34 protein-coding genes and 2 pseudogenes (1 of these 36 only partly in view) are annotated in these 54,710 nt (G+C 67.7%); 22 read left to right on the top strand and 14 right to left on the bottom strand.

Translation table 11 applies throughout. The features are described from left to right. Both QHF83_RS25315 and QHF83_RS25310 read right to left on the bottom strand, forming a co-directional pair. On the bottom strand, positions 1 to 252 hold a 252-nt coding region (locus QHF83_RS25315; protein ID WP_282420496.1), incomplete at its 3' end, for a hypothetical protein. Between the two features lie 374 nt (positions 253 to 626). Beyond that, positions 627 to 1,628 carry an alpha/beta hydrolase gene (locus QHF83_RS25310; RefSeq protein WP_282420495.1) on the bottom strand — a complete coding sequence of 334 codons (1,002 nt, stop codon included), beginning with the start codon at positions 1,626 to 1,628 and terminating at the stop codon, positions 627 to 629. Between the two features lie 255 nt (positions 1,629 to 1,883). Between QHF83_RS25310 and QHF83_RS25305 the strand changes: the two genes are divergently transcribed. From QHF83_RS25305 to QHF83_RS25275, 7 genes are all read left to right on the top strand, one after another. After that, the gene (locus QHF83_RS25305; protein WP_282420494.1) at positions 1,884 to 2,336 is read left to right on the top strand and encodes a hypothetical protein; all 453 of its coding nucleotides are present in this window, start codon (positions 1,884 to 1,886) and stop codon (positions 2,334 to 2,336) included. 361 nt (positions 2,337 to 2,697) lie between these two features. Beyond that, positions 2,698 to 3,996 (top strand): hypothetical protein, encoded by a 1,299-nt coding sequence (locus tag QHF83_RS25300; RefSeq protein WP_282420493.1) that lies wholly within the window; start codon positions 2,698 to 2,700, stop codon positions 3,994 to 3,996. A 104-nt stretch (positions 3,997 to 4,100) separates the two neighbouring features. Continuing rightward, positions 4,101 to 4,799, top strand: coding sequence for a response regulator transcription factor (locus QHF83_RS25295; protein ID WP_282420492.1), 699 nt, complete (start codon positions 4,101 to 4,103; stop codon positions 4,797 to 4,799). Beyond that, positions 4,789 to 6,297 (top strand): HAMP domain-containing sensor histidine kinase, encoded by a 1,509-nt coding sequence (locus tag QHF83_RS25290; protein WP_282420491.1) that lies wholly within the window; start codon positions 4,789 to 4,791, stop codon positions 6,295 to 6,297. The genes QHF83_RS25295 and QHF83_RS25290 overlap by 11 nt, the downstream gene beginning before the upstream one ends. Before the next feature lie 51 nt (positions 6,298 to 6,348). Then, entirely contained in the window at positions 6,349 to 7,548 is a 1,200-nt protein-coding gene (locus tag QHF83_RS25285) for a hypothetical protein (protein ID WP_282420490.1), read from the top strand. Beyond that, positions 7,545 to 8,588, top strand: a complete 1,044-nt coding sequence (locus QHF83_RS25280) for a glycosyltransferase (RefSeq protein WP_282420489.1) — start codon at positions 7,545 to 7,547, stop codon at positions 8,586 to 8,588. The genes QHF83_RS25285 and QHF83_RS25280 overlap by 4 nt, the downstream gene beginning before the upstream one ends. Positions 8,589 to 9,094: 506 nt before the next feature. Beyond that, positions 9,095 to 9,703, top strand: coding sequence for a hypothetical protein (locus tag QHF83_RS25275; RefSeq protein ID WP_282420488.1), 609 nt, complete (start codon positions 9,095 to 9,097; stop codon positions 9,701 to 9,703). 371 nt (positions 9,704 to 10,074) lie between these two features. On the opposite strand, the gene QHF83_RS25270 is transcribed toward QHF83_RS25275, so the two are convergent. The 4 genes from QHF83_RS25270 to QHF83_RS25255 form a co-directional block, all read right to left on the bottom strand. Continuing rightward, on the bottom strand, positions 10,075 to 10,581 hold the full coding sequence (locus QHF83_RS25270; RefSeq protein ID WP_282420487.1) for a hypothetical protein: 507 nt from the start codon (positions 10,579 to 10,581) through the stop codon (positions 10,075 to 10,077). 593 nt (positions 10,582 to 11,174) lie between these two features. Next, the gene (locus QHF83_RS25265) at positions 11,175 to 11,429 is read right to left on the bottom strand and encodes a hypothetical protein (protein WP_282420486.1); all 255 of its coding nucleotides are present in this window, start codon (positions 11,427 to 11,429) and stop codon (positions 11,175 to 11,177) included. Between the two features lie 158 nt (positions 11,430 to 11,587). Next, positions 11,588 to 14,773 carry a TonB-dependent receptor gene (locus tag QHF83_RS25260; RefSeq protein ID WP_282420485.1) on the bottom strand — a complete coding sequence of 1,062 codons (3,186 nt, stop codon included), beginning with the start codon at positions 14,771 to 14,773 and terminating at the stop codon, positions 11,588 to 11,590. Between the two features lie 936 nt (positions 14,774 to 15,709). Continuing rightward, the gene (locus tag QHF83_RS25255) at positions 15,710 to 16,924 is read right to left on the bottom strand and encodes a response regulator (protein ID WP_282420484.1); all 1,215 of its coding nucleotides are present in this window, start codon (positions 16,922 to 16,924) and stop codon (positions 15,710 to 15,712) included. An 80-nt stretch (positions 16,925 to 17,004) separates the two neighbouring features. On the opposite strand from QHF83_RS25255, the gene QHF83_RS25250 reads away from it, so the two are divergent. Both QHF83_RS25250 and QHF83_RS25245 read left to right on the top strand, forming a co-directional pair. Further along, positions 17,005 to 17,613, top strand: coding sequence for a response regulator (locus QHF83_RS25250; protein ID WP_282420483.1), 609 nt, complete (start codon positions 17,005 to 17,007; stop codon positions 17,611 to 17,613). A 104-nt stretch (positions 17,614 to 17,717) separates the two neighbouring features. After that, the gene (locus tag QHF83_RS25245) at positions 17,718 to 21,575 is read left to right on the top strand and encodes a hybrid sensor histidine kinase/response regulator (protein WP_282420482.1); all 3,858 of its coding nucleotides are present in this window, start codon (positions 17,718 to 17,720) and stop codon (positions 21,573 to 21,575) included. A 16-nt stretch (positions 21,576 to 21,591) separates the two neighbouring features. Here QHF83_RS25245 and QHF83_RS25240 read toward each other — a convergent pair whose 3' ends face one another. Next, positions 21,592 to 22,218 (bottom strand): DUF1801 domain-containing protein, encoded by a 627-nt coding sequence (locus QHF83_RS25240; RefSeq protein ID WP_282420481.1) that lies wholly within the window; start codon positions 22,216 to 22,218, stop codon positions 21,592 to 21,594. A 160-nt stretch (positions 22,219 to 22,378) separates the two neighbouring features. Here QHF83_RS25240 and QHF83_RS25235 point away from each other — a divergent pair. The 3 genes and pseudogenes from QHF83_RS25235 to QHF83_RS25225 form a co-directional block, all read left to right on the top strand. Next, a pseudogene (locus QHF83_RS25235) lies at positions 22,379 to 22,486 on the top strand (DUF4215 domain-containing protein); the annotation flags it as partial. A gap of 12 nt (positions 22,487 to 22,498) precedes the next feature. Beyond that, positions 22,499 to 22,867 carry a DUF4215 domain-containing protein gene (locus tag QHF83_RS25230; RefSeq protein ID WP_282420480.1) on the top strand — a complete coding sequence of 123 codons (369 nt, stop codon included), beginning with the start codon at positions 22,499 to 22,501 and terminating at the stop codon, positions 22,865 to 22,867. An 84-nt stretch (positions 22,868 to 22,951) separates the two neighbouring features. Beyond that, positions 22,952 to 24,244 carry a PAS domain-containing protein gene (locus tag QHF83_RS25225; protein ID WP_282420479.1) on the top strand — a complete coding sequence of 431 codons (1,293 nt, stop codon included), beginning with the start codon at positions 22,952 to 22,954 and terminating at the stop codon, positions 24,242 to 24,244. A gap of 27 nt (positions 24,245 to 24,271) precedes the next feature. Here the strand turns inward: QHF83_RS25225 and QHF83_RS25220 are convergent, their stop codons facing one another. After that, positions 24,272 to 24,724, bottom strand: coding sequence for a biopolymer transporter ExbD (locus QHF83_RS25220; RefSeq protein WP_282420478.1), 453 nt, complete (start codon positions 24,722 to 24,724; stop codon positions 24,272 to 24,274). 329 nt (positions 24,725 to 25,053) lie between these two features. On the opposite strand from QHF83_RS25220, the gene QHF83_RS25215 reads away from it, so the two are divergent. The 7 genes from QHF83_RS25215 (at position 25,054) to QHF83_RS25185 (ending at position 33,562) form a co-directional block, all read left to right on the top strand. Next, positions 25,054 to 25,734 (top strand): hypothetical protein, encoded by a 681-nt coding sequence (locus QHF83_RS25215; RefSeq protein ID WP_282420477.1) that lies wholly within the window; start codon positions 25,054 to 25,056, stop codon positions 25,732 to 25,734. 426 nt (positions 25,735 to 26,160) lie between these two features. Then, positions 26,161 to 26,322, top strand: a complete 162-nt coding sequence (locus tag QHF83_RS25210) for a hypothetical protein (RefSeq protein WP_282420476.1) — start codon at positions 26,161 to 26,163, stop codon at positions 26,320 to 26,322. A 180-nt stretch (positions 26,323 to 26,502) separates the two neighbouring features. Further along, positions 26,503 to 26,862 (top strand): hypothetical protein, encoded by a 360-nt coding sequence (locus QHF83_RS25205; RefSeq protein WP_282420475.1) that lies wholly within the window; start codon positions 26,503 to 26,505, stop codon positions 26,860 to 26,862. A gap of 192 nt (positions 26,863 to 27,054) precedes the next feature. Continuing rightward, positions 27,055 to 28,512: an FAD-binding protein gene (locus tag QHF83_RS25200; protein WP_282420474.1), complete on the top strand. Its 1,458-nt coding sequence runs from the start codon at positions 27,055 to 27,057 to the stop codon at positions 28,510 to 28,512. Between the two features lie 55 nt (positions 28,513 to 28,567). Then, positions 28,568 to 30,205 (top strand): hypothetical protein, encoded by a 1,638-nt coding sequence (locus tag QHF83_RS25195; protein WP_282420473.1) that lies wholly within the window; start codon positions 28,568 to 28,570, stop codon positions 30,203 to 30,205. Between the two features lie 31 nt (positions 30,206 to 30,236). After that, positions 30,237 to 33,008, top strand: a complete 2,772-nt coding sequence (locus QHF83_RS25190; RefSeq protein ID WP_282420472.1) for a helix-turn-helix domain-containing protein — start codon at positions 30,237 to 30,239, stop codon at positions 33,006 to 33,008. A gap of 83 nt (positions 33,009 to 33,091) precedes the next feature. Further along, positions 33,092 to 33,562, top strand: a complete 471-nt coding sequence (locus tag QHF83_RS25185; RefSeq protein ID WP_282420471.1) for a nuclear transport factor 2 family protein — start codon at positions 33,092 to 33,094, stop codon at positions 33,560 to 33,562. A 364-nt stretch (positions 33,563 to 33,926) separates the two neighbouring features. On the opposite strand, the gene QHF83_RS25180 is transcribed toward QHF83_RS25185, so the two are convergent. Further along, entirely contained in the window at positions 33,927 to 36,086 is a 2,160-nt protein-coding gene (locus QHF83_RS25180; protein ID WP_282420470.1) for a cytochrome c peroxidase, read from the bottom strand. Positions 36,087 to 36,742: 656 nt separating this feature from the next. Here QHF83_RS25180 and QHF83_RS25175 point away from each other — a divergent pair. Next, positions 36,743 to 39,184 carry a M4 family metallopeptidase gene (locus QHF83_RS25175; protein WP_282420469.1) on the top strand — a complete coding sequence of 814 codons (2,442 nt, stop codon included), beginning with the start codon at positions 36,743 to 36,745 and terminating at the stop codon, positions 39,182 to 39,184. Positions 39,185 to 39,436: 252 nt separating this feature from the next. Next, complete coding sequence (locus QHF83_RS25170) at positions 39,437 to 41,893, top strand: isoamylase (RefSeq protein WP_282420468.1); 2,457 nt, start codon at positions 39,437 to 39,439, stop codon at positions 41,891 to 41,893. A gap of 312 nt (positions 41,894 to 42,205) precedes the next feature. Here the strand turns inward: QHF83_RS25170 and QHF83_RS25165 are convergent, their stop codons facing one another. The 5 genes and pseudogenes from QHF83_RS25165 to QHF83_RS25145 form a co-directional block, all read right to left on the bottom strand. Further along, a complete protein-coding gene (locus QHF83_RS25165) occupies positions 42,206 to 47,305 on the bottom strand; it encodes an AAA family ATPase (protein ID WP_282420467.1) in 5,100 nt (1,699 codons plus the stop codon). A 217-nt stretch (positions 47,306 to 47,522) separates the two neighbouring features. Continuing rightward, positions 47,523 to 47,714, bottom strand: a pseudogene (locus tag QHF83_RS25160) (IS5/IS1182 family transposase); the annotation flags it as partial. Positions 47,715 to 47,756: 42 nt separating this feature from the next. After that, complete coding sequence (locus QHF83_RS25155) at positions 47,757 to 50,468, bottom strand: hypothetical protein (RefSeq protein ID WP_282420498.1); 2,712 nt, start codon at positions 50,466 to 50,468, stop codon at positions 47,757 to 47,759. A 1,020-nt stretch (positions 50,469 to 51,488) separates the two neighbouring features. Beyond that, a complete protein-coding gene (locus tag QHF83_RS25150) occupies positions 51,489 to 52,745 on the bottom strand; it encodes a hypothetical protein (protein WP_282420466.1) in 1,257 nt (418 codons plus the stop codon). Between the two features lie 297 nt (positions 52,746 to 53,042). Then, entirely contained in the window at positions 53,043 to 54,005 is a 963-nt protein-coding gene (locus QHF83_RS25145) for a hypothetical protein (RefSeq protein ID WP_282420465.1), read from the bottom strand. A 108-nt stretch (positions 54,006 to 54,113) separates the two neighbouring features. Between QHF83_RS25145 and QHF83_RS25140 the strand changes: the two genes are divergently transcribed. Then, positions 54,114 to 54,710, top strand: the 5' portion of a protein-coding gene (locus QHF83_RS25140; RefSeq protein WP_282420464.1) for a hypothetical protein. 198 nt of this gene lie beyond the right edge of the window; 597 of the gene's 795 nt are visible here — the first part of the coding sequence; it begins with the start codon at positions 54,114 to 54,116; its stop codon lies beyond the right edge, outside the window.

The following is a 54,710-nucleotide window of genomic DNA, read 5'->3' as shown; positions in this document are numbered from 1 at the left end:
CGAGCCTCCGCCGCCGCCGCCCGAGCCGCCGGTGCCGCCTCCGCCCGAGCCTCCGCCGCCGCCGCCCGAGCCGCCAGTGCCGCCCGAGCCTCCGCCGCCGCCGCCACCCGAGCCTCCGGTGCCGCCTCCGCCCGAGCCGCCGATGCCACCCGAGCCTCCGCCTCCGCCGACGCCGCCCTGTCCGCCGGTCGCGTCACCCCCGGTGCCGGCCATGCCGCCGCTGCCCCCGGCGCCGGCTCCGCCCATTCCCATGCCCCCTGTGCCGCCTTGCCCCCCGCTGCCGCTCGATGCCGTCCCTCCACCGACGGACGTGCTGGCGGCCCCACCTCCTTCACCGCCGTTGCCGCCGCCGCTGTTACAGCCCAGAAGCACAAGGAGCACACCAAGTGTAAGAGAACCCCGCATTGGACCTCCCGTCGGGGATTGAACGTAGATAGGGCCCACTGCGCCTGTCAACCGCGAATGTCAGAACACGAACAGGGGCCCGCGGAGCACCGTAGGAGGGGACCTCCTCGTCGCGTATTCAGGGGGATTGGAGCTCTTATCGTGGGGATATCAAAAAGCGATCGTCCGCCCGACGGGGGCCGGCCTGGGTCCGCCGGCAGAGGGCGCGAGCGGGGAGGGGATCAGCGACGGTCTTCGCCGGCGGGCACTTGCTTCGCGCGCCAGCGGGAAAGCAGCCTGGCGAGCCAGGCCTCGCGCGCGGCGAGGCAGGCCTTGGAGATCTCCGACTCGGGGGCGATGTCGTAGAACCCGTGGAAAGCGCCGCCCCATACGTGCAGCTCGCAATCGCCGCCGGCGGCCCAGATGGCGCTGGCGTAAGCCACGTCCTCGTCACGGAACACCTCGGCGGCGCCGACGTCGATGAACGTCGGCGGCAGGCCACGCAAGTCGATGGCGCGCGCCGGCGCGGAGTAGGGAGAAACGTTTTCGGTGCCACGCCTGTCGCCGAGCACGGCCGTCCAGGCCGTCAGGTTGCTCGTGCGATCCCAGATGCCGGTGCCCTGGTACTGGTGGGAGGAGACCGTCTCGTTGCGGTCGTCGATCATCGGACACTGAAGCAATTGTCCGGCCAGTTTCGGTCCCTTCCGGTCGCGCGCAAGGAGCGTCGTGCCCGCCGCGAGCCCGCCGCCGCCGCTGCCGCCGAAGATGACCAGGCACTCGGGGTCGAACCCGAGCTCCTCGGCATGTTCCGCCATCCATGCGAGGCCGGCATAACAATCCTCGACGGGGATCGGGGCCGGGTGCTCGGGCGAAAGGCGGTATTCGACGGTGACGCCCACCGCGTCGTGCTTCATGGCCCAGTCCACCAGCGGGTGGACCGCCGCGAACCGATTGCACATGACCATGCCGCCCCCGTGGATGTTGTAGATCCCGGGGCCGGGCTTTTGGTGGTCCTTGCGGGAGATCACCGAGACGACGATCTCCGCGCCGTCGTAGCCGGTGATCGTGTGGTCGACGCACTGGACGGGCAGGTCGCCGATGATTTCCTCGATGGTCGGCATCTTCAATGCCCGGAAATGCGCCAGGCGGTCGGGCGTCATGCCGACCGGCACATATCCCTCCAGGGCCGGCAGGAGCGGCGCGATCTGGGGGTCGAACGGGGGATTCGCGAGAGGGCGCTTCATGAAGTCTCCTTATCCGTCCAGTTGTAGCGGATGAAGCGGCCGAGGCCAGAATCGACGGAGGGACACCCAATCGACGACGACGCCTGAAGCGCATGTGCCTGGCCGTCCTCCTCCGCTTCGAGATGCGAACGGTAGCCTCGGGCACCGTGGCGACGAGCTCCCGCGAGCGCGCGAACGGGCCTCCTCACCGGGAAGGAGAAACGCGAACACCGTAACGCGTCGACGGCGGAGGTTCGGCTCTACAATCGCGCCCCCATGAAGCGAACATTCGGCCTCGGATTGCTCTTCATCGCCGCGATTGCCGCCTCCGGTTGCTCGAAGAAAGACGAGCTGCCTCTCGTCGAGCTGCAGGGGGGCGATGGTTTCGAGGGGTTGGCGATCGGCCTGCCTCCTGGCGTGACTGCCCCACCGGAAAAATTCGGCAAGATCAGCATCAAGCTCGACGGCTACGTCATCGACGTGCACCCCACCGAGGGCACGCTGGCCGATGAGAAGGAAAATTTCGGGTCGAAGGGCTTCCACGTCGAGACGGCCGACGGCTTCATCTCCAAGGACGACGGGAAAGACGGCAAGACGTTCCCGGTGCTACGCCTGTACCAGAAGGGCGAAACGGTGGTGCAATGCTCGTCGCGTCCGCCGGAGGCGCCGCCGACGCTCGAGAAAGCGAAGCAAGCGCTCGCCATCTGCTCGACGCTCGTGAAGAAGTAGGCGTTCCCCATGGCGGACACTACCCTCCGCGCGCCGCCGTGACGTATCATCGCGGCATGTCGTCTGGCCGCAGCTTCGTCCTCGTGCTCCTGCTCGCCGCGTGTGGCGGGTCCTCCTCTCCGCCACCTGCAACGTCCGACGCGCGCACCATCGCCGATCTCGGGCCGATGTGCCATCGCTACTACGCGCGGCAGGCCACGTGCAACGACGACTACCTGTCCGCCGTGCTCGACCTCCGCATCGAGCTCGACATGCCGAAGGGCATCGGCGAGCGCGTCAAGACCGAGGGGCGCGACGTGGTCCTGAAGGAATCACGCGTCCAGTGGGAGAGCGACATGGAGCCCGCGAAGATCGACGCGATGTGCAACGCGATGGCGACCCGCACGCCAGCCGACCAGCTGGAGCGGCTGCTCAAGCAGGGCGACGCCTGCGAGGCGGCGGCCGACTGCAAGGCGTTCGCGACCTGCGCGGTCGGAACGGAGCGGTCGTACATCGCGTCGGGCGCGACGCATCACTAGAGCGCCGAACAGTTCGGCGCTCTGCGAGAGGGGCGCACTTGGTCCATCGGGAACATCCGGAGCTGGAAGCCCTCCTGGTCGCTTCACCGGACGACCTCGGGCTATACGAGGCGTACGGCCGCTGGCTCGCCGAAAACGGTGACCCTCGCGCGGAGTTGATCCTTTTCGATTGCGCCTCGGAGCGACAGGGGCGGAAACCGAACCGCGACGAACGACATGCCATCCTGGAGCGGCAGAACAGGGAACTCTACGCGCTGGCCCCGTTCTTGTCATCGTGTATGCACGGCTGGCCGTTCGTCTGGGCGCGAGGCTTCCTTCGCGAGCTGACCTTGCAGATTCATGAAGGCGATGCCACCAGCCGCGAGCAGGTGGAAGCCGTCCTCGTCCATCCCTACACGAGGTTGCTCAGAAGGCTCTCGCTCGGCATCACGAGCGGAGGTGCGGCTCCCTGGCTGGTCGAACGCGTAGCTGAACGTCGCCCGCAGACCCTCGAGTCCCTCTTCGTCAGTGGCGCGTCGAGCGTCTCCATCGACCCTCTCCGCTCGATCTTCGCGAGACCCGGACGCCTCGGAACGTACAACGGCACGTCGCATTTCGGAGCGGGCCCCTTCCATGGCATTCGAATGCTGGACGTGCGTGATCAGCAGGTGGACTGGAGGCCTTCCGACGTGGATGCCTCGTGGCCCGACCTGGAGATCCTGGTCCTACGACCACGTGGGAGTCATGCGGACAGCCTACGTTGGTCCGCGCAGATGTTGAGCTCCGCCCGCGCCATGCCGAAGCTTCGCGAGGTCTGGGCCTGTGAGTCGAAGGGCGACGAGCTGCTCGAAGTGATCCTGGCGTCGCCGCTCCTTCCTCAGCTCCGACGACTCGATTTCACCGATACGCTCACGAACCGGGGCGCCGCGTTGCTCTACAGCAATGCCGAAAGGCTCTCGGGTATCGAGGAGATCCGTATCGGGTCCACCGGGGATCGGCGTGCCTCGATCGTGAGGGTGGCCCGCGTAGGCGCCCCGAACTATGAGCCGCCACCTCTGGGTGAACTGGAAATCGATGGTCCGTGGCGGAGCAGGCTCGCTCGACGTTTCGGCAAGCAGATTCGATTCAAGATTCCTGTCGGACATCCGCACCTCGGCCTCTGAGCCGCCGAGCAAGCCGCTGGAGCCGATGGGGTGGGGAAGGGGAGCGAAAGCAGAGGTGCATTGACGTCGCTCCGGGCGTGTCCGATCCTCCGGTCCTCGCACGCATGGGAAAACTGCTCCTCATCGAGGATGACGCTGCGCTTGCCTCCGTGCTCTCCCTCGCGTTCGAGGACGCGGGGCACGAGGCGATCGTCGCGAAGGACGGGATCGAGGGGCTCGCTCGTGTCACGCAGGATCGCCCGGATCTCGTGATCAGCGACGTCAACATGCCCCGCCTCGACGGCTTCAGCTTGTGCCGGCGCCTGCGCGAGGCGGGCAACCTCGTGCCGCTCATCCTGCTCACCTCGCGGGACTCCGAGATCGACGAGGCGCTCGGGCTCGAGCTCGGCGCCGATGACTACGTGGCCAAGCCCTTCAGCACCCGCGTGCTCCTCCTGCGGGTCCACGCGCTCCTGCGCCGGAAGCAGACGCTCGGTAGCGCCGAGACGGCCCGGGGCGTGATCGCTGCGGGGCCGCTGCGCCTCGATCCAGAGCGGATCGAGGCGCGCTACCGCGACACGCCGATCGCCGTCACCCTCACCGAGTTCCGCCTCCTCGAAGCGCTCGTCGCCCGCCCGGGCGTGGTCTTCTCGCGCGAGCGGCTGCTCGAGCTCGCGCGCGGCGACGAGAGCGTCGTCGACGCGCGCCTCGTCGACACCTACGTGCGGCGCCTGCGCCGCAAGTTCGAGGCCGTGGAGCCGGCCTTCGACGGCATCGAGACCGTGGTCGGCGCCGGGTACCGGTACAAGGACCGTGGCGCCTAGGAGACACTCGCTCCGGCGTCGCACGTTCGCCGTGGTCCTCGCGGTCGTCCTCGCGCCCGTGGGGATCGTCTTCGGCGCCCGGTACGACGACGCAGGCGAAGAGGATCGCGTGCGCGCCCGCGTCCTTCGCGCAGCCGAGGCGGCTCGATCGCTCGTCACCACGACCCCCGACGTATCCTCCACGCTCGCGACGTCGATCGAAGAAGCCGCGGCGGGCGAGCGGGTGCGGCTCCGCGTGATCGACGCCGCGGGGGTCGTCCTCGCGGATCACGATCACGATCCGGCCACCTCGCTGCGCGACCGGATCGGCGATCTTTTCTTCGGCCCCGAGGGCGCGCCCACGCTCCGCACCTACGAGGAGCTCGCGCCGCGCCTCGCCGAGCGTCCCGAGGTCCAGCGCGCGCTCGCCGAGGGGCACGCCGAGGGCTGCGAGCGCGCGCTCGGGGGCAAGCTCCTCGTGTGCCATGCGGCCCTGCGTGTCTCCTCGACGACGTCCGCGCGCGTCGTGCTCGCGCAGAAGAGCTCGCCGCGCGTCATTCGCGCCATCTCCGACGTGCGGTACCCGCTCCTCAAGTTGAGCTTCTTCGTGCTCGTCGGCGGCCTCGCGCTCGCTTGGTGGCTCGGCCGCCGCATCGTCCGGCCCATCGAGGAGCTCCGCGCCGAGGTCCTCGAGCGTGCCCCGCGCCCCCTCTCCGGCCCGCCGATCCCCGTGCGCGAAAAGGACGAGATCGGCGACCTCGCGGGCGCCTTCAACACCCTGCTCGCCGCGATCGCCGAGCGCAGCCAGAAGAACCACGCCTTCATGGCCGACCTCGTCCACGAGCTGAAGAGCCCGGTCGCCGCCGTGCGCGCCGCCGCCGAGGCCCTGCCTGGCGAGGGCCCGCCGAACCCGGAGCGGATCGAGCGCCTGCGCCAGGTCCTCTTCGATTCGAGCAAGCGGCTCGACGCGCTCGTGAGCCAGTTCCTCGAGCTCGCGCGCGCCGAGGCTGGCTTGCCCAGCGAGGAGCGGACGGCGCTCGACGCCGCGGAGCTCGTCGCCGTCATCGCCTCGGCCCTCCAGAAGGACGAGCGCCACGCGGGCATCACCTTCGAGCTCGACGTCGCGCCTGCGCCGGTCGAGGTCGTCCCGGCCCGCATCGAGGCGGCGGTCCGCAACCTGCTCGACAACGCCGCCGATTTCGCCGGCGAGGGCGGCGCCGTGCGGGCGCGCGTGCGCGTGGACGCGGGGCAATGCGTGATCGAGGTCGAGGACACCGGTCCCGGCATCCCACCGGAAAACCTGCCGCGTATCTTCGACCGATTCTTCACGGACCGGCCCGCGGGAAAGGGGCAGGGCACGGGCCTCGGCCTCGCCCTCGCCAAGGCCATCGTCGAGGCCCACGGCGGCACCCTCGTGGCCGCATCGAAGCCGGGGCGAGGCGCGCTCTTCACCCTCCGCCTCCCGATCGTTTCACACGGCGTCCACATCCATTCCGACGACGTTTCACCTCCGCGCTAGCGCGCCGTCCATACGGCGGGTGCAACCTCCTCGTGTCGAAGGGAGGTTGCCTTGCGGATCGTATGGCTCGCCGCCGCGGACGCCCGCGGCCATTTGATGCGCGCTCACCTGGTGCGGGGCCTGCTCGCCCGGCGCGGCGTTCGCGTGGACGTGATCACCACCTCGGAGGACGGTCGGACCTTCCTCCAGGCCCTTGGCACGCCCTCCGAGCTTTTGTCCGCCCATTACAGCTTGGTCTACGACGCCCACCAGAACATGGCCCGGGCCCGGACCGAGGCATGTATCCTGCGATATCTCTTCACCCCGAGCCGCGGCGCCGCGGATCTCGGCCGCCTCTCCGAGTTTGCCCGGGGCGCGGCGTACGTGGTGAACGATTTCCACCCGCTCTTGCTCCTCACCGGCTCGCGCCCGGCCGGCGAGGGCCACGCGCTCCCGTGCCCCGTGGTCCACGTGTATGGCGAGAACATCTGGCGCGCCATCGAGGGCCATTTCGAGGGCCGCGGCCCGGCGCTCGCCCACAAGGGATTCGGCGCGCTCGTGCGGGCCTTGCGAGATCGGGCCCACGCGCGGATCGAGCATACCCTCGCCGCGCCGCTCGCCGGGGATCGGGACCCTGCGCGGCGGAGCCACCGCCTCCTGCCCATCGTCGCGTCGCCGCGGAGGTCCGCGGCCGACGTGCGGGCCTCGCTCGGCCTCGCCCCGGGCGCGCGCCTCGCGGCCGTGTACCTCAATCCCCATTTCGCGGATCCGGCCGTGGCCTCGGCCATCGAAGAATCCCTCGCCGCGGAGGGATACGTGATGCACGCGGTGGGCGAGGGGTATGCCGCGCGCCCTGCCTTTCGGCCTTACGATCCCGATTTCGGCAGCGTCGCGGCCGCGGCGGATCTGCTCGTCTCGGCGCCGGGCATGGGCGCGGTGGGGATGGCGCGGCTCTTCGGGGTCCCGCTCCTCGCGCTCCTCACGGACCAGCCGGAGCAACGGCAAAATACGGCTGTCTTCGCGTCGTGCCCCGCGGGCGCGTTCGTCGGCGTCGAGATCGACGCCCCCGGCCGCCTCGAGGCCCGCCTGCGCGGCTCCCTCCGCGCCCTCGGCCCCTCGGCGGGCGCGGCCCTCGCGCGCCCCTCGGCGTCCGCCCTCGTGGGCAGGATCCACGAGAGCTGGGCCCGCTGTCTCCTCGATATCGCCGCATCCGCCCCTCTGCGGCGGATGCGCGCTGTCTCCACCCAACACCACAACGAGGTTCCTTCATGAAGACCACGAATCGCCCCACCACAGCCCTCGTCCTCGAGACCAACAACCTGCGAGGCACCACCGAAAAGGAGCGCATCGTGCAGAGCCTCGAGCGCCTGCTCCGCCACCTCGGGGCGCAGACGTTCCCGCTCCGCGAGCTCGACGAGATCGTGATCACCCACGACGGCCTCTCTTCGCGGGAGCAAGCGCGCCTCGGGGAGGCGACGGGGCGGGAGGTGCGGTTCCTCGAAATCGGCCCGGAGGTGGGATATTACGACGCCAAGAATCGCGGCTTCGACGCCACCACCGCGGACGTCGTGGTCTTCGGCGACGCCGATTGCTGGCCCGACCCCGCCTGGCTCGAGCGCCTGCTCGCGCCCTTCGCCGCGGATGCGGGCACCGAGGTCGTGGCCGGCCGGACCACGTACCGGGACGATCTGTTCGGCATCGCCGCGACCGCGATCGATTTCATGTACTTCCCGAGCCCCCTCGGCGAGGGCACGACGCGAAACTTCTATGCAAACAACGTCGCCTTCCGGCGCGACGTCTTCGCGGCCCGGCGGTACCAGCCCGCGGAGGGCATTTACCGAGGCCATTGCCAGGCGCTCGGCCTGCGGCTCGCCGGAGACGGGGTACGTATTCGTTTCGAGCCGGCCGCGCACACGACGCACCGGTTCCCCGACAGCGCCGCCGAGCTCTTGCGTCTGCGCTTCTTGCGTGGAGCCGATACCGTGGAGATCACCCCGTATCTCGGCCGCGCATTCTTGCCCGCGGAATGGCAATGGCTGAGCCGTCTCGGCCCGCTGTCGCCGCTCGGAGTGCTTTCGGTGCGTCTGGGCTTCTCCGCGCGGGCCATGGGCGAGCAAGGGCTCTCCGAGATCGACGGGGCGCGGAAAGCCGCATGTCTATTGCTCGTGGGTGGCATCTCGGCAGCGGACGCCGTGGGGTCGATCCTGCGCTCGACATTCGGCGCGCGTTTCGGCGTGCACGACGGCGGCTTCCGAGGGAAGGCGCTGTCGTACCACGGCGACGGCGATCGGCTGGCAACGGCGGCTGCGTGATGCTCGGCAGGCGCTGCGCTGGGGCTTTGCCCCAGGCCCCACCAGGGGTTGTCCACCCCTGGACCCGGACCAGCGCAAGCGCTGGACCCGTGGTCGATGAACTGCGCGATGCGCAGTTCATCGAACAGGCCCGAGGCAAGACCGGCGACGACCCTGCCCATCAAGACCGCCGTGACCGGCAACGCTGCCTGTGGTCTTGCACCGGCCCGTGGGAAGAACTGCGCATCGCGCAGTTCTTCCACCCCGAGTCCAGGGCTTGCCCTGGTCCGGGTCGAGGGGCGGACAGCCCCCGCGGGGTCCGGGGCAGAGCCCCGGCGCGGCGGCCGAGCCATCACTCTCGCACGAGCGCTGTCGACGGGGCGTCCACAACCGAAGCGGGGGAGTGGACGCCCTGTCGACAGCCAGGTGTCGGCGGTGGTGTCGGAGCCGGCGGCTCGGGCTGGCACGATGGCTGCCTGGACGGCGCGTGCACGGTTCGTCAAAACGTCCGCCGGAGAAGACATGGCATGCCCAGACAACGAGCCCTCGGGCGCGAAGCGCTCGTGACAATGCGGTTTCACGTCCTCGTCCTCGTGGCTTGCGCCGCTTTCGTCGGCTGCGGACCTCCCCCGCCGCCCTTGGCCGCGGAGAACTGCCCGGGCGCAATGGTGAAAGGGCAGCCCTCGCAGATCACGCTCGTCTCGAGCGCCGAAGGGGTCTCGTTCGAGCCGCCGAAGACCTGTAGGGGCTCGTATCCGGACGCCCCGGAGTATTACATCCGCGTGCACGGCCACGGAAAGCGCCGGATCGATTACAGCAAGCGCGATCCGAATGAATGCGACGCCCCCGGCGCCGACCCCGTCGCGTGCCCGAAGGTGCACTACATGGCGATCGGCATGTCGGCGCTCGGGGCGATGAGGAAGACGCTCGGGAAGATGAACGCCCATACCCTGGGGCTCGGGGCGTGCGCCGACTCGAACGCGCCGCTCGACCAGTGGAACATGTCGAGCCGCATCAGCGACTTCCGCCACGCCGACGAGGCGCTCCGCATCATCGACGCCGAGCTCCGCCGCTGGGACATCGGCGACGATTGGGGGCTGTCGATCACCGGGATCGAATGCGAGGAGCTCTTGTAAGCGCGCGGTAGGGCGTCCCGCGGGGCGGTCTTGGGCTGGGGCCGCCGCGCCGGGGCGCTGCCCCGGGCCCCGCGGGGGCTATCCGCCCCTCGACCCGGACCAGCGCAAGCGCTGGACCCGGGGTGGAAGAACTGCGCGATGCGCAGTTCTTCCAACGGACCGGTTGGACCGCGTCGCCGGTCGAAAGGGTAGCGCGGCGTCTTGATGGGCAGGGGCGCCCGCCGGTTGCCTCGGCCTGTTCGATGAACTGCGCATCGCGCAGTTCATCGACCAAAGGTCCAGCGCTTGCGCTGGTCCGGGTCCCGGGGCGGATAGCCCCGGGTGGGGCCTGGGGCAACGCCCCAGCGACGCGCCTGCCAGATGAGAACCCTCTATGCTTCGTTCGTGGGCTCCGCGGCGGACGCGGCTGCGCTTTCCTGGTTCTTGCGCCGGGTGGCGACGCTCCTGTCTGCGTAGAGCGCGCGATACCGGATCGTCGATTCGAACGTCGCGAGCAGGCTGGGCTTGTTCTCGTCCTTCGCGGTGTCGACGACCATCTTGGCGACCCTGCTCAGGAGCCCTTCGAGCTTGTCCTCGTAGAAGGCTTCACTCTCGCGAAGAACCTCGGCGAGCTTGTCGGCCTCGGGGCGCTGGGCGCGGATGGCCTGGATGAGCTGCGTGGTCTCCACGATGTCGGCGTAGACGTCCGGATGGATACGCGCCTCCTGGCTGTGGTCGGGCATCGCGGCGGCGAGGTCGGCGAGCACGCCCGCGCAGCCCGGCTTCGAGCGCTTGAGCTTGGGCAGATCGCCTTGCTTGACGTCGACGAGCTTCTGCTTGAACGACGAAACATCGATGACGCCATTGCCCGTATACTTGCCGATTGCGTTCTCCGACATGTGATCCTCCTGGGAAAAGGGGAGCGGGTCCCGTGTGCGCGTTCGACGAAGGGCGGGTATTCATCATCCGCCTGGAGCACACTTTTGGCGTGTGGGTAGAGCGTGGACGCGCGCGCGGAGTCCGAAGGCGTGCTCGAGGGGTCCGTGGACGTGCTCGGCGACTGCGTCGTGGCGCTCGTGGAGTCCGTGGACGTGCTCGGCGACTGCGTCGTGGCGCTCGGTGGGGTCCGTGGACGTGCTCGGCGACTGCGTCGTGGCGCTCGGTGGGGTCCGTGGACGTGCTCGGCGACTGCGTCGTCGCGCTCGTGGGGTCCGAAGGCGTGCTTGCGGGGTCCGTGGACGTGCTCGCCGACTGCGTCGTCGCGCTCGTGCAGGTACGTGGACGTGCTCGCCGACTGCGTTGTCGCGCTCGTGGCGTCCGTGGACGTGCTCGCGGCGTCCGAAGACGTGCTTGCGAGGTCCGAAGACGTGCTTGCGGGGTCCGTGGACGTGGTCGCCAAGCGCGTCGTCGCGGTCGTCGTGTCCGTGGACGTGCTCGCGAGGTGCGTGGACGCGCGCTCGGGCGCACGCCCGAGCCCAACGAGCGATGTCGTCTACTTGATGCCGAGCGCGACACCCTCGGGGTGGACGGCGATGAGGTCTCCCGTCTCGGCGTCGAATTCGAGGCCCACGTTTGCCGGGTTGCCGCACGGAATTTTGGCGCCCGGAGGCAACGGAAGCAAGAGGCCCACGAAGATTCGACCGTCCCGCCAGTGCTCTCGTACGCCGGTGAACGGCTGCTGTCGGAGCTCATCTGGCAGGAGAGGGACGAGGCTTTCGAGGTCGAAGCGGCGTGAATGCTTTGCCATGTTCGCTCCCGATCGCCGTTGGTCGCGGAGATGCATCACGGTAAGGGCAACGCCTACGCCGAGGAGGACCAGGACCGCGCTCAGCATGTTCCTCCTGTCCCTATCATGAAAGTTGGCGGGCGTCGTGGCGATTCATGGCTCGTCTCCTCGTTCCGCCATCAGAAGGTCAACCGCATGCCCATGCGGATCGTCCTCGGGCTCTGGTACGACGTGGGGCTGCCGTAGCTGGGGTTTCGGTCGGCGGGATCGAAGGGCGAGCCGTCCTCGAAATTCACGAGCTTGTAGCGGCAACCCGCGCCGGTGGCGCACGCCGCCTCTCCCTTGTTCGGCAGGTCCGCCGCCGTGCCGCCGTCGATGGGCCGGACGTTCGCGTACGTGAACGACTGATCGCGGCTGGTCTCGGCCTGGAAGTTGAACAGGTTGAACACGTCCACGCTCACGGAGAGCGTGCTGTCCTTGCTCACCTTGTAGCCGACGGCGAGGTTCGAATCGACGCTGTGGACCCAGGGCAAGTGGCCCCCCGCGCCGCGGGGCAGGATGAAGGCGGCACCTCTGCCGTAGGAGGGGTGAGCGCCGAGGACGTCGAGCGGGGCGCCCGACGTGCCCGTGTAGCCCACTCCTATGTTGATGCCGACGTTCTTCGAGAGGACGAACTCCTTGGCGCCGAAGACCTTGACCGAATGACGCCGATCCCCGGGGAGCGGGCCGTCGCGGTTCGGCTGGAGCGACAGGAGGTCGAAGTCGGAGAGCATGTGGGGCGACGGATAGGCCCCCGAGGCGAGCCCGGGGTAGTTCCCGCGGAGATACGACGCCGTGTAGCTGGCGAGCGCGAGCCACCGCTGGGTGAACGATTTCTGAAAGAACACCGTCACCGCATCGTAGTCGCGCCGGGCTTCGGGGAAGTCGGAGCCCGCGCCATGGCCGGGGTTCCCCACGAAGAACGACATGCCTTCGTCCCGGCTCATGGTCTCGATGACGCGGTGGATCGAACGGTGCACGTAGTTGACGCCCACGCGCGCGTCGCGGAAGATCTCGTATTCGCCGCCTGCCGAGATCTCGTCCATCGACTGCGCCTCGATCTCCGGATCCACCAGCGCGCGATCGCCGCCATGAGAACCCCATCGCCGGTTCGGTGCGTAGGGCTGCCCGATCGTGAGGTTGTTCTTCGGGTCCAGGCAGGCCGCGACCTTCGCAGGGTCGCTCGGGTCGCACACCGAGCTCGACACTTCGGACACGGTGAGGGGCCGCCGGACGAACAAGGCGTCGGCCAGGCCGAGGGGCACGTTCTCGTAATAACGCGCGTAGCTCGCGAAGATCTTCGACCGTTCAAAACGGGTCGGGTCGTAGATGACTCCGACGCGTGGAGACCACTGGTTCGGGAGCACCATGCCCATCCCCTCGTTGCTCGAGATCACCTGCGCGTCGTACCGCAAGCCTGCGTTCAACGTGACCCGGTCGAGGATGTTGAAGCTATCCTGGACATACCCGCCGACGAGGGTGGAGTGCGTCGTGGAGGACTGCAATTTCGGGACGTAGACGTCGTCCGGGTTCGTCTGGTTGCCCATGCGCCAGACTTGCCACCCCGAGCCATCCCACGTCTCCGAAAACCACACGTTCCCCGTATTCGCCCGGGCGAACAGGCTGTTCGACACCTCGACGTCGAGCCCCGCCTTGATGACGTGGTGCCCCAGCGCCGAGAACAGGTACGTGACGACAACGTTCCCCTGGAAGCGGTTCGTGATGGACTCGTTCACGTTCCCGGGTCCACCCGTCAGGTAGGCGCGCACGGGGCAATGGATGACGTTCGTCGACCCCTTCGGCTCGCAGCCGCTCCCTGCCGGAAGATCCTCGAAATCGGCGATGCTATGCGGCGCCCCACGCGTCCAGGCGATCCCGGGGACGGCGTCGAGCCCCTTCCCGCTGCCGATCCCCGCCCCGTCGACCGGCAGGCGGCTCGAGGAGGCGTGATGATATGCGATCGTCGCGTCGAGGAGGAGCATCTTGTGCAGGAACGCCGACGAGAGCTTGAGGGAGACGGTGTTGCTCATCTGCTCTTCCCGCCGCCCGAAGGCCGCGTATTGCCCTGCCAGCGAGCTCGTGTCGATCGGCGTGGGCGTGCCCGTGATCCCATTGAGCGAGATCCGCCCGTCCCCCCCGGACCACGTGGGCGAACCGAACACCGAGAGCGTCAACGTATGCAACGGATCGTATTGCGGCGCGTTGATGAACCACGTGAGCTTGCCGATGTATTGCAGCGTCTCTTTCGAAGCGATGTAGCGACGCGTCCCGCCCTCGATGGGCGCGGTGAGCTGAAATCCGTCTTCATCGCGGAGGCTGATGGGATGGCCGCTCGCGTCGAGCTTCACGGATCCATCGGGGTTCGTCTCGTACCGCAGACGGCTCAGCGAACGCACGATGTCGAGGTCCTGGAAGGCCACGTTCAATCCCGCGTAAAACCACAGGCGATCTTCCTTGATGGGTCCGCGGAGCTCGAACCCGAAATCACGCATCGCGCCGAGCTTCTGATCGACGGCGACCACCGTGCCCTCCGCGCGCACGGGGTTTCGTCCTCCCTCGAGCGCGCCCGGCGTGTAGCTGCCGAAGATCGACCCGCGAAACTCGTTGCGATCCACCCACGATCGGTGAAACCCGTCGACACTCGCCTTCGTGACGACGTCGAAGACGCCGCCGGTGGTACGGCCGAACTCGGGCATGTATCCGGCCGTGGCGACGTGGACCTCCTGGACGAACTCGAGCGAGAGCGGCGTGTCGTTGATGCCGTCCGAAGCGCTGCCCACGGAGACGCCGTCGATCTGGAACCGGTTCTCGGGCGCCGACGAGCCGTGGATGGAAAAGCCGAGGCTCGTCGGCTGGGCGCCGGGCGCGAGCGCCCCGAGGCTCTCGAACGATCGCACGGCCGAGGCTCGACCTCCCGGCGGCGCCACCGCGAGGCGATGCGAGACATCCGAATCGACGATCAAACCTGTCGTCATCGATCCGATGTCGACCGACGGGATGGGGCCGATGAGCAGGATCTCCTCGTCGTTCGGCAAGAACTCCGTGAGCAGGATGTTGGCGCGGAACGTGGTGCCCGTCCGGAGCGTGATCCCGCCGCGCGAGGAGGGCTTGTGCCCATCCACTTCGACCCGGATCATGTATTCGCCCGGGGGGAGCTGAGAAACGCGATAGGTGCCGGACGCGTCGGTCACGACGATCTGCTCGCCCTGCATCGCGGGGGAGGTCACGGTGACGACGACGTCGGCGAGGGGCTTTCGTGTCGCCTGGTCGCGGACGGTCCCGGTGAGGACCGCGTCTCCGGCGGCGGAGGCGGAGGAGGCGGCCAAGAGACCGAGGCAAAAGGTCGCCGCCAGGGAAAACCATCGGGGTCCATGAAGCAAGCGCATGACGATTCGATTTCCAAGGCTGATGGGGTCGAGACCTTGCCTTCTCGAGACGATGGCCTGCACGTTAGCAAGCTTCGTACCACCCGATTCGCGCCGCGGAATCCTGGGCATCGAGACAGGACACCTGCACGGAAGGTGTCACGCGCGCGTGACACTGACGCGCCGTCGTTACAGCCCCGTTTCCGCGACCGCGACAGCCTCCGTTTGCCGTTCGCGCTACCGCGACCGCTTCCGCTTTGCGACGAGGTAGGTCAATCGGTGCGAGCTCGAGCCTTCATTTGGGGAGACGGGTCGCCGCAAAAAGGGGTTGGCCCGTTATGTCGGCTCCTCGGGGATCTCGGGCGAGCCGGGCCAGGTGATGCCGACCTTCTGAAGCCTGCGCTGGGCGCCCAGTACGCGCTCCGGCTTGGGCGTGGGGAGAAGGAGCGTCTCGAGCTCGGCGGGCGTGAACTCCGTGGGGCCTACCGCGTCACGGCGTGTACGGCGTAACCTTGTTGATCTGCACCACCTCTTTTTCCGGCGGGACTTTGTTGCGGAGATGTTCCGTCTCCGGGTTTCCCACGAGCGGGATGCGGTCAAGCATGCACGGCTTGGGCATCGGCTCTGCACATTCGGTCGACGTTTCGGTCGGGATGTCGGGTGGAGTCCCACGACTCGCCAGGCCCCGGATCGAGAGGCGACCCGCACGCACCCGTCAATCCTGCCCCACCAAAGCCCGATATCAGCACGCTCAGCATTGTCGAGCGGTGTCTCGTCATTGCTTGCATGGAGTATCGAATCGCAGGTCGAGCGACTGGACGACAAGGGAAAACGCGCCAGAGGGCTCACGATGCGCCTGGGAACCGAGCGAGCTTTTGATCCGCCGGGGCGCCCCCCTTACGCACCATTCTCCTCCGAAGCCGGCAACTGACACCGAAATGTCACTCCCTCGCCCGGATTGTTCTCCACCGACAACCTCCCCCCGTGCGCCTCCACGATGGAGCGGCTGATTGCGAGCCCCACGCCGAGCCCTTCCGCCTTTGTCGTATAAAAGGCCTCGAACACCCGCTCCATGTCCGCCGGGGCAATCCCCTTGCCCGAATCCTCCACCGACAGCACCACCCGATCCTTGCCGTCGCCGCGCGTCCGTACGACGACGAGGCGTCTGCCGGGCGGGCGGTCCGCGACGGCGTCGAGCGCATTGACCACCAGATTCAGGACCACCTGCTGGAGCTGAATGCCGTCGCCGCGCACGCTGGGTAGGCCAGGCGCGAGGTCGAGCCGCAGCGTCGCGCCTCGGAGCAGCACGTCATTGCCCACGAGCCGCGCCACCTCGCGCGCGAGCTCGTTCAGGTCCTGCCCGTCCGTGCGCGGCGCGCCCTTCTTCAGCATCGCGCGCATACGCTGGATGATCGTCGCGGCGCGCCGGTCGTCGTCCACGATGTCGCCGAGCGCCGCGAGCGCTTCGGTGACGTCCGGCGGCGCCTTCTGGAGCAGGCGCCGCGCCGCTTGCGCATTGCTCAAGATCGCCGCGAGCGGCTGGTTCAGCTCGTGCGCGATCGAGGCCGCGAGCTCGCTCATCGCGGCCACGCGGTTCATGTGCGTCAGGCGCTGGTTCGTGGCCATGAGCTCGTCGGTCCGGCGCACCACCTCGGCTTCGAGCGTGTCCCTGGCGCGCGCGAGCTCGGCGGCCACCCGTTCGAGCTCCGCGTTTTTCTCCGCGAGCGCCCGCGCCCCGGCGCGCACGGCGATCTGCGCGCGCACCCGGGCCGCGAGCTCCGCGCGCACGAAGGGTTTGGTCACGTAATCGACGGCGCCGAGCTCGAGCCCACGCACCCGGCTCGCTGTGTCCGCGAGCGAGGTCATGAAGATGATCGGAATGTCGCGCGTGGCCGGGTCCGCCTGCAAGCGGCGACAGACCTCGAAGCCGTCCATACCGGGCATCACCGCGTCGAGCAGGACGAGGTCGGGCTCCTCGCGCCGGATCTGCCGCAGGGCCATCTCCCCGTCGAGCGCCACGGCGAGGGCGAAGGGCTGACCCGCGAGCGCGTCGGAGAGGAGCTTGAGGCTCTGGGGGTCGTCGTCGACGAGCAAAACGAGGGACGCTCGCATCGTTGACATGGTCGGGGATCTGGGGGAGGAATGCCAGGCATGTTGGTTCATGTTCTTGCGACCAGGCGGCGATGACCCCAATGGAGCGCACCGTATTCGTGGTGGACGACGACCCCTCGGTGCTGCGCGGCCTGGAGCGGCTCCTGCGCTCGGCGGGGTATGCGGTCGAGGCGCACGCCTCTGCCCGCGCGTTCCTGGAGCGCGCGCCCGCGGATCGGCCGGGGTGCGTGATCGTGGACCTGCGTATGCCCGAGATCGGCGGCCTCGACCTGCAGGAGGAGCTCGCGCGGCGAGGCTTCCCGCTCCCCTTGATCTTCCTGACCGGACACGGCGACGTGCCGAGCTCGGTGCGCGCCATGAAGGGGGGCGCGCTCGATTTCCTCTCCAAACCCTGCGATGACACGGATCTGCTCGCGGCGGTGGAGCGGGCGCTCGCGCGGGACGCCGAGGCGCGGGCGGCGCGGGCCGAGAAGGAGGCCGTGCGAGCGCGCTTCGCGGCGCTCACCCCGCGGGAGCACGAGGTGGCTTTGCTCGTCGCGCAGGGCTTGTTGAACAAGCAAATCGCGGCGGAGCTCGGCGCGGCGGAGAAGACGATCAAGGTTCATCGGGGCCGGGTCATGGAGAAGCTCGGCGCGGAGTCGCTGGCCGATCTGGTTCGTCTCGTGGATCGAATCCGGGACACCACCTGAGTCTTGCCCGAACCGGAAAGAGCCCGCCATGGGACCAAAGTCCTATGGAGCCGGTGCAAGCGGCCCGAGGACAACCGACCTCGCAGGGGCTACCATCCACCCACGTGACCCGTCGCCTCGTTGCCGTCTTCGCGCTCGCGCTCGTCGCGACAGCAGCTCGTACGTCCTCCGCGGCCGACGCGGCCGCGCTTGGCACGCCCACGATCCGCGTCTTCGGTATCGACCAGGGCCTCCCCCATAGCGTCGTCAACGCCATCACTTTCGACCGCGGCGGCCGCATGTGGATCGGTACGCAGAGCGGCGTGGCCTACTACGATGGCCAGCGCATCACGCCCTTGAGCATCCCGACGGGCGGCTCGCCGAGCTGGGTCCAGGCGATTGCTGCGGCGCAGGACGGCTCCGTCTGGTTCGGCATGGTCGACGGCGCTGTCTTCCGGTTCGCCGACGGGGCGTTTCAGCGGTTCGGGGCCGCCGAGGGCCTCCCGAGCGGGCGTCCGATCCGTTCCATGCTCGGATCACGCCGTGGGCCCGCGGTCTGGGTGGGCAGCACCGATGGGCTGTATCGGTTCGACGGCGGGCGTTTCCACCTCGTCGAGCTCGGGCCGGGCTTCGAGCGGCCGGACGTCTACTCGCTCCTCGAAGGGACATTGCCGTCCGGCGAGCCGACGCTCTGGGTCGGCGTCGAGGGAATCTTTCATTGCGAGGAGGGACGCTGCGCGCCCTTCGAGGCGGATGGCGCCGTCGAAGACGTGAAAGGCGTCTTTTCGATGTTGCAGACCACCGATGGGAAAGGCAGGCACGAGCTCTGGGCGGCCGCGCGTTTCGGCGTCCTCCGATGTACGGACGGCCGGTGGGAGCGTGTCGGGCCGGAATTCTCGCCCGAACCTCGTTTTCCGATCCGCGCGCTCGCCGAGACGGTGGATGGTTCGGGAGGAGAACGTACGATCTGGGCTGGCACCTACGGCGGCGGTCTCGCCCGCTTCTCGAAGGGGCAGTGGGCGGCGCTCACCACGACGAACTCCAATCTGCCCGACAACATCGTCCTCGCGGTTGCGGCGACCGGCCGCACGCTCTGGATCGGCGCAGGCGGGCTCGGGCAGCTCCGGCACGACGGGTGGGTGGCCTTCACGCCGCGCAATTCATCGCTCTCCGGCACGATCATGGGGCTCGGCGAGGTGCGGTACGCGGAGGGCAGGAGCGAGACCTGGATGGGCGCGGACAACAAGCTGTTCCGCCTCTCGGAGCAGGGGATGTCTCCCGTCCTTCCGCCTGAGATGTCGGACAAGTTCGGAACGACGATCACGGCCCTCCTGCCCTCTCGACGGGAGCCCGGGGTGGTCTGGTTCGCGGACGGCGGCGGCAGGCTCCACCGCTGGGAGGCCGGTCGGCTGACGACGTACGGCGCGAGCCACGCGCCGATCCTGCAGAGCGCCGTGTTTGACCTAAAGGAGTCGATCGACGGGCGCGGCCTCTGGGTGGCGGCGGTCGGCGTTGGGCGCCTCGACGAAAACGGGACGTGGCAGGTATTTCGGCAGGAGAGCTCCCCGCTCCTCGACAACCAGGTACACGCCATTCTGGAGACCACACGTCCGGGAGGCGGGACGAGCACGTGGTTTGCCACGTCCAATGGCCTCTCGCGCCTCGACGAGGGAGCGTGGAGGAGTTACACCACGGCGAACACGCCGCTCGGCTCCGATTATGTGACGACCCTGGCCGAGCTGCGCGATACGCGCGGGGCGCGCGTGCTCTGGATAGGCACCCTGGGCGCCGGCGTCGCGCGGTATGACCTCGACGCCGAGGTTTGGCTCGAGCGGCTCGACACGAAGAGCCGGCCGGCGCTGCCGAGCGACGATGTCATGCAGGTGCGCGCCGACAGCCGGGGGCGCCCGTATCTCTTCACGGTGCGCGGCGTCGCGCGCCTCACGCCCCGCGCGCCCACGCCCGACGATCCGGCGGAGTTTTCCCTGTACACCTTCACGACCGACGACGGGCTGCCGAGCAACGAGTGCCAGCAGAACGGCTCGTTCGTCGATGGCCGCGGTCGTATCTGGGCCAGCACGGTGGGCGGCGCGGCCGTCTTCGATCCGGCGCGCGAAATCGAGGACGTCACGTCGAAGCCCCTCGTCCTCTCCGCGGTCCGCGCGGCGGGCGGGGCGCTCGCGCCGAACACGGCGCTCGCCTGGGATCAGAACACGGTCGCCTTCGACGTCTCGCTCCTCTCCTTTTTTCGCGCGCCGGACACGCGATATCGCATGCAACTCCTGGGTTTCGACCCTTCGCCGAGCGATTGGACCGTGGACGCGAAAGCGCGATACACGAACCTCTCCGCGGGGGCGTACACCTTTCAGGCGTGGGGCCGCGACTATGCCGGCAACCTGGCGGGGCCCGTATCGATCGCGTTCCAGGTCAAACCCGCGCCGTGGCGGACGTGGTGGGCTTACCTCGGGTATGTGCTGACGGCCTCGGCGCTCGTGTACGGAGGCGTTCGGGTGAGGCTCCGGGCGCTCGCGAGGCGCAACGAGGAGCTCGAAACGCAGGTGGAGGAGCGGACGGCCGAGCTGAAAGCGGCAAAAGAAGCCGCGGACGCGGCGAACCGCGCGAAATCGAGCTTCCTCGCCAGCATGAGCCACGAGCTGCGCACGCCGCTCAATGGCATCCTCGGGTATGCGCAGCTCCTCGCCCGGGCGCCGCGGCTCTCGCGGGAGGAGCTCGCGGCGGGGCTCGGCGTCGTGCGGCGGTCGGGCGAGCACCTGCTCGGGCTCATCGACGATGTGCTCGATCTCGCCCGGATCGAGGCGGGAAAGATGGAGCTCGCCCCGGCCGAGGTCCACCTCCCGGCGCTCTTGCAAAGCGTCGCCGATCTCTGCCGGGTCCGCGCGGAGCAGAAGGGGCTCGGTTTTCAGTACGTGCCCGCCGGGGCTCTGCCCGTCTGGGTCCTGGTCGACGAGAAACGATTGACGCAGGTCCTGCTCAACCTGCTCGGCAATGCCATCAAGTTCACCCGCGCCGGGAGCGTCACTCTGAAGGTCGATACGAGCGGCGGTGAGCTCGCTTTTCATGTGGAGGACACGGGGCCGGGGATCGCGCCGGCGGACGTCGCGCGGATCTTCGAGCCCTTCGAGCAGGCCGGCGATCGGGGAGCGCGCGCCGAGGGCGCCGGGCTCGGGCTCTCGATCAGCCGCAAGATCGTGGAGCAAATGGGCGGCCGGCTCGACGTCGAGAGCACGTTCGGCGAGGGCAGCACGTTCACGGTGGCGTTGCCGTTGCCCGTCGCCGCGGAAAGAGAGTCGGCCGGCGAGGCGCGCCCCGCCGAGGTGATCACGGGCTACGAGGGAGCGCGGCGGGTTCTTTGCGTCGTCGACGACAACGAGGGCAATCGCGCCTTTCTGCGGGACGCGCTCGGTCCGCTCGGGTTCGAGGTCCTGCTGGCCGAGGACGGCACGCAGGCCCTCGCCCAGATCGAGGCGCGGCGGCCCGATCTCGTGATCCTCGACCTGGCATTGCCGGACCTGCCCGGCGACGAGGTCGCGCGGCGCCTGCGCGGTCTCCCCGCGCTCGCCGGTTTGCCCCTCGTGGCCTCGTCCGCGAGCGTGGACGAGGCGCAACAAAAGCGCGCCAAGGACGCCGGGTGCGACGAATTCCTCCCCAAACCCGTGCGCCTCCCGGCGCTCTTCGATGTGCTCGCGCGGCGCCTCGATATCACGTGGATCCACGCGTTGCGCGTCGAGGACGAGGCCGAGAAAGACCTTACGCCCGCGCCGCGCATCGAGCCGCCTCGGGAGGTGATCGCGGGCCTGCTCGATCTTGCCGAGCGGGGGCGAATTCCGGAGCTCTTGCAGGCGCTTGCCGCCCTCGAAGGGGAGGACGCGCGGTTCTCGGCGTGGGCGGCGGAGATGCGGGCGATGGCCGAGGCATTCCAGCTCCGCGAGCTCTGCGCCGCGCTCGGGCGAGCTGCCGAGTAGGACCTAGCTTCGACGTTCAACCAGCCGAGACCCTCGCGCCCGCCTTCTTCGCGGGAGCCTTCTTCGCCGCAGGAGCTTTCGCGGGAGCCTTCTTCGCGGGAGCCTTCTTCGCGGCAGGCGCCTTCGCCGCGGCCTTCTTGGCCGCCGGTTTTTCCGTCGCCGCCTCCGCCTTCGCAGGCCGGCCCTTGCCCATGGCGCCGAGCGTCGCTTGATACTGCTCGACGTACTTCTTCGCCGGCATTCGTTTGATCACCCCGCCGATCACGTCGAGCGCGAGGTCCTCGATTTTTTTGAATCGCACGCAGGACTTGCCCATGTCGAGCTTCTTTCCCGTCTTCGCCCAGGCGTCCTCGAACCACTTCAGCGCGGCCGTATCGCCGTAGACGCCCATGAGGTAGACGGACATGTAGTTCTTCTGGGACGCGAGGGCCGCGAAGGGCAACGGCTGCCGCGGGTCACAATGGTATCCCGGCGGAAACACACGGTGGGGCACGTAGTATCCAATCATCCCGTACTGCACGCCCTCTTCGTACTCCCCATCGAGGTTCTTCAGGATGACCTCGCGCACGGCCTGAAGTGCCGCACGACGATCGCTGGGAAGGCTCTCGAGATACGCTTCGACGGTGCTCGCCTTGCTCTGCATGAGCGTCAGTGTACCGAAGGAATGTTCGTCTTGGGAAGCCCCACGCGGAAGCGGTCTTCTGCGTCAAAGGGTCGTCGCCGGGCCGACCGAGCCGAGGTGAACGGCAGCGGTCCTCGGCCAGCGGTATGGCGGCCTTTACACCCGCGTCGATCTCGACGGCTGCAATGCCACATGCGCCTCCGACGAGTCGTGCGGAAATGGCATCGTCGACGCCGCGGTCGGTGAAGCGTGCGACGACGGGAACACCACGAGCGGCGACGGCTGCCAGGCCCATTGCGCGTTGCTTTCGTGCGGCGACGGTATCCTCGACGCCGGCGAATTCTGCGACGATGGCAACAACGCGAGCGGCGACGGATGCAGCGCCACGTGCATTTCGGATGAGTCGTGCGGCAACGGAATCCTCGACACCGCGGCCGAGGAAGCTTGCGACGACGCCAATACCACGGATGGTGACGGGTGCGAATCCAACTGCGTGCTGCCAGCGCAAGGCGGCGATCCGGAGGATACCGTCGAGGAGGGCAGCTGCGGGTGCCGCCTTTCGGGTGACGCGGGCTCCTCTCCGAGCGGGCTCGTCTGGGCCCTGAGCTTGCTCGGCCTCGCCGGTTTGGTGCGGCGCAGGGGAGGTCGTCATATTTCTGGCGGTTCGTGAGGGCAGGCACCGGGCCCTCACATCCGCTCCAGCGTTGGTGCCGACGGTGATTCCAACGACGCCTGCTCGTGGTAGGGTCGCCACATGGATCTCGAAACGACGGACAGCAACGCCGACGAGATGAGCGCGCTGCGCGAGCGGATCGCGTCTCTCGAGGCGAGGGTCGCCGAGCTCGAGCGGGAGCGGCACGAGTTTCGCATGAGCGCGGAGCAATCCCAGGCGCTGGTCGCGGCCGTGGCGAAGATTTCGTGGTCGACGAACGCCGACGGAACGAGCGGCCTCGCGTCGGTGGAATGGTGCGCGTTCACGGGGCAAACCGTCGACGAGCTGCAGGGCGTCGGCTGGGTCGACGCCCTGCATCCAGAGGATCGCGCCCGCGCAGCGACGGCCTGGCTGAACGCCGTTGGCACTTGCGGCATATTCAACGTCGAGTTTCGCCTTCGGAGCCGAGACGGCGTCTATCACCAATTCTGGTCGATAGGCGTTCCGCACGTGCTCGAAGACGGTAGCATTGGGAAGTGGGTCGGTTGCTGCGTCGACGTCAACGAGCAGCGACAGATGGAGCGCGCATTGCGCAGGAGCGAAGAGCGCTCCCGCTCGATCACGATGCGCCTGCCCCTTGCGGTCTTCGAGACCGACGCCGAGGGGCGCATCACGTTCGTCAACGACACCTGGTCGACCGTCACCGGCGTGCCGGCGCGTGAGGCCTCGGGCGAAGGATGGATCCGTGCCGTCCACCCGGACGACGTGAGCCACGTCGTCGAGAGGTGGCTCGAGATCGTGAAAACGGGGGAGCAAAAGCACACCATCGACTTCAGGTTCCGCTTGCCCGATGGATCCCTGCGCTGGGTCAGCGGGAGGGCCGTGCCGATGAGGAGCGCGGATGGCGCGATCGAGGGTTTCATCGGAACGCTGATCGACATCAACGACCGCCAGCAAGCCGAGGAGCTCTTGCGCGAGACGATGTCGCAAAAAGAGATCATCGATGCGCAACGCCAGAGGCTCGCGGATCTGTCTACGCCCCTCATCCCGATCACCGATCGGATTCTCACGATGCCGCTCGTCGGGGCGCTCGATCCCGAGCGAGCCGAGCAGGTCCTCACGACGCTGCTCGATGGCGTGAGCCGCACGGGCGCGGCCGTGGCCATCCTCGATATCACGGGCGTCGCCGTGGTGGATACCCAGGTCGCGAGCGCCTTGCTCCGCGCCGCGCAAGCCGCGCGGCTGCTCGGCGCAGAGGTCATTCTCAGCGGAATTCGCGCGGAGGTCGCGCAAACCCTCGTGGGCCTGGGCGCAGAGTTCGGAGGCCTGGTGACGACGGGTAGCCTCAAGACCGGCATCGATCGCGCGATGAAGTCCGTATCGCGCCTCAGGTAATCGCAGGCGGCCCGAGGCGGCTCGACCTCAGCGCACCGGGGGATAGAGCTTCTGGACCATGAAGCTCGTCCGCGGATACCCCGCCGCGGCGGCGCTGGCCACGACGCTCTTGACGGCGGAGGCGGGGAGATCGTGGGCGGCAGCGATGAGGATCTCCCCAGGGAATGGTGCGTCGGGACGGACCTGCCTCCAGAGCTCCTTCTTGGTCACGAGCAGCACGCGGAGCTCGTCGAGGTGGAGAGGCTCGCGCGCCTCGACGAGCTCGGGCGTTTCGGCCACGACGACGCCGTCGACGGTGACGTGGTGTCGATCGACGACGACCAGGGGAGCGTCCACGAGGTCCTCGCCATGGAATGCAGCCGGGAGGCAGGGCAGACGCAAAGGGCCGCAGCACTCGCCGGAGGCCGAGAAAGCGGGGAACAAGCCGAACGCGTAACAGGCGAGCGGCAAGATGAAGGCGAGGATGACGGGCGCGCGCACGCCCGGCAGCGTGCGCCACGCACGTGGAGGGCACTGAAAGAAGCGGAGGGCGATACGGCGAAGAAGGCGAGGGCCTGGAGGACGGATGACGTGGGCGTCCGGGGCGGGGCGGCGGCGAAGGAGTCGGAGCATACGGCCGGGGGGTTGGACGGGCAGGGCGGGGAAAGGTTGGGAGGATCGAGCGGGCGGCGCGTCGGCGCCGGCCTTGGTGAAGCGCCGGGCAGTCGGGGCAGAGAGCCGCCGGGGAGCCGCGCCGTTGTCACGCGGCGCGCGCTCGTTGTAGGCTCCGCCGAGGCGGCCAGGACCTCGGCCGGAAGAGGATTCCCTTCATGAAGACCCCGACGCGATCGACCGTGATGACGACGCTTGCGATCGGCGTGGTGGCGTATTTCGTTGCCACGGCGGGTCACGAGGGCGTGGGTCACGGGGGAGTTTGCTTGATCGTGGGCGGGAAGGCGCTGCGGATGTCGAGCGCCTGGTTCGATTGCGACAAGCAGGGCTCGAGTGAATGGGCGGTGCGCGCCATCAAGGCCGGCGGCACCGTCGCCAACCTGCTCCTGGGCACCTTCTTTTTGGCCACCATGCCACGCGCGCCCGGGCGGCCCAGCAACCGCTGGTACGCACACTGGCTGCTCGCCGCCACGAACCTTTTCATGGGCGCGGGTTATCTGATGACGTCCCCCTTCGGGAATCATGGCGACTGGGCCGATTTCATCGAAGGCCTCTCGCGCCCGCTTCTCTGGAGGATCTCGCTGACGCTCACCGGAGCCGTCCTTTCCGCCGCAGCGCTGCGCGTGCTCCTACGCCGGCTCGAGCCTCACCTGGGCGCCGAGCTCTCCGAGCGGGTGACGGCGGCGCGCGTCCTTTGCTGGGTTCCCTACGGCGCGGTCGGCGGGGTGTTGTTCAGCATCGCGGCGCTCACGAATGCCGAGGGGATGCAATTCGTGCTTTCCTCCGCGCTCGCGACCCTGGGAGGCACATTTTTTTGGCATGGCTCCCCGCGTGGGTGAAGGCCCCGCGGGGGGAGGTCGGACAACCCCTCGAGCTGGCTCCAACCCCGGCGTGGTTGACGGCGGGAGCCGCGATCACGGCCCTGACGCTGGGCGTCCTTGGGCCGGGAATCCGCTTCTGACAGAGCGAACGTATCTTTCGCCTGCTCTCGTGAGTAGGCTCCTCTCACCCGCGTCGGCCTCCGGGGGCTGGTCGAGCCGCCGTGGTGGATCGGACAGGATATGTCCGAAACGCCGGGATTTCTGCTGGACGTGGGGGCTCTGGGCAGGCAATCTACGCCCCCGCTCGACGATGGGCTGCGCATTCGAGCCGAGCATGCGGAACGCTCCGCGTGGAATGGCTCGGTGCGCGCGCATTCGTCGAGATTCAATCCCCCGTCCCGGTGAGGAGGCTGCGGTGCCGCCGTGCGATCGCAGTGGAGGAGAATGAAGAAGGTCCTCGAGATAATCGCGGTCATCGTGGTGGTGTTATGCCTGATCAGCGTGGGCGTATTCCTCTCCCGCGGGCCCGGGAGCGACACTCGTGCCGCTTCCGGAGGCGCAGACGACGAGGCTCCGGCGGCGACCATCATTGGAGGCGCGCCGTGAGGAGACCCTTCCCGGGTCCGGGGAGGGCGCGGCGAGGACCCGGGATCGGCATGCAAAAGGGGAGGGGGCGCCCCGCGCACCGGACTGTTTGACCGCCGCGCGGGAAGCGTGCTACGAGGTGACCGAAGACGAGCGCAAGCTGCTCGCCGACTGGATCATGGGCGGCTCACAGGTCGACAAATGAGCGCGTCGAACAACATCGTACGTATCGACATGTGTGGGGCCGTCCCCCTCGCGAACGGCACCCTGGTCGACGTATGGATCGCGCAGCAAAAGGGCGGCATTTTCTCGAACGACTACAAGGGCACCTGGCTGCAAGTGGTCGACACCGGCGTGATTTATTCGGACGCCATGTTTTATCGAGAGATAAGCTCCTTGATCGTTCGTGACCATCCTCCGTCGCTGGAGGTGCGCAGCGATCTCGACACGCTCGCCCGGTTCCGCGGCCGCATCGTCTACTGCCGCGTCGCGTTCACGTACGAGCAGCAGATGACCACCCTGCTCGTGCAGTACGAAAACGCACCTGCCGTCTATCGCTGACGCTGGGCTGCCTTCGTTCGTCGGAGGCGCCGGGGGTACGCGAGCGCCCACGCACCGCCGAAGCGGCCATTGACCGCCGTCATGCGAGCTGGCCACTTCCCGCCGGGATGACGACGAGCTCGGCTGTCACAGCGGCGCGCTTCCTCTATACTGGTCCCGTCCGCCTCTCCCTTCGTTCAGGAGCGATCGACCATGACGCAGCCCCAGAACCGCAGAACCTTCCTCGCCGGTCTCACCGCCGCCTCCGCCATCCTCGCCTTCAGCCCCTCGGCCCGCGCCTGGTTATCCCAGCCCGACGCCGCCTCCGACTCCGTCTTCCTCCCATCCCTCGACGGACAGCTCCTTTTCGCTCCCGGCGATCTCGCCGCAGCGGCGGACGACTTTGGCCACATTGTCCACCAGACCCCCGTTGCCGTCCTCCTCCCCGGCTCGATCGCCGACATCCGCGCGATCCTCCGCTTCGCCCACGCCCACCGGATCCCGGTCGGCGGGATGAGCATGATCGGCAATACCCATAGCGTCTTCGGCCAATCCCAGGTCGAGGCGGGCATCGTGATCAACATGGCCTCCCTCGCCACCATTCACGAGATCGACGAATGCAGCGCCCTCGTCGATGCCGGCGTCCGCTGGATCGACCTCCTCGCCGCCACGACACCGCTCGGCAAGAGCCCTCCGGCCCTCACCGATCACATCGACCTCAGCATCGGCGGCACCCTCTCCGTGGGCGGCATCGGCGGCCAAGCCTTCCGCCACGGCATGCTCGTGGATAACGTCCTCGAGCTCGAGATCATCACGGCCCAGGGACGACTCGTTGCCTGCTCTCCCACCCACCATCCCGCTCTCTTCCGGGCTGCCCTCGGGGGCATGGGCCAGTTCGGCATCATCGTCCGCGCCCGCGTCCGCCTCATCGACGTCCCCGGCATGGTCCGCCGTTATACCGCCTTGTATCCCGCCCTCGTCGACATGATGGCCGACCAGGAAAAACTCATGGACGACGGCCGCTTCGACTACCTCGAAGGGTTCGCGCAACCCGCCGAAGGGGGTGGATGGGTGTATCAGATCGAGGCCGCCAAATACTACGCGCCCGGACAGCCCCCGGACGATGCCGCGCTCACCGGCGACCTCATCTTTGCGCCTTCCACCCTCACGGTCGAAGACCTCACCCACTTCGATTTCACCAACCGCATTGCCCCCCTCGTTGCGCTCCTGAAGTCCGTGGGCGCCTGGCAGCTTCCCCATCCCTGGATCGACATGTTCGTCCCCGGCTCCGAGGCGGCCTCCTTCATTCAATCCGTCCTCGACCAGACGACCTCCGACGACATGGGCGGCGGGCCCATCCTCATCTACCCGTTCAAACGCGCTGCCGTCACCGCTCCCTTCGTCGCCCTCCCCGACGAACCCACGGTGTACCTCTTCTCGCTCCTCCGCTTCGCGCCCCCTCCCGTGGTCGCCAATCTCCTCGCCAAGAACCGCGCTATCTACGAGACCCTCCACGATCTCGGCGGCAAACGTTATGCAGCGAGCGGCATCCCCTTTACGTCCGCCGATTGGCAAGATCATTTCGGCGCCCTGTGGTCGGCCTTCGTCCACTTGAAACACCGCTTCGACCCCCGCCGCATCCTCACGCCCGGCCCTGCCATTTTCGACTGAGCCGCTGGAGGCACCTTTGGCGAACCGTCACAGGGCCCGCCGCTGGGGGGCCATCTTGATGATCGTCGCGCTCGCGCTGCTGCTTGGAAGGGCCGGCCGCGCCGAGGCGGCCATGATGAAGCACCACGATCTGGTGTCGCTCGCGCTCGAGAGCGATCACATCGTCCTCGCGACGCGCACCGGCGAGCGAAAGAGCGCGCCCTATTCGACGGGCATCGACCACGTCGTGAAGAAAGCGTATCGCGGCACGCTCGCGCCCAACGACGCGGTCCAAGTCGACTACGGGGGCTACGAGCTCAACCCGGTCATCCTGCGGCTCCCCGGGGCTCCCTCGGCCGACGTCATCCTCTTCCTCAAGCGGTTCGACGAAAAGGCTGAGCGGGCTCCGGGCATGCTGGAGCACTACCTCGTGCCATCCGGGCTGCGCATCTTCATCGACGGCCGCGCGTATCGGTTCGAACAAGGGTGGAACCCGGGGCCTTATGTCCCGGTCCCGCAGGGCCCCGATCCGTTCGACGTCGCCGGGGATCCACGCGGAGGGAGCGAGCCCCTGACCCTCGCCGAGCTCGAGCGCGCGCTCGAACGCGCGATCACGCGTGCCGACCACGTGCGGGCCCTGCTTCGCGACCCTTCTCCGAACGTGGCGGCGCTCGCCGCCGAAGTCGGGCCCGAGGACACACGGGATTTCGATGGCCTCGTCGTGAATCCCTTCTCGGGCTGGGAGGACCTCGTCGCGACGCGATCGCTCCAAGCCATCGCGACGACGAACGATGCAGAGTCCTTCTGCGACGCGCTCGGGCGCGCCCAGGGCGTCAACCTCTTGGAGCTGCGTCAGAAGGTCGACAAGGCGCGGATCCTCGACATCGCCACGAACCGCGCCGCCTCGCCCCGCGCCCGTGTCGCTGCGATCGAGCTCTCGCAATACTTCTGGGGGCCGCGCTCCTTCATGGAGTCGATGTCCCGCCGCATTGCGAGCCTCCTCGACGATCCCGACGCCCGCGTCCGCGCCGCGGCCGCCGGCGCGGTCAATACGCGTGAACCGGACGCGAAGATCTCCGGCGCCGCGATCGTCGCGCGGTGGCCGCTCGAGGGCGACGACGCCGTTCGGTATGCCATGGTCAGGAGCGCGATTGCTCTCGGGATCCTCGGACAACTCGATACGACGCGCGCCCCGAGCCCCGTGATGAGCGGCTCGCTTCGCGGGCGGGCGCTCCACCTCCGCTGGGTCTCGTACGACGGAAGTCCTTGGCGGGTCGACCGCGGCGAGATCACGCTGAAGAGCTCGACCGGCGAGAGGCGGATGCCGATGGATATGGGAGGGTGGGGCTACGCGGGGGACGGCTCATTGGGGATCTTGCTCGCCTTCGATCCGCCCCTCGATCCCGGCGTGTACAAGGTCGAACTGATGGCGCGGATGACGAGCGCGCAGGACCACCAGGATCGGCGCATTGCGCTCGGCGAGCTGCTCGTCACCGATCCGAATCCCCGCACAGCCCCGGCAAATCAGCCCGCGACCAGCGGCGAGGAGCCCGTCGAGCCGCCGCGCGTCCCGAAGCGCTCGGCGTGCGCGTGTGATCTCGCGAGCACCGACGACGATATGGACACGTTCGGCCTCGCGGCGATCGCCGTCGCAATCGCCGCTCTACGCCGCCGGCCTCCTGGAGCTCGGGGGCGCCCGCATCCTCCTCGATGAGCCCTCCCATCCTCGCCCATCCCCCACCGCAATGTACCACTTGCCGAATCCACCGGAGATCTTCGAGGGCCGAACGGACGAGCGCGCGTGGCTCTGCGGGCGGCTCGCGCAAAGCCCCCTCTCCATCCTCTGGGGCCCGCTCGGCCTCGGCAAGACGGGGCTCGCTCTGCGCGTCGTCGCGGACCTTCGAATCCCACGCGCCGCCTACCACTCGGCGCTCGACACGCCCGAGGACACGGCCTTCCTGATGAGCTTCGGGTGGTGCCTCGCCGGGCTCGCCGGAGAGGCGGTCGAATGGCTGGCGCAGGGCCGCTCGCGCGCCGACCTCGTCATGCTGACCATCGAGCTCGCCGAGCGAGCGGGCGCCGTGGTCCTCGTCGACGACCTCCACGCGGTCGATCACGACCTCACGGAGCGGCTGCTCCTCTCGATCAGCCGTTATGCGCGCAAAAGCCGGTTCGTCGTGATGACACGCACGCGCCCCCGCCACGAGGAGCTCGCGGACAAGGCGCTCCGCATCGAGCCGCTCCCCGAAGAGGATCTCGCGCGCCTCGTGCGTCGCTGCGCGCCCTTGCGCGGTGCCTCCGAGGCGGCGGCGCTCGCGCGCGAGGCCATGGGCTCTCCCTTCCGCGCCCGCCGCCTGGTCCTCTCGCAGGGCGCCGATCCGGGCGGCTCGCTGCTCGTCGATCTCGGCGACGAGGCGAAGCGCGTGGTGCAGGCGTTGCGGGTCCTCCGCGTCGCCGTCGCGCTACCCGCGCACGTGGCGCGCGAGCTCGACGAGCGCGGGCTGATCCGGCTCACGGCGGGCGGGGTTCGCCTCGATGATCGCCTGCGCTCCCTGGTGGACGCCGAGCCGCTCGACGCCGCCGAGGCGCGGCGCACCGCGCTTTCGCTGGTCCTCCACACCGAGGGCCTCGCCGCGGCGTTCGAGGCCGTGCGGCTCGCGATCGAGGAGGGCGAAGCGGCGCTCTGCGCGTCGCTGCTCGACCAGCACCTGTTCGCGCTCTGCGCGGCTGGTTTTGCCGAGGGGCTCTTCGAGCTGCTCGCTCGCCTCGAAAGCCGAGCCTTGCTCGGGCATCGGCTCGGCTGCGCCGACTGGATCCACGGGGGTGCGTCGCTCGCATGGGCCGCGGCCCTGCCCGCGCCCGCCGATCCCCGCGTGCGCCTGCTCTGGTGCAGGCTGCTCGTGCATGGCGGAGCCGTGGCGCAGGCGCGCGACACGGCCCGCGCGCTCGCGGAGCACGGGCCCGTCGACGTCCAGACGGACGCGGCGTTGCTTCTCGCCGACATCCTCCGCCACACGGCGGAGGTCGACGCGTCGGTCGCCCTGCTCGAGCGGCTCGAGGTGCGCACCCCGTCCCAGCGGATCGATCGCGACCTGCGGCTCGCCACCGCGCTCATGTTGCGCGGGGACTTCGCCCGCGCGACGGACATGCTCGCGTCCATGCCGGCCGAGCTCGAGGGCCTCCGGGTCGAGGAGCGCCGCCGGTTGCGCGCCACGCTCGCCTCGGCGCTGCTCGCGTCCTCGCGCTTCCGGGAACTCGAGCGCGTGCTCGGCGCCGGCGAGCCGCCCGCCGACTGCCGCCCGACCGAGCTCTTCGCGCACCTCGCGCTGGCGGTCGAGCGTGGACGCTTCGATCTCGGGCGGCGGCTCCTCGATCGCGTCGAGCCCTTCGTCGACGAATCCGTCTACCTGCGCTTCGTCCACCGTTACAATACGCTCCGGTTGCGCCTCTTCGCGGGACCCGGGGAAGGCCTGGAGGAGCTCGCGCGCGAGCTCGCCTTCGACGCCCCGTTGTTCAAGTTGCCGGAGCTCGTCGTCTGGTCCTTCTGCGCCAAGGCGGCGGTCGACGTCACGTGGGCGCCGCCTGCGACACTCGCGGATCTGCCGACCGGCATGGCTGTCCCGGAAGGAACGGCGCGGGTGCTGCACGAGGCGTGGCAGGTGATCGTCGCGGCACGTCGCGGCGCGGCGACGGCCTCCTTCACGGCGCCGCCGGACTTGCCGACCGACATCGGGCTCGTCGCAGGGCGCGCGGAGGCGGAGGCCGCGATCGCCCGGGATGAGCTCGATCACGCCGATGGTATCGTCGAGGCCGCGCTGGAGCTCGCCCGACGCGAAGGCTTTGCCATCGAAGAGGCGAACCTGCTCGCGCTCCTTCTCGACGTGCGCCTGCTCCGCGCGGCCCGGGGCACGAGCGCGCGCACGCTCGTCGAGCCCATCGCGCGCGCGCTCGTGCAGGCGGCGGAGCGACTCGGCTCGGCGCGCCTCGCCGCGGAGGCGCGCCTCGCGACCTGGCTCGTCTCGGACCGGAGGGACCCGGCCATTCTCCTTTCGATGGCGGAAGACCCGGCGTCGCCCGTCGTTCGCCGGCGGGCGCGAGGGCTGCTCGGGCGCGAGGTCACGCTCGACGCCGTGGACCGGAGAATCGTGGAGCGCTCGGCCCACGCGGCGGCGCAACGCGAGGAAGCGGTGGTGGTGCTCGATCTCGAGCAGCGCGCCCTCTTGCTGCCCTCCGGCAAACGGGTGGACCTCTCGTCGGCGGACCTGCACGTGCGCATCCTGGAAGTGCTCGTGCGCGGCAGTGGGCGCGCGACGAAGGAGGACCTGGTGCTCGGCGCATGGGGGCTGCCGAGCTACCATCCGCACCGCGACGACAAACGGCTGCAGGTCGCGGTCCACCGGATGCGGCAGGTGCTGGAAGAAAACCCGAAAGAGCCGGCGCTGCTCCTCCGCGACGGAGACGGCTACCGACTCGGCGCGCCCGTGCGTCTCGGCCGCCTCGGCGCGAGCGCGATGTAACCGCTCGTCATCGCAGCCGCTCCGCCCGTTGACGCGTGTTGTCTGGACGCTGTACCTATCGGTACCGACCAAGGAGCCCTGTCATGTCCGCCCGGCCCCCGCTTCCTCCGTTCACCCGCGAGACCGCCCTCCGCAAGGCCCGCCTGGCCGAGGACGCCTGGAACAGCCGCGATCCCCAGCGCGTGGCGCTCGCCTACACCGAGGACAGCATCTGGCGAAACCGCGCGGAGTTCTTCCAGGGGCGCGCGGCAATCGTCGAGTTCTTGACGCGCAAGTGGGCCAAGGAGCTCGATTACAAGCTGATCAAGGAGCTCTGGGCATTCGACGGCAACCGCATCGCCGTGCGCTTCCAGTACGAATGGCACGGTGCCGACGGTCAGTGGTTCCGCTCCTACGGCAACGAACTATGGGAGTTCAACGACGAAGGCCTGATGCGCCGGCGCGAAGCCAGCATCAACGACGTGCCCATCGTCGCGAGCGAGCGCAAATTCCTGTGGGAATCGGACGGCCCGAGGCCCGCCGACTGGCCCGGGCTGACCGAGCTCGGTCTTTGAGCCAGCCCTGAGCATGGGTCTCGTCTGGGGGCGCTGTGCTGGGGCGTTGCCCCAGGCCCCACCGGGGCTATCCGCCCCTGGACCCGGACCAGCGCAAGCGCTGGACCCAGGGTCGATGAGCTGCGCGATGCGCAGTTCATCGAACAGGCCGAGGCAAGACCGGTGACGGGCCTGCCAACCGAGACCGCCGTGACTGGCAAAGCTGTCCCTGGTCTTGCCACGGGCCCGTTGGAAGAACCGCGCATCGCGCGGTTCTTCCACCCCGAGTCCAGGGCTTGCCCTGGTTCGGGTCGAGGGGCGAACAGCCCCCGCGGGGTCCGGGGCGGCGCCCCGGCGCGGCGTCCCCGAGAAGTCACGGGACGTTTCACTTCAACAACATGCGTGACGCCTCGTCGAGCTCGATGGCGTCGCGGGGGATCTCGCCCGTCAGGCTCTCTAGCCACCGCGTGATCAGGCGCGCGTCTCTGCTGGACAGCTCCTGCCCGAGCTGATGCCTCCCCATCATCTTTACCGCCTCTTCCAGGGAGGAGACCGAGCCATCATGGAAGTATGGCCCTGTCTGGGCGACGTTGCGCAGGCTGGGCACCCGGAAGACCATCCAGTCGACGTCCCGCCGCGTGATCTCGTAGCGGCCTCGATCCTTCGTGTCTGGCCATGGCTTCACGAGCCCGGCCTTCTGGTACATCGTCGCGCCCACGTTGGGGCCGAAATGGCACGTGATGCAGCCGATCTCGACGAACCGGTTGAAGCCTGCCTTCTCCTCGTCGCTCAGCGCGGCCTTGTCTCCCTCGAGGAACCGATCCCAGCGGCTTCGCGTGTACAGCGTGGCCTGGAATGCCGCGAGCGCGCGCGCGACATTGTCGAACGTCACGGGCTGCGTCGGACCGGGGAACGCTTGCGCGAACGCCTGCGTATAACCTTTCGAGGAGCGGAGCGTCGCCTCGACGCGCTCGGGCGTGGCCGCCATGGCCCGCGGGGATCGCAGCACCTCCTTGGCCTGATCCACGAGGTTGTCCTGCCGACCGTCCCATAGCAGGGAGAAATAGCCGTCGACGTTGTAGACGCTCAGCGTGTTTCGGGGAGGCTCGCGATTGTCGCTCCCTCGCGACAGCTTTCTGCGGTCCACGCCCCAGGCCTCGAGGGGGTGGCAAGAGGCGCACGAAATGTCCTGGTTCTTGGACAGACGCGGATCGTGAAAAAGGACCCGACCCAGCCGAATCTGCGCCGCGGACGTCGGATCGGGCGGTATCGCCGACTCGACCGGCAGAGGCGAGAAGCTCGTCAGCCGCTCCGGTATGATCTCGGCCGACGCGACGTCCACGCGCGGCGCCATGCGCGAGAGCTCGAACGCGAGCACGACGGCCACGACCATCCCGAGGGCGAGGGCCAGGGCCCAGGCGAGCGCTCGGGTGGGTGTCTGGGCGCTCGATTCGCGGAGGGGGGTCGTCTTGGCGCCGAGCCGGCCGCTCCCTGGGCGTGCACGCGCGGGAGGCTCGTCCGATGACACCCAGGGCTTCGGCGTCTCCTCCCGGTGGAGGGACGCCACGCGCTCCGAAGGAGGTGGCTCGGCGGCGAGACTGCTCCGGGGGCGGCTTGGGCCCTCATTCGCCTGATAGCGACGAATGCGATCGAGAGACGCGCGCGCCGCGGAGGTGCCGAAGGGCTCGATCGACTGGGCGAACGCGGCGACCGTCTGCGGGCGGTCCCCGGGGTCCTTCTCGAGGCAATGCAGGATCACGCGATCGATGCCCGCCGGCACGACGACCCCCCAGGCGTCGATCGGGACCGGCGGATACTCGAGGATCTTGAGCAGGCACTGCGGCGTGCTGCAGGCCTCGAACGGGCGTTGCCCCGTGAGGAATTCGTAAAGGATCACGCCGAGGGCCCAGATGTCGGCGCGCGTATCGGCCCACTTCAGGCCTCGCAAGAGCTCGGGCGCGAGGTACGGGACCGATCCGACGATCGCGTTCGAATCCGTCAAGCTGCCCTCCGCCGGGCCTTCGGGCGTGAGCCATTTCGACAAACCGAAATCGAGCACCTTGACGATCTCCACCCCGTCGGGCCCCGTGGCCAGGAACAGATTGGCCGGCTTCAGATCGCGGTGGATGATCCCGCGCGCGTGCGCTTCGGCGATTCCCTCGCACGCCTCCAGCACGCGGTCGACGGCCGCGATGCTCGAGAAGGGCCCGCGCACGTGGAGCACCTCCTGGAGGTCGAGCCCCCGCAGCCGCTCCATCGCCAGATATGGCACGCCCGTCTCCAGCATGCCGGCGTCGAGGATGCGCACCACGTGCTGGCTCTGCAGCGCAGCGGTCGCACGGGCTTCGCGCAGGAAGCGCTCCTTGGCCTCGGCCGCGCCCCCGTGGTGGGGGTGCAACAACTTCAGCGCGACCGGCTGCCTGAGCGCCAGGTGCTCGGCAGCGAGCACGACGCCCATTCCGCCCTGCCCGAGCGTACCCTCGACCCGGTACTTGCCGGCCACGATGTCACCCGGCCGCGGGACGTCGACATGCGGGATATCCATGATCTTTGGGTCCGTCGGACAACGCGAAAGAGGCGCCCCGGCTGGGTGGGTGTCCCACAGCCAGCTCCAAACCTGGGTGGGGTGCCTTTGACCGGCAAGGCGCCGCGACGGGCGCGTCGTCGCTCGCTCGGTTCTTGGCCGGGCTCGCTCGCGTGGCGCAACCCGCCGGGCAAACGCGAGTGGGCGCTTTCGTCTCTGGGGTAACGTTCGTGCTTTCGTGTGCGCTCGCGGCTCGCGAAGGCTCCTCGCCCGAGGATGGATGTAGCCTGGCCAATGGTACGTCTCACTCTTTCGAGCGATACTCGTTTTTCGCGGAGCACATCCCTCAAAGGACAGGTCCATGCTCACCCGAGCAACCCCTTGCTCGGTAGAGCCCTGTTCGAGCAAGGGGTTGCTCGGGTGAGCGAACGCCCATGGCATTGCGGTCGATCCTCACGCGCCTGGGTATGGCGAGACGAAGCCGGTGCTCCTGCGAAAAAGCCTCCGCGCGGAGAAAAAGCGCCCCCTGGGTCCCTTTCGTTCACCCTGCCAGACCGCTGGCACGACCCCTGCTCGATGCTCCGCCGAACGACGCGCGCAGAACGAACGTGGGTCCGACGGTCGGGCCAACGTAGCGCGCGGCGCACAACAGCATCGCATCCCAGGAACTCGAGATGATGAAGAGTGGAATTGTGCGTGTGCTTGGTTTGACTTCTGCCACTGTCCTCGCTGCTGCTTGCCAGGGCAACGGGGACACGGCCACGAAGCTCGAAGGGCGATCCGGTCTCGACGTGCGATCCGGCCTCGATATCCAGACGCACCTCGACGCGCTCCCCTCCGCCCGCGTCATCGACGTGGACAAAGCCGGCGTGCCGACGTCTCTCCAGGGGAACCTCGGGGCCGTGGAGGTCCGGGAGGACGACGGGAAAATCGACGTGCGATCGGCCCTCGTTGCCGTGGCCCCTGCGTTCCGCGCGAACGCCGCGGATCTCGTCCTGAAGAAGGTCCATCACGATTCGTTCGGCAACGAGCATCTGCGTTTCCAGCAAATGAAGCATGGCCTGCCCGTCATCGGCGGCGAGCTGGTCCTGCACGTGAACAAGGGCATCCTCACGTCGGCCAATGGCCAGGCCCGCGACGACCTGCCGGCGCCGCGCGAGCCGCGGATCGACGCGAGCGCGGCGATCACCGCGGCCCGGGGCGCCGTCCCGTCGCTCCCCGAGGCCCTGGCGGCCGGCGAGGCGAAGCTCGCTTATGTGCGGACGCACGACGTCCTCTCGCTGGTCTACCAGGTCGAGGTGACGGGCATGCGCGAAGACGGCACGCCCATCCGCGACACGGTGCTCGTGGACGCCGCGAGCGGCAAGGTGGTCCGCCGCATCCCGCACATCCATTCGGCGAAGAGCCGCGAGATCCACGATCTCGCGCACGGCATGGAGCTGCCCGGCGCGCTCTCCCGCGTCGAGGGGCAAGAACCGGTCGAGGATCACACCGTCAACACCAACTACGAGCACATCGGCACCACGTACGATTGTTACGCGACCCTCTTCGGCCGCGACTCCCTGGACGGCCTGGGGGCCACGCTGGTGAGCTCGGTCCATTTCGGCGAAAACTTCGTCAACGCCTTCTGGACCGGTACCCAGATGGTGTACGGCGACGGCGACGGCGTGACGGCATCGAACCTCGCCGAATCGATGGACATCACCGCCCACGAGCTCACCCACGCAATCACCGAGCGCACGTCGGGCTTGGAATACGCCGGCGAGTCGGGGGGGCTGAACGAGGCCATGAGCGACATCTTCGGCAACGTGTGCGAGTGGTTCCGGGCGGGACGCGTCGTCGACGCGAATACCTGGAAGATTGGCGAGGACGTGTGGACGCCCGCGGTCGAGGGCGATGCGCTCCGCTACATGGCCGATCCGGCGCACGACGGGATATCGCTCGATTACTTCCCGGATTACGAGGACGGCGTCGACGTCCATTTCAGCTCGGGCATCGCCAACCTGGCCTTTTATCTCCTCGCCCAGGGCGGCACGCACCCGCGAGGCAAGACCTCGGTCGAGGTGCGGGGCATCGGCGTCGAGAAGGCGGCGCGCGTCTTTTACCTGGCCAACATGGCGATCATGACGCCGACCACCACGTTCGACCAGGCCAAGACCGCGACGGAGCAAGCGGCGCGAATCCTCGGGTTCCCGGACGCGGAGTTCGAATCGGTCTCGAAGGCCTGGGAGGCCGTGGGCGTGGGCGTCCCGATACCGCCCCCGACCGCGACCGCGCTCGAGAATGGGGTGCCCGTCGCGAGCATCGGCGGCGACGTGAACAGCAAGCAATATTTCACGCTGGAGGTGCCCGAGGGAGCGACGAGCCTCACGTTCACCATCGAGGGCGGAGAAGGCGACGCCGACCTCTACGTCCTCTTCGGCGAGCCGCCGCGTGGCTCGAAGTGGGAGTGCCGGCCGTTCGGCGGGGACAGCAACGAGACTTGCACCATCACCGACGTCAAGCCCGGCACGTACTGGGTGATGGTCCGCGGCTTCAGCCCTTACTCGGGCGTGACGCTGACCGGCACGTACGGCGACGGCGCCGCCCTCGTCATCAACGAGATCGATTACGACAACGTGGGAGCCGACCGGGCGGAGTTCGTGGAGATCTTCAATGGCAGCGCGTCGCCCGTGAACCTCGCGGGCCATTCGCTGGTCTTCGTGGATGGGCAATACGGCGAGGTCTACGCCACGGTCGACCTCGGCCAGGCGGGTACGCTCGGGGCGGGGCAATTCCTGGTGGTGGGGAGCCCATCGGTCTCGGTCCCGGAGGGCGCGCTGAAGCTCAACTTCCAGGGCCCCGAAAACCAGATCCAGAACGGCGGGCCGGACGGCGTGGCCCTCGTCAAGGACGGCGCCACGCTCGACGCGCTCTCGTACGAGGGCCGGATCGCAGCCGCGAACATCCCGAACGTCGGAGAGGTGAGCCTCGTCGAGGGCAACCCCTTCACCACCGCGGACAGCGGCCGAGCCGAGCGCTCGCTTTGCCGCATCCCGAGCGGCGCGGACACCGATGACGCCGCCACCGACTGGGCCGCCACGTCCACCGTGACGCCCGGCGCCGCGAACGTGCCCTGATCCCTTGAATGGGGGGCCCTGTCGGGCCCCCTCTTGCCCTCCTCGTCCTCGCCTGGCTGTGTATCCTCCTCCCTCCTCCCGGCACAGGGCGCCGGCCCTCCCTCGACCGTCATGGAAGAATTTGACCATAACATTGAACGACGACCGAGGAATCGCATCCAAGGTTTCTTGACTCGAGCGGAGAGCGACTTTACGCCGGGGCCCCTATCGGCGCGGGCCCCCTTCTCGGGCCGCGCGAAGGAGGTCCTATCCATGCTCACCGGAAACGACGACACTTCGCAGGGCGGGCGGCGCAACGGATTCGGGCGCCGTTTTGCGGCTTCGGCCTTGATCGCGCTTTTTGCCGGCTGCGGCCCAGCGCTGGAAGAGCCGGAAGACACGCTGGAGGACGCGCTCACGGAGACGGCGCCCGACGACACGCAGGGCGAGGACACGCCGCTCCTCGCGCTCCCCGACGGCCCCGCGCCCTCCCAGCTTGCGGTGACCTTCACGCTGGGCGCGCGTTACGACGCGACGCAGAGCAACATCACGTTCCGCGTCTACTCCTCCCGGTCCACACGTATCGAGGTCTACCTCTACGCGCAGGCGCAAGGCGCGCAGGAGAAGGTCAAATACGTGCTCACCAAGGACGCCGCGACGAACGTCTGGTCGAAGACCGTCGCCGTCTCCACGCTCAAGAATACCTACGGCATCACCGGCCCCGTTTATTACGGTTATCGCGCGTGGGGGCCGAACTGGCCGTACACGAGCAGCTGGACCAAGGGCTCCGGCACGGGCTTCCTCGCGGACGTGGACGCGCAGGGCAATCGCTTCAATCCGAACAAGCTGCTCCTCGATCCCTACGCCTTCGAGATCAGCCACGACCCGATCAACCCGAGCAACACGGACGGCACCGTATTCGCTTCCGGCGCCTCGTACCGTAACCTCGACAGCGGCACGAAGGCCATGAAGGGCATCGTCTTGCCGCCGGACAGCACCTCCTATGGCGCGAAGCCCACGCGGGCGCTCAAGGACGACGTCATTTACGAGGTCCACGTCCGCGGTTTGACGAAGAACGACGCGAGCATCTCCGCCGCGTACCGCGGCACGTACAAGGGCGCGGGCCTGAAGGCGGCCGCCCTCGCGCAGCTCGGCGTCACGGCGGTCGAGTTCCTCCCCGTGCAGGAGACGGACAACGACGCGAACGACGTCGCCCCGACCAGCACCGCGGGGGACAATTACTGGGGCTACATGACGCTGAATTACTTCGCGCCTGATCGCCGTTATGCCTACGACAAGACGGCCGGCGGCCCCACGCGCGAGTTCAAGGAGATGGTGAAGGCGTTCCACGACCAGGGCATCAAGGTCTTCATCGACGCCGTCTACAACCACACCGGCGAGGGCGGCGCCTGGAGCGCGAACGACAAGACCACCTACAACGTGATGTCCTTCCGGGGCCTCGACAATCCCACCTACTACAGCCTGAGCGCGGACCTGCAACACAGCTGGGACAACACCGGCGTCGGAGGCAATTTCAACACGTACAACCCGATCGCCCAGGACCTCATCGTCCATTCGCTCGCGCACTGGAAGGACACCCTCGGCGTCGACGGCTTCCGCTTCGATCTCGCCTCGGTCCTCGGCAACACCTGCCAGCACGGCTGCTTCAACTACGACAAGTTCGACGCGAACACCGCGCTCAATCGCATCTGGAGGGATCTCGAGCCCCGACCCGCGGGCGGCGGCGCCGGCGTGGACCTCATCGCCGAGCCCTGGGCCATCGGCGGCAATTCGTACCAGGTGGGCAACTATCCTTCGGGCTGGTCCGAATGGAATGGCATCTTCCGCGACACGTTGCGCAAGGATCAGAACCAGCTCGGCGTGGCGACGATCACCCCGGGCCAGCTCGCCAGCCGTTTCGTCGGCTCGTCGGATCTCTTCGGCGACGACGGGCGCAGGCCGTGGAACTCCATCAACTTCATGGTCGCCCACGACGGCTTCACGTTGCGGGATGTTTATGCGTGCAACCAGAAGAGCAATTCGCAGGCCTGGCCGTACGGGCCCTCGGACGGGGGCGAGGACGACAACCACAGCTGGGACCAGGGCGGCGCCGCCGCAGACCAGCGCAGGGCGGCCCGGAATGGTCTCGCGTTCCTCATGTTGAGCGCCGGCACGCCGATGTTCACCGGTGGGGACGAGCTCTTGCGCACGCAATATTGCAACAACAACGTCTACAACCTGGACTCGGACAAGAACTGGATCGACTGGACGACGTCGACGGACAAGGAAAACTTCCGCACGTTCACCCGGCGTCTCATCGCGTTCCGCAAGGCCCATCCCGCGCTGCGCCCCGATCAATACTACAGCGGCACGGACGGCAACGGGAACGTCATGGAGCAGCTCCGCTGGTTCAAGTCTGACGGGACCGTGCCCGACAGCGCCTATTTCAACAGCGGGAGCAACCACGCCCTCGCGTGGCGCGTCGACGGCACCGAATTCGGCGACCCAGCGAGCGCGATTTACATCGCCTACAACGGCTGGTCGAGCAGCGTCGACTTCACGCTGCCGTGGCCGGGCAACGGGAAGGCGTGGCATCGCGTGACAGACACCTGCAACTGGGCCGAGGGCGACAACCAAGTCGCGAATCCAGGCGCCGAGACGCTCGTAGGCGGCGAATCCACGAAGTACGGGATGTGCGGCCGGAGCGTGCTCGTGCTCGTGGCGAAATGAACGGCGGGCAGTGACGCCTTGGGACGCCTCGCCGGGGCGCTGCCCCGGACCCCGCGGGGGCTGTCCGCCCCTCGACCCGGACCAGGCACGGCCTGGACCGAGGGTGGAAGAGCAGGGACAGCGTTGCCCGTTGAAAGGTCAGCGCGGCGGTCTTGATTGGCAGGGGTCGTTCCTCGGCCTGTTCGATGAACTGCGCATCGCGCAGTTCATCGACAAACGGTCCAGCGCTTGCGCTGGTCCGGGTCCAGGGGCGGATAGCCCCGGTGGGGCCTGGGGCAACGCCCCAGCGAAGCGCCTCCCGTTGACACGTGGTCAGCGTCCTCGGAGCCTCGGCGCGGCGGCAGCGGCCGTTGCGCCGCGGACGCGCCGGAGGGCGTATTCCATTCCGCCTTGGAGGGTGCTCATTGTCACGAAGGACCGTAGATCGACGTCGAGCGAAATGAGGGTCTGTGCGATCCGCGGAGCGATGCCCGTGATGAGGGTCTCCGCGCCGAGGAGCCGTAGCGCGCCTGCGACGTCGATGAGCATTCGTGCGGTGTGGGTATCGACATCCTTCATCCCCGTGACGTCGAGGATGACCACGCGTGCGCCTTGGCGCTGGGCGCCTTCGAGCGCGACCGTGAGGACTTGCGCGGCGCGCTCGCTATCCATGGTGCCGATGAGGGGCATGACGACGATATCGCGGGTAATCGGCAACAGCGGCGTCGACAGCTCCGCGAGCCTATCGCGCTGCGCCGCGATGATCTGCGCCTGGAGCGCCTCGCGCTCCTCTTCGACGATGCCGCGGTGGGAGAGTTCGGCTTCGAGGCGGGCGTTGGCATCCGTGAGGTCACGGTTGAGATACCGCAGCTCCTCCGTCCTGCGCGTGACCTCGAGCTCGAGCCGCTCGTTGGCGCGCTTGACCTCCTCGTTGGCGGCGCGCGAGCTCTCGAGGAGCCTGGCGATTTCGATGGCGATGGCGGCCTGCGAGGAGAGCAGGGTGAGGAGCTCGACGCGCGCCTCGTTGAACACGCCGGCGATGGCGCGGTTTTCCAGGTATAGCACGCCGCTCAGCCTGCCTTGGTGCAGGAGCGGCAGGCACAGGATCGACCGTGGATTCTCGCGGATGATGTACGGATCGTCCGAGAAGCGCGCGACGCTCTCCCTGTCGTCGAGGAGCACGGCTTCCTGTGTCCGTGACACGTAAAGGATGACGCTCCTGGCGCACTCGGCGGCGCCGTCCAGCGGCTCCCCCACGCCGGCGTCGATGGTCCTGCTCTGTTCCCCGAGCCTCGCGACAATCGCAAACTGCCCGTCTCGCGCGAGGATCAAAGCCCCACGATCGGCGCCCGCGTTACCGAGGACGAGATTGGCGAGGCGATCGATCACCTTTTCGAGATCGATCTCGCTTGCGATCTCCTGCGCGGCACGGACGACGAGCGCGGCGTCGCGGAGGCTGCCGGCGCCCGTCTTGCTGAGCAGGGTCCTGCCGAGCTCCGTGAGGCCGGATGGGCTCGTCGTCGCCGTGCTCGACCTCGTGCGCGTGACCTCGCGGAGCGAGGGCCAGACGTGCGAGGACTCCGACTCGAGCGAGGCGGCCTTGAGGGGGGCGCCCCAATGCAGGTATGCACGGTATGCATTCCGCATGTAGGCGCCGGCGCCCGTGGTGATGCCGATGCTCACGAAGAACTTGGCGAAGAGCTCGTTCGCCATCGCCTCGAAGTGGGGAGCCTTGTTCTCCTGGCAAAGCGCGATTGCGCTCTCGTAGCGCTGCATGGCGCCGGCGATGTCGCCTTGCGTTCGTGCCTCTTCGGCGTCGACGAGCGCCTTCAAATGCCCGAAGCTCTTCGGGGACCACGCCGCGAGGTCCGCGATCTCCGCCCTGTATCTCGTGAGGAGCTCCTTGCGCTTCGCCGCCTCCGTGGGCTCCTCGGCCGGCGGCAGGACGAGGAGCAGGAGCGCCCGGAAGAAGGAGTGGATCTTCGGTTGAATCGTCCCGCCGCCGAACGTCAATGCGCGCTCGGCGATCTCCGACGCCTCCCACGCATCCGCGTGTTTTCCGTGTACGAGGAGAACGAACGTCTTCAACACGCCATAATGGACATTCGTGCTGCTGGGTTGCTGGCTTTGCAGGTCACGGACGAACTTGTCCTCGTCGAAGTTGTCGTCGCTGAAGGACGTCGCGTCTCGCGTCTTGCCTGCGAGGCATGCGATGGCCTGCCGAACGGCGGTCATGGCGGCGTTGTTGCGCGGGACCTTCGTGCGCCGGACGATCGCCAGGTTCTTCTCGGCGAGGTCCAGAAGATCGTCGATCTGATCTCCGGCAAAGAGATTTGCCATCGTGCCGAGGAAGCAGGCGATGCCGAGCATGTGAAGCTCGCCGGTCTCCAGGCAGCGTTGCCGCGTGACGGCGAACCTCTCCCCTACCTGGCGCATCGGATATCGCATGTGCGCGCAGCTGCTCGCGGCGAAGCCCAGCCTCGCGGTCTGCAAGGCGCTCGGGAACTTCGCGTTGATCGCCTCCGCCAATCTGCAGAAATCCATCCCCTCGTCCACGCGCCCGCGGATCGCCGCGAGCATGTAGCCGACGCAGCTGTACGGCAGCGCGACGAGCTCGGTATGACCGTGTACGAGGGCGATGTTGACCGCCCTGAGATTGATGATGGAGAACGCGATCGCGCCGAGGTGGTGCGAGCCGTCGGCGATGGAGTCGAGGATCGCAAGGACCGCGCCGATCACCGGGTCTTTCACCTCCGGCGCGTCGATCATGTCCTCGATGCGGCGTCCGCGCAGGTTGGTCGTGACCTGGGCGAGCTCCGCCATCATCACCTGCGGCGACTTGAGCTCTTCCATCGGCAGCGGGTGCCCGAGCATCCCCAGCGTATCGAGGCCGATCTTGATGCCTTCGCTGAATTGCCCGTGGGACATCTTGCTGAATATGCGTTCCCTCTGGATCGCAGCCCGCTCGATGTCGGTTTTTACCCGGCGCGAAAGCTCGGCGAAGACGGCCTCGGCGCGCTCGGCGTCGCCACCCAGATAGGCGCATTGCCCCGCGAGCATGTACAATTCGAGGCACAGATCGTAACGATCGTGCCAATCCTCGTCGCGGAGCAGGTCGATGCCGGCGCGTGCATACTCGGCGGACGCGTGGTAGGCCGTGGAAGCCTTGGCTCTCTCGGCGGCTCGCAGGTTGAGCGCGGCGAGGTCGATCCGCTCGGCATGATCATTCATGCAGGGAGCGCCGATGTTGAGGTGGTGGACGAGCTTGAGGAGATGCTCGCCCATCGATGCTCCTTTGATGTGCTGCTGGAGGAGGCGCCCGATGCCGAGATGGATCGTCTCTCGCTGCTCCGGCGGGAGGAGAAGGTATGCAGCTTGATGGACGCGATCGTGGACGAATCGATAGCGGACGTCGAAGCGCGCCGCCGCGTCGCTCACCTCCGACCCGCCGAGCCCGACCTCGAGATACCTGTAATCACCGTCCAGAGAGACGATGAGCCCGGCCTTCATCGCGTCCCAGATCGCAGCGAGGACATCATTCTGCGGCTTGTTCGCGACGATGGCCAGTAGCCCATATTCGAAGGAATGGCCGATGCATGCCGCGAGCACGAGTACGTGCTGCGTCGCTGCCGGGAGCTCCTGCATGCTTTCGATGAGCAGATCGACGACGTTGTCGGTCACGTTCGCCGCGCGGATGGTGTCGACCTCCCATGACCACGCGCCCGTGGATGCGTCGAAGTGGAGGAGGTTTCGCTCGTTCAGCGTGACCAGGAATTGATGCGCGAAGAACGGGTTCCCGTGCGTCTTTTCGTAAACCAGCTCGGCCAGGCTCTCGACCTCCTCGGGCCGGCTCGTGAGCGTGTCGGCGACGAGGTAATGCAACGTCTCACGATCGAGCGGCCCGAGCTGGACCTCCGTGGCGCGGAAGCCGGACTTGCCGAGCTCCGCGACGAGCGAGACGAGCGGATGACCCTGCTCGACCTCGTTGTCTCTGTAGGCGCCGATGAGCAGCAAGTGCCGGCTGAACGCGTCCGTCAGGAGAATATGCAAAAGCCGCCGCGAGGCCGGGTCCAGCCATTGAAGGTCGTCGAGGAAGAGGACGACGGGGTGCGCCGCGCTCGCGAAGACGTGCAAAAAGTCGAGGAGCGTCAGCTCGAAACGGTTTTTTGCCTGGTCCGGTGGCAGGTCCGGCACCTTCGGCAGGTCGCCGACGACGAGCGAGAGCTCCGGCACGAGCTCGGCGAGCAGCGCGCCATTGCCTTTGAGCGCGGAGAGGAGGTCCTCTTTCCACCGTGCGAGCGCCTGGGGGGGCTCCGTCAGGATCTCGCGCATCAATTCCCGAAATGCAGATACGACCGGCGCGAGCGGTACGTCGCGGGAGAGCTGATCGAACTTGCCCGAGATGAAATAGCCGCCGTGCCGCGTGATGGTCTTGTGAATCTCGCGGACCAGCGCCGACTTGCCAATGCCGGAATAGCCCGAGACGAGCGCCAGCTCCGGGCCGCGCTGGCGGGCGTGTTCGAACGCCTGAAGGAGCGCTTCGATATCGCGTTCTCGGCCGTACAGGCGCTGCGCGCGCCGCAGTTCGGGAGCCCTGTCCTTCGTGTACAGAGGGAATGGCTCGACGGAGCCCCGCTCCGTCCACTGCCGAAGGCATTCGGCGAGGTCGAACGCGAGGCCCGCGTCGCTCTGGTATCTCTCCTCGGGCGTCTTCGCGAGGAGCCTCATCACGATATCCGAGAGCGGCGCGGGCACGGACGGAGACATCTCGCGCGGCGGCACCGGGCTTCGTGTCAGGTGGGCCTGAAGAACGCCCTCGACCTCGCGGTCCGGGAAAGGCACATGACCCACGAGCATCTCGTACAGAATCACGCCGAGCGAATAAAGGTCCGACCGCGCGTCGACGGCGCGGTTCATGCGCCCCGTTTGTTCGGGTGAAACATAGAGAGGCGTGCCCTCCAGCGAACGCGCATTCGTCGGCGCGTTGAGCTCGCGAGATATGCGCGCCGATATGCCGAAATCGATGAGGAAAACCCTCGGCGTGGACATGTCCACCAGGATGTTCCTCGGCGTCATGTCCTTGTGGATGACGCGCCTCTCGTGGATCGCCGCGAGCGCGTCGCATATCGATATCGCGAGCACGAGCACGGTCTCGAGCGCGAGCTTCCCGCCCTCGAGGATCTCGCGCAGCGTGGGGTAGCCGATGTCCGCCATCACGAGGCGCAGGCCGCGCCCGTGCTCCTCCAGCGCGAGCGCTTTGGGTGTGTTGTCGAGCCCGAGCTCGCGCAGGATCATGAATTCGCGCCGCAGCCGGGCGAGCTCACGCGCGCTCGGATAGTCGTTCTTCGTCTGCTTCAGGATGACCTGCGCCGCGCTGTCCTGTTTCCGCGCCCGATACACGAACGTCTCGGCGCCTTCATAGACAGGTACCATCGACGTGTAGCCGTCGAAAGCATCGGCTGCTGAGGCGGGAAATGCAGACTGCGCGACCATGTTGCCTCCTCCGAGGAGCTTAGCTTTAAGGGAAGACCCTACCCGAGGTGGTGGCGCCGTTGCAAGGGTTCTCGTGACGGTGGAAACCCCGAGAGAATGTAGATGTGCGCCGGAAGAACAGCGTCCGTGCGCCACTCCCCTTCGCTTTTGCATGAAATTACGCGGCCTTGTGCACGCCCAGCACATCCCCGCGACGCTGGATGACCTCCAGGTTCAGCGCGGCGCTGTGGCGCGCAGGGCGAACAGATTCTTTCGTGGGTCCAGGTCAGCGGGCGCGAAGTCCCTGCTCACGAGAGAGATGGGCGAGTCGATGCTCGACGTGGACTCGCTGCCGGAGCGTTTCGCGTCCCTTGGTGCAGCGCGACCGTCTGGCGAGGCACGAACCGATGGGTCATTCGTCGCCGTCCCGGATGCCGTCCTCGTCCCGGTCGATACCGATTCGCTCACCGGTTCCAGGAGGCACGCACGTGAATGTCAGTTCGCGCTGAAAGAATTGAGCCAGGTTCAACAGCGCGGACTTCGAAATCGCTCCGAACGACTGGTAACTCGATGTGAACTCATTCGCGCCCACGTACAGGAAGCCGACCTCTTGCAGCCCGAAGCGTGTCTTTCCGACGACATCACATTCGCCGACATCGGCGCGTGATACGAGGAGGTCGAGGCGTGCGCGCGCGGCGGCGCTGTTGTGGTTCGTCACGGTGACCTGCTGGCCGACGATCGGCGCCAGGTTGCTGTCGAAGGCCAAGAGAAATTGCTCGACTTGCCTGCGCACCGGGTCGCCTGCCCCCGGAGGGCTCTCGTCGAAGCCGTTGGGAGAAACGGGGGGGCTGTTGGGGAACGATGTCTGATTATCGAATCCGCGTGAATTCATGAAGCGGAAGATCGTGTCTTCGGACCCGTCGTTCGTGAAGCCGAATCCGCGCACCTGATCACCCTTGTGGTCGTTGTCCTTCGCGAAGATGTTCGGCACCTGGTCCATGCCGAACATACCGACCTTCTGGTACAGATTGCGGAGATGCGGGACTTTCAGGCTTTGCGGCTGCTCGTTGACGACGTATCCGCCCCCGGTGCCAAAGAATCCCGGAATGGGCTCGCCGAACTCGGCGTTTGCGGTCGGATCGAGCCTGTGGCACGTCTCGCAGGTGCCGGAAAGGGCCCCACCCACCGTGAAGAACTGATCACGCCCCGCTTGCTGGTCCGGCGTGAGCGAGTTGTCGAGCTTCCGGATCGGGTTCGGGGGGTACATGATCTGGAGCGCGAAATCTGCGAAGGCCTCCAGGTCGTCCTCGGGAATCGGCCCGCTGCGGCCGAGCAAATCGACAAACCCGGCCTGGAATTGCCTGAACGCCTCGCGTTCATCGAAGGTCCCTTCGTTCGGCTGAGCGCTCGGTTCGGCGGCGTTGCCCCCGGTGCGATCTCCTCGCCAATGCATCGGGCCATGGTTCGCCATTCCGCGGAGGCTCTGCGTCGTCATCGGCCCCTTGAGCGCGGAGAAACCATCGAACGTCGTGATGAATTTCGGGAACGGACTGGCGATCGGCCCCGGCAGGTCGCCGTCCATGATATCCGGGTTGCCGAGATTCCAGGCAAGGCTATCCATGTCGCCGAAGACGTGGCAGCTCGCGCAGGACGCCTCCCCGTTGGCCGAGCTGAAGCGGGCGTCGTACAGGAATTGCCGGCCCTCGACGACGCTCGGAGGCTCGGGGTTGTAGAGCGGGACGCGGTCGATGACGGTTCTCGTCGTCGTGTTGATGATCGCGATCGCGTTGTCGAACCGTGTGAGCACGTAGAGCCGCTTCAGGGACTCGTTGAGGACGAGGCCCGTCGGGCCGACGGGCTCGTCGCCGTCGTCGAGGACGATGTGGTTCGCGGCGCTCGGGGTGAATGTATCGTTCTCGAGCGCGGCCGTATCGAAGACGCCGATCTTGCTGGAGCCGAGCGCCGCGACGTAGAGCTTCGAACCATTGCTCGTGATGGCCATCCCTACGGGCGTCGCCAGGCTCCTGTCATTCACGGTGTTGGGCAGCGGCGCGCAGCAGGAATCGTAGTCGATGTGTTTGTTGAGGTGGCGCGGCGCGACCGTGCCATTCGACAGCACGGAGATACGGGATTCATGCAGGTGACCTCGGACCGTCGAGCCGGTGAATGTCCCAGGTCCCTCGAACCGCTGGAGATTGTTCGCCTCGGTGTTCGTGACGTAGACCTTCCCGTTCGCGGGGTTCACGATCATGTCGTAGAGGACCGTGCCCACGCCTGTATAATGGCCCGAGGCCCCTGCGAGCTGCGCGGGAGGGTTGGCCATGGCGTCGATGACGAAGACGTCCTTGTCGGGGAGGGAGAGCTTGACGGCTGCATCCCAGGATTTCCCGCTCTCGTCCACCCAGTGGTGGCCGTCGTATTTCACGATCAGCGCGGTCGGCGGCTGGGGTTCGCCGGCCGCATTGGTGTGCGGCGGCGGCATCACGCCGTTGTTGTATTTGAGTACGAGATTCCTGTGAATGCTCGTGGTGCGATTGCCAGTATGGAAGCCGGCCGCGTAGACACGTCGCCCGTCCGGGCTCACCGCGAGCGCCCGTGGCGTGTCCGTGAATAGGTTGATGATGTCGAGGGGGGCACCCCCGAGCGAGTTCGATCCCAGGTGCGTCGCGTCGAATACCCAAACATCCGCGCGCCCGATGCCAGGCGTCGTGAGCTGAGGATCAAAAGGAGCATTCTGGCCGCGGTGGGCCGTGGTAATGAACGCCCGGCTGCGGTTGGGGCCGCCGAACACGATGTCGCGAGGCTCGTCGCCGACGAGCAGCGTACGGACGACGCGCGGCGCGAAGGGGGCAGAGACGTCCACCACGCTCACGCTGTCGGAGAGATGATTGACCACCCACACCTCGTCGTCGTTTCGAACCGCGACAGCGACCGGCTCGAGTCCGACCGTTACAGCCCCGATATGCAGCAGCCCCAAGGACGTGACATGGAACACCTCGAGCCGGTTGTCAGGGGTGTTCACGGCATAGAGTCGCTGGCCGTTTTGCGAGAGCGCGAGAGGCCGGACTTGGCCGCTTTCAAAGAGGGTGTAGGACGCGGCGCTGGCAGCGCTCACTTGCAACATCGCGCCCGAAAAGGCCGCCGCGAAGGCGAGCCAGGCTTTGTTGCGGCGAGGTTGCGCCGGCGTGATGAGGGCGTGATCGAGCCCGGAGCCCTGAAGCTCCCGCGCGTGGAGGTGGGTAGACATATCTCCCCTTTCAGCGATGAAGCAATCGCCCAAATTCGGACGAATGAATTTCTGCGTGACGGACGAGCCGGAGGCTATCGACTGGTCAACATCGAGTGACCATCGCTCTCTTCCTCCTGCCGGTCGGTCGGGGCTTTTGTGCGCCAGTATAAAATACCTGGTTCGTGTCAAGTTTCAAGCAAATTTTGGTTGCCTCGTGCGCATTAATGGGAGCCACGACGAAGATTCGACGCCACCGTTGGCACGAGTTTTTCACGGACCTCGCGTGCTCGCGGAGCGCTCAGGAAGAACACACCCGAGGTGACTCGGCCCCTCGTCGGACGTCAGGTACGCGGGCCACTGCGTGGACGTGCCCCGCGCGGTCAACCAGCCATCCGTCCGCACCTCGCGGCGAACTCCGCGCCATCCGCGGCGTGGCCAACACGCTCGCCCGGTGCCGAGGAGCACGTCGATTCCTTCCTCGCAGTGGCCAGAGGCACAGAAGTTCCCGATGGATCACCTGCGCAGAGCACTGACCACGTCCCTGCGGGCGACTCATCTCGAAGCCGCTGCGCTGGGGCGTTGCCCCAGGCCCCACCCGGGGCTATCCGCCCCGGGACCCGGACCAGCGCAAGCGCTGGACCCAGGGTCGATGAACTGCGCGATGCGCAGTTCATCGAACAGGCCGAGTCGAGACAGGCAAGCGACCCCGCCAAACCGAGACCGCCGCGTTGCCATTTCGATCGGCAACGCTATCCCAAGTCTTGCCACCGGCCCTGTGGAAGAACCGCGCGATGCGCGGTTCTTCCAACCCGAGTCCAGCGCTTGCGCTGGTCCGGGTCGAGGGGCGGATAGCCCCCGCGGGGTCCGGGGCGGCGCCCCGGCGCGGCGGCCGTCAGGGGGTGCGCGCAGGGGTGATCATTCCGCGGCGCAGGGCATCGCGCGGAGGATACGGACGGCGTTGTTCTTCGTGCCCTTTGCGGCGAAGGCGACGCTGCCGTCGGGGTAAGCGCGGAAGGCTTGGTAGCGATTGCCGGGCACGCCGGCGTCGAGCACGGCGCTCACGGCTTCGCCGGTCGTCGCGCTCAGGACCTGGACGAGCATCTTGCGATTTCCGTCGAAGGGCGTGAGATCACCCGTGGCGGTCGAGGTCTCCCAGCCGGCGAGGAGGTATTTGTCGCCGTAGTTCGCGAGGTAGGGCGCGCGCGCGTTCTCCCCGGCCTTCCCGGCGATCACGATGTCTTTGTCGGCCGTCCCGTCGTTGAAATGCAGGAGGTGGACCTCGGCGAGGCCGTTGGCGAGGGCGGGCTGGCCATTTTGACGGTCGCTCGTCAGGGCCCAATAACCGCCGTCGTGATCCAGGGCGATGTCGCTCAAATTCGAGTAGGCGAGGTCGATCGACTTGATCGTGGAGATGGCCGGGGCATGGGCGATGCGGTTGTTGTTGTCGGTTTTGCAGATCGTGACGTACTTGTTCGCGCCCGGATCCCAGGTGATGCGCTCGTAGCCGCTATGGCTGCAACCCCAATCGAACCCGCCCGAGATCGGTTCTCCGGCCGGGGAGACCACCTTCATGCGATCGCCCTGGTGGATGTTGATGCAGCCGCCTTGCGAGACGCCGATCGCGGCGCCGAAATAGCCGGCGAAGTTCGTGCCGTCCGAGGCGATGCGGCCGTGATGCGCGTACCACCAGATCATGTAGACCTCGGGGCCGGTCTTGCCGGTCGAATAGGGGGGGAGGGCCGCGCTCGAGCTCGTGAGCTTCGTCGCCCAGGACTCGCTTTGGCCGTCGAAACGCACCATGTACATGTCGTGACATGCCACGGGGGGGTTTGGCGGGGTGCCGCAGAGGTTCGTCGGTTCGCCGCAGTTGAGCGTCCCGCCGCCTTGGGCGTCGCGCGTGAGGAGGAGGACGCCGCCTTTGTCATCGGCGTAGAGGTCGCCGAAATCGTGGGCGTTGATATCGACGAGCTCACCGACGAGGTGGTCGCTCACGTCGAGCTCGGCCACGTGGACCTTGTTGTCGGACCCCATGAAGGCGAGACGGGAGCCGCCCGAGGGTTTGGGTGAAATCGCGAGAGGGCGGAGATTTACCTCGTCTTCGTTCTGGTCGACGGCGATGGGGAGCTCGACCTCGGTGATCGTCAGCGTCGGAGTGCTGCACTTGCCTTGCATCGGGTTTCCGGTTGTGCCTCCGCCGGAGCCCGAAGAGGCCGTGCTCGAGTTGCTCGAGCTTCCCCCTGCGCCGGAGCCATTTCCAGCGCTGCCGTTGCTCGAATCCCCGGAGCCGTTTTCGCCGCCGCAGGCGATGGCGAACGCGAGGGGCAGCGAGAGGAGGAGACATGTGGCTGTGAAGGGACGTGCGTTGAAATGATATTTGGCATTCATAGAGTGGGTGCCACTTTCAGGGCTTGGAGGGACGACGATCCAAAGGCGCGAAGGAAGGATCACCCGCGCCCACGCAGAAAGACTCTAGCCGAGGGAGGGACGGTGGGGCTGCCCGACGAGCCAGCCGTCAACCGTCAGATGGCCGCCCACCTTGGGCTCGTCCTCGATCCACGCCGCTGCCGCGACCACGTCCACGCGCCCAGGGAAGGACTCGATGCGAAGCTGCCAGAAGGGCTGACCGGTCAGGCGGTTCTCGCGGCGTTGCGCTGCCACGATAGGACCGTTGAGACGCGCGACGGCGCGTTCGCTCATGTCGCCACCCTCGCCGAACATGCCCCAGGGCATGAAGGCGTTGGGGGAGAGCCGGAGCGGCTCGCCCTCGTCGCTCTCGCCCATGATGGATGCGGGGGACGAAGAGAACGCGTCCGCATCGGGGAAAACCTCGATGTTGTGGGCGAAGACCACGACCTCCAGCTCGAAGGACCGCTCGCGACCGAGCCATTCTCGGAACGGCTGGTAGAGCGCCCACTGCACGGCCGCGCGCGTGATGAGTTCGCCGCTCTCGTCCACGATGTCGCAGTCGACGCCGCCGCAGTGAGGGCAGCCGGCATCGTCGCAGGGTGCCGATGTCTGCACCCGCCACCGAGCAAGGCCCTCCGTGGGCGCGAAAAAGGGGGTGATGCACTGGATGCCTCCGCTGTCCGCATCCAGATGGGCGTACATCGACGCCCCACTCGGATCGGTCCACCGTAGGTGCCTGTACTGTTCGCAGCGGAGCTCCTCCGCGCTCTCCTGCAATATCGCACCGATGAGCTGTTCGAAGGCTGCACGGTCCGACGCCCCGATCCCGATCGCACCAAAGTGATCTGCCATGGTCTGGTCGTCTACTCCATTTGCCCTCCGGATGCGAGCTCGTGCTGCTTCGATAAGAGATCCCGGCCGCACGGAGCGCGCCTCATGATTGACATGTTGGTCGATGCCGTCGACCATCGCGGTATGATCAAGCGTATCTTTTGCATGGGGCTGTTCGTCGGAGGGCTCGTCCACTGCTCGGCGGGCGAAAACGGGGTGACGACCGGCCCCGGAGGACAAGGGAGCGGTGCGGGGGGCTCGAGCTCGAGCGGAAGCGGAGGTATGAACGCAGGCGGCGGTGGCATGGGAGGCGAAGGAGGCGTCCTCTTCCCGAGCGGCTCGGGAGGAGGGGGCGGGTCGTGCACGCCGACGAGCGCGGTCGAGACGGTGTGTGACGGCAAGGACGACGATTGCAATGGCCGCGTGGACGACGTGGACCTCGGCAAGGACGGGATCTGCGATTGCTTGCGGCTCGGCATCGTCGGCAGCCCGGGGAGCAATCCCTCCTCGAACTTCCAGGCCTGGCTCACGGCGCGAGGCACGAGCGTCGAGCGAACCCACCAGACGCCCGCAGAGGTCTTCGATGCTGCGCTCCTCGATAAATACGACGTCATCATCTTCGATCGACTGGCTCGGCCTTACACGGCCGAGGAGGCGAATGCGCTCGCGGCGTGGGTGCAGATGCGGGGCGGGTTCGTCTCGATGACGGGATATACCGACGCGGACCCTGATTTCTACGTGAACACGCTGCTCGCCCCGTTTGGGCTCGCGTACCAGCCCGGTTTGTACTCTCAGCCGGTGACGATGTTCGCGGCGCATCCGGTGACAGCGGGGCTCTCGTCGGTGACGTTCCTCGGCGGATACCTGGTCAAGGACCTCGGCGGGAGCGGCGGCACGAGC

The sequence above is a fragment of the Polyangium sp. 15x6 genome, from assembly GCF_029960785.1.
Taxonomy (GTDB): Bacteria; Myxococcota_A; Polyangia; order Polyangiales; family Polyangiaceae; genus Polyangium.
The sequence above is the reverse complement of the archived record's forward strand: the minus strand, read 5'-3'. Positions and strand labels throughout refer to the sequence as shown.

Coding starts and splice junctions, on each gene's coding strand:
- QHF83_RS25185 (WP_282420471.1), top strand. CDS start 33,092: ATGTCCGCCCGGCCCCCGCTTCCTCCGTTCACCCGCGAGACCGCCCTC.
- QHF83_RS25205 (WP_282420475.1), top strand. CDS start 26,503: ATGAGCGCGTCGAACAACATCGTACGTATCGACATGTGTGGGGCCGTC.
- QHF83_RS25295 (WP_282420492.1), top strand. CDS start 4,101: ATGGGAAAACTGCTCCTCATCGAGGATGACGCTGCGCTTGCCTCCGTG.
- QHF83_RS25155 (WP_282420498.1), bottom strand. CDS start 50,468: ATGTTGCAAGTGAGCGCTGCCAGCGCCGCGTCCTACACCCTCTTTGAA.
- QHF83_RS25165 (WP_282420467.1), bottom strand. CDS start 47,305: ATGGTACCTGTCTATGAAGGCGCCGAGACGTTCGTGTATCGGGCGCGG.
- QHF83_RS25305 (WP_282420494.1), top strand. CDS start 1,884: ATGAAGCGAACATTCGGCCTCGGATTGCTCTTCATCGCCGCGATTGCC.
- QHF83_RS25275 (WP_282420488.1), top strand. CDS start 9,095: ATGCCCAGACAACGAGCCCTCGGGCGCGAAGCGCTCGTGACAATGCGG.
- QHF83_RS25200 (WP_282420474.1), top strand. CDS start 27,055: ATGACGCAGCCCCAGAACCGCAGAACCTTCCTCGCCGGTCTCACCGCC.
- QHF83_RS25240 (WP_282420481.1), bottom strand. CDS start 22,218: ATGCAGAGCAAGGCGAGCACCGTCGAAGCGTATCTCGAGAGCCTTCCC.
- QHF83_RS25265 (WP_282420486.1), bottom strand. CDS start 11,429: ATGGCAAAGCATTCACGCCGCTTCGACCTCGAAAGCCTCGTCCCTCTC.
- QHF83_RS25175 (WP_282420469.1), top strand. CDS start 36,743: ATGAAGAGTGGAATTGTGCGTGTGCTTGGTTTGACTTCTGCCACTGTC.
- QHF83_RS25150 (WP_282420466.1), bottom strand. CDS start 52,745: ATGCAAGGCAAGTGCAGCACTCCGACGCTGACGATCACCGAGGTCGAG.
- QHF83_RS25170 (WP_282420468.1), top strand. CDS start 39,437: ATGCTCACCGGAAACGACGACACTTCGCAGGGCGGGCGGCGCAACGGA.
- QHF83_RS25210 (WP_282420476.1), top strand. CDS start 26,161: ATGAAGAAGGTCCTCGAGATAATCGCGGTCATCGTGGTGGTGTTATGC.
- QHF83_RS25250 (WP_282420483.1), top strand. CDS start 17,005: ATGGAGCGCACCGTATTCGTGGTGGACGACGACCCCTCGGTGCTGCGC.
- QHF83_RS25310 (WP_282420495.1), bottom strand. CDS start 1,628: ATGAAGCGCCCTCTCGCGAATCCCCCGTTCGACCCCCAGATCGCGCCG.
- QHF83_RS25255 (WP_282420484.1), bottom strand. CDS start 16,924: ATGCGAGCGTCCCTCGTTTTGCTCGTCGACGACGACCCCCAGAGCCTC.
- QHF83_RS25270 (WP_282420487.1), bottom strand. CDS start 10,581: ATGTCGGAGAACGCAATCGGCAAGTATACGGGCAATGGCGTCATCGAT.
- QHF83_RS25215 (WP_282420477.1), top strand. CDS start 25,054: ATGAAGACCCCGACGCGATCGACCGTGATGACGACGCTTGCGATCGGC.
- QHF83_RS25280 (WP_282420489.1), top strand. CDS start 7,545: ATGAAGACCACGAATCGCCCCACCACAGCCCTCGTCCTCGAGACCAAC.
- QHF83_RS25225 (WP_282420479.1), top strand. CDS start 22,952: ATGGATCTCGAAACGACGGACAGCAACGCCGACGAGATGAGCGCGCTG.
- QHF83_RS25180 (WP_282420470.1), bottom strand. CDS start 36,086: ATGGATATCCCGCATGTCGACGTCCCGCGGCCGGGTGACATCGTGGCC.
- QHF83_RS25190 (WP_282420472.1), top strand. CDS start 30,237: ATGTACCACTTGCCGAATCCACCGGAGATCTTCGAGGGCCGAACGGAC.